This window comes from Aquincola tertiaricarbonis (assembly GCF_000969605.1).
In the GTDB taxonomy this organism is placed as follows: domain Bacteria; phylum Pseudomonadota; class Gammaproteobacteria; order Burkholderiales; family Burkholderiaceae_C; genus Aquincola; species Aquincola tertiaricarbonis.
Genome location: NZ_JZUE01000008.1, coordinates 56,413 through 110,705, shown reverse-complemented (window position 1 = coordinate 110,705; position 54,293 = coordinate 56,413). Strand labels below are relative to the sequence as shown.

The following is a 54,293-nucleotide window of genomic DNA, read 5'->3' as shown; positions in this document are numbered from 1 at the left end:
CGCCGGCGTGTTCGTGCAGATCGGCCTGGTGCCCAACACCGCGTGGCTCAAGGGCAGCGGCGTGGAGCTGTCGCCGCGCGGCGAGATCATCGTCAACTCGCATGGCCAGACCTCGGTGCCGGGCGTGTATGCCGCGGGCGACGTGACCACGGTGCCGTACAAGCAGATCGTGATCGCCGTCGGCCAGGGCGCCACTGCCGCGCTGGGTGCGTTCGACCACCTGATCCGCACCTCGGCCCCGGCCGAAGCCTGACCGCTCTGCGCGGCCCGTTTGCAGCCCCTGGCGCCCATCGCCAGGGGCTTTTCTTTTGGCAACGCGGCTTTCACGCAAACGAGAATAGTTCTCATCTAATATCGGCGCGTCACCACCACGAGGTGCACGATGAACGCCGAACAACCCACCGACACCCCCGATCTGGCGCGCGAGCACTGCGCGCTGATGAACGCCTACGGCAGCGTGCAGCGCCGCTGCAGCCGGCTGCTGGACGAGCAGGCGGCGACCCTGCGACGCCAGGAGCGTGAGCTGGTGCGGCTGCGGGCGGCCGTCATCCTGCGCGACACCGCCTTGATGTGGGCCCACCAGGACCAGGCCGCGCTGGAAGCGGCACTGCCCGGCCTGCCCACACGCCGTGCGCTGGCGCGCCGAGTGGACGCGCTGGTGGCGCGGGTGCAGTCGCTGCTGCGCGAGCGCCGCCACTGGGCGCAGGCCTTGCCGCCGGTGGTGTACCGGCAGAAGCCGCAACCCTAGCCATCCCGGCCCGCGCCTGAAGGCCCGGCGCAATGGCGTTAGGCTGGTCGCCTGTTGTTGCTGGCGGAGACCGTGATGTCGGGTGCGTTGCTTTCGTTGCTCCAAACCGAGCTGCCCTTGATCCAGGCCCCCATGGCCGGCTCCCAGGGCAGCCGCCTGGCGCTGGCCGTGGGAGCCGCCGGTGCGCTGGGCTCGCTGCCTGCGGCCATGCTGTCGGCCGACGCGCTGGAAGCGGAGCTGCGGCGCCTGCAGGCCGCGGGCGCGCCCTACAACGTGAACTTCTTCTGCCACACGCCGCCCGAGCCCGACCCGGTGCGCGACGCCGCCTGGCGCACCCGGTTGTCGCACCGGTTCGACGCCGAATTCGGCACCGACCTGCGCAGCGCGCCCAGTGCCGCCGGCCGGGTGCCGTTCAGCGCCGAGGCGGCCGAGCTGCTGGCCGCCTACAAGCCGCCGGTCGTCAGCTTCCATTTCGGGTTGCCGGCGCCGGCGCTGCTGGACCGTGTCAAGGCATGGGGCGCGGTGGTGATGTCGTCGGCCACCACGGTGGCCGAGGCGCGCTGGCTGCAGGCGCGCGGCGCCGACGTGGTGATCGCCCAGGGCCTGGAGGCCGGCGGCCACCGCGGTCATTTCCTGGACACCGACCTGACGCTGCAGATGGGCCTGATGGCGCTGCTGCCGCAGGTGGTGGATGCGGTGCAGGTGCCGGTGGTGGCCGCTGGCGGCATCGGCGACGCCCGCGGCGTGCGGGCCGCCATGGCGCTGGGCGCCGCCGGCGTGCAAGTGGGCACCGCCTACCTGCTGTGCCCCGAGGCCGACACCAGCGCGGTGCACCGCCGTGCACTGGGCAGCGAGGCGGCGGTGCACACCGCGCTCACCAACGTGTTCAGCGGCCGGCCGGCCCGCGGCGTGGTCAACCGGGTGATGCGCGAGATGGGACCGCTGGCCGACGATGCGCCCCGCTTTCCGCTGGCCACCAGCGCGCTGGCACCGCTGCGCACCGAGGCCGAGGCGCGGGACAGCGGGGACTTCTCGCCGCTGTGGTCCGGCCAGGCGGTGGGCCTGAGTCGGCCGATGCCGGCCGCCGAGCTGACGCGCGCGCTGGCCGAAGGACTGCGCTAGTCCGCCGCCGCCAGGAGCGCCGGTCCGAAGCTTTCAGGCAGCAGCCCGGCGAGGGTGAAGCGCCCGCGCAGCACCGGCCCGCCCTCGGCCACGGCGCCTGACAGCACCACCGCATCCGCCGCCGCGAACTCGCGCAGCTTCTGCCGGCAGCCGCCGCAGGGTGTCACCGGCCGGGCGCTGTCCGCCACCACCGCCACCGCCCGCACCTGCCGGCCGCCCGCCATCACCAGGTGGGCCAGGGCCACGGCCTCGGCGCACAGGCCTTCCGGATAGGCGGCGTTCTCGATGTTGGCGCCGGTATGCAGGCGGCCCTGCTCGTCCAGCAGCGCGGCCCCCACCGCGAAGCCGGAATACGGTGAGTGCGAGTGCTGCCGCGCCCGGGCGGCGGCCTGCAGCAGCAGCGGCTCGTCGGCCATGCTCAGCCCCACAGCAGGCGGCCCGCCTGCAGCCGCACGTCGGAGCGCGGCTGGGCCACGCAGGGCAGCACCGCGCCTTCGGCACGTTCTTCCCGGCTGACGCCGGGCCAGTCCACCAGGTAGTGCACCTGGCCTTCCAACAGCTGCGACAGGCAGGCCCGGCAACTGCCGTTGCGGCAGGCGCTGCGCATCGGCACGCCGGCCTGCAGGGCAGCGGCCAGCAAGGTCTGCGTCGGCTGGGCGGCGAAGCGGTGGCCGCCCGGCTCGACCTGGATGGTGTGGGCGTCGGACATCGGGCCAGTCTATCGACCGCCGAAACAAAACCAATCACGTCCGGCCTCAGCCCGGCGCGCCAGCGGCCGAAAAGCCGTCATGTCCAGCCCCGACACCGCCCCCAACCTGACGGAGCCCGCCCTGCCCGCGGCGCCGCGCCGTGGCGGTGGCCGTCAGGCACCGTTGTACCGGGTGGTGGAGGTGACGCGCGACGCCGCCGGCCGGCTCACGCTGCAGGGGCGCATCTGGCACAGCGACCTGGACCGGCTGCGCCGTTTCGGCCGCGCGCTGGCGGCCAACTCGCAGTCGCACCGGGTGGTGATCGCCGACGGCCAGGGCAGCCTGGTGGAGGAGATCCACCTGGCCGCGCCCGACCAGCGCCAGCCGCTGTGGGGCCAGTGGCAGCAGCTGCCGCTGCCGCCCGTGCCGCCCGCCACCGGCACCAGCATGCTGCGGCCGGCGCCGAAACAGCCGCCGGCAGCGCCGCGTGTGCAGCCGCAACCACAGCAGCTGCAGCAGGTGAAGGCGGAGGTGCCGGCCGAGGTGGCCGAACTGGCCGAGGTAGCCCAACGGCCGCCGGTGCGCCAGCCGCCGCGCCACCTGCCGCGGCTGTCGCAGCCGCTGCCGGCGGCCCTGCCGCCCGCGCCGCCGCCGCGCGACTGACGGCGCGCTTCCTGCACGCCTACCAGCGGTAGCTCACCGAGGCCACCGCGCTGCGGCGCGCGCCGTACCAGCAGTCGCCCCGGCCCAGGCAGGTGGCCACGTAGGTCTTGTCGGTCAGGTTGGCGATGTTGAGCGCGGCGCGCCAGTGCGCGTTCTCCCAGGCCAGCATCAGGTCGAGCAGGGTGACCGAGGGCACCTCCGGCGCCGCGCCGTCGCTGAAGGCGCTTTTGTAGCGCACGCCCGCACCGGCCGACAGGCCCGGCGCGAATCGCCACTTGCCCCACAGCGAGGCCTGGTGGTGCGGCACTTCCTCGATCTCCTCGCTCACGTCGGTGTAGGTGTAGCTGGCCACCAGGTCCACGTTGCGCTGCAGCGCCGCCTTCACCTCCAGCTCCAGGCCGCGGGCCTTGGTTTCCCCGGCCTGGCTGTAGGTGTTGGTGGAGGGGTCGGAGATGAGCTGGTTCTCCTCCCGCAGGTGGTACACGGCCGCATTCACCAGCAGCTTGCCGTCGGCCGACTCGTGCTTGACGCCGGCCTCCCATTGCTTGCCGCGCAGCGGGTCGAAGCGCTGGTTGCCGATGTTGGCCACCGGTTTGAACGATTCGCTGTAGCTCAGGTAGGGCGACCAGCCGCCGGCCACGCTGTACATCGCGCCCAGCCGCTTGGTGGTGGCGCTGCTGTTCTCGCTGGCCTGGCCCTCGGTCTGGTTGCGGGCGCGGTCGTGCCGCAGGCCGGCGGTGATGAGCCACCGCTCGCCGAAGCGGATCTGGTCCTGCAGGTACACGCCCACCTGGCGCTGGGTGGAAGGATCGATGGCGAAGTTTTCGGGCGGCGTGAACGCCGGGTACACCGGGTCGTAGGCATCGATCACCGGCACGTCGGCCGGGCCGGCGAAGCCGCTGGTGCCCGTCTTGCGGTAGCGCGCGTAGTCCAGGCCCACCAGCAGGTCGTGCTGCGCGGCGCCGGTGGTGACGCGGCCCTGCAGGTTCTGGTCGATCGTGAGCAGCCGCGTCTTGGTGAAGGAGGCGCTGGCGTAGCGGCCCAGCAGCCGCTGGCCGTCCTCGTCCTCTTTCCAACCGCCGGGCAGCGAGAACGAGTCGCCGTACAGGCTGCGGTAGTCCACCTCGGTATGGGTGTAACGCAGGCCCTGGCGCAGGGTCCAGCCACTGTCCAGCTCATGCTCGAACAGCCAGCCGGCGAAGCGGCGCCGGGTGTCGTAGCGGTCCCAATCGGGGTCGCCGATGAAGCGGCTGGTGGGCAGCTTGCCGTTGGGGTTGGCGGTGAGCACGCCCGACCAGGGGAAGAACTGCGAGGTGGAGCCGCTGTCGTCGTTCTGCACCAGGCCCTGCAGCGTGAGCGAGGTGACGTTGCTGGGCCGCCAGGTGAGCGAAGGCGCCAGCAGGCCGCGGTCGTCGCTGACGTGGTCCACCTGGGTGTCGGCATCGCGGGCCACGCCCACCAGCCGGTACAGCCACTGGCCGTCGGCGGTCAGCGGGCCGGTGACGTCGGCCTGCAGCTGGCGGCGGCCGAAGCTGCCCACCTGAAGCCCCACCTCGCCCTGCGCCACGTCCTGCGGTCGCTTGCTCACCAGGTTGACCACGCCGCCGGTGGAGCCCTGGCCGAACAGCATGGCGGCCGGGCCGCGCAGCACGTCGATCCGCTCCAGCGTGTAGGGCTCGGTGCGGGCGTTGCTGGTGTAGTAGTCGAAGTTCTTGCGCAGGCCGTCGAGGTATTCGTCGGCATTGCCGCCGCGGATGCGGAAGCCGTCGCTGCGGGAGTCGATGCCGTAGGCGTCCGAGCGCACGCCGGCGGCGTAGTTGAGCGCGTCCTGCACGTTCACCGCGCCCTGGTCGACGATCTCGTCGCGGGTGATCACCGTCACCGACTGCGCCGTTTCCGACAGGGGCGTGTCCGTCTTGGTGGCGGTGGCGCTGCGGCGTGCGTTGTAGCCCTTGACGGGGCCGGTCGCGGTCTGGCGGTCGGCGCTGCCGGTGATCAGCACCTGCGTGACCGGCGCCTCCGGCGCGGTGGCCTGTGCCTGCGCCGGCGGCAAGGCGCTGCACAGCAGCGTGGTGGTGGCGGCGCAGGCCAGCGTGGTGCGGCGCGCGCGGCGGTGGGGGCTTGTCATCGGGGGTCCTGCTTGGGGGTGGATCGACCGTCACACGATCGATGGACACCCGCGGGCAGGGCCGCGGAGGCCTGCTGCGCGGCCGCCGAAACCCGCTTGCCGCCAGTGCACCTCGTGTGCGGCGAAGGTTGGTCTCGGCTGGCGTCAGGCTGGCTCGGCCGCCATCCTAACGCAAATGATTCTCATCCCCGATGGAGCAACTGCCTCAAGTTGGCCATCAAGCGCGAGCCCAGGCCAGGCGGCGGCACCGCGGCGCGCCGCGGTGGCGCTGCCCGCACGATGGCCGGCATCGGCGTGGGCCGCGGCATCGTCGGCAGCGCGCGGGCCGCCGGCGTGGCGGAGGTGGCGGCGGCTGCCGCCGGCGGCCGTGCGGGCAGGGGTGGCACCAGCGCCGCGTGGTCGCGGGCGACGTAGCCGACGGCGGTCCATTCCCGCAGCATCAGGCACCAGGGCCGCTGGCGGTCGGCCGCGGTGGCGGGCACCGGCATCACCATCGGGCCGGAATCCGTCTGGCCGGCCAGCGGCGCCACCCGCACGGAGGTGATGCAGCGGCCAACGAAGGCGCCGCCGCGGTACGGCTCGGCCAGCGCCCACAGCTCCAGCGACAGCGAGCCGCTGAAGTTGTCCGCCGGCCGCGGGTTGTGCACCCGCTCCACCACCAGCGCCAGGCCGTCGCCCACGCCGGTGCGCAGGCTGGCGCCCTCCAACCGCGGCTGCACGAAGCGCTCGGGCTGGCCGAAGGCGGCTTCGTCATGCAGCAGCGGCCGGCCGTCGGCGGCGGTGCTCACCAGCCGCAGCGTCATCTCGTGCTGGCCGCTGCCGGCCGGCGGCACGGCCATCACATGGCCTTCGGCATAGTGCTGCGGCTCGCCATGGCTGTGCAGCGGCACGCTCAGCGCCAGCTCCGCCACCAGCACGGACGGCGCCACCCCGCCCAGCGGGCGGGCCCACAGCTGCAGCCGCCAGCCGTCATGGTCGGCCGCGGCCGGGCTCCAGTGGATCTCGGCGTTCAGGCTGGCGGTGTCACCCTCGATGCGGTAGCCGAAGGTGCCGACGAGTCGGGCCGCGGCGGGCGTGGCGGTGTCTGGTCGGTCGTCGGGCATCGGCGTCATGGCGGGCTCCAGGGGTGCTTGAAGGACTCTGCGGCCAGGCGCCGGGCTGGCTACCCGGTGCGGCGGCGGCGCGCCAGGGCGGCGGCGCCGAGCGCCAGGCTGGCCAGTGCCAGCGCGCCGGGCTCGGGCACGGTGTTGCCGGGCGTGTCGGCCAGCACGAAGCGCAGGTCGTCGATGGAGAAGGCGCGGTTCTCCCCGGTGACGAAAAGCGTGGCCTGGGTGAAGCCGGCCAGATCCTCCACCCCGGCAAAGCTGGGGCTGGCGCCGCTGGGGAACAGCAGCGATTCGTCGGCGACGATGAGCTGGAATTCGGTGGTGCCCGAGAACTGCAGCAGCCCCAGCCGGATGACGGGCTGCGAGAACAGCAGCGTGATGCTGCGCGACACCACGCCGGGCTCGGCGTGATCGAAGTTGCTCGCGCCCTGGCTGCCGAATGCATCCAGCACGGGCGATGACGCGTTGGTGAACAGCATGCCGCTGCCCACGCTGATGCCCGGCGCCAGATTGCCGAGCACGAAACGGTCGGGCAGGGCATTGAAGTCGATCAGCTGCGCGCCGGCAAAGGCGCCCTCGCCGACCGCGATCGGCGCGGCCCCGGCGGGCGCAGCCAGTGCGCACCCCAGGACCACCGACGCCGACCACCTCGAAATGACTGACTCATTCAATGGCATCACCTTGGTGCAAATTGACCTGGGGGCCGATGCTACGCAAGAAAAAGGCCGCATCGATGACGCCTGCGCGTCAACCGCCGAGCGGCAACCTCAGCACCACCGCCAGCCCGGGCTGCGCCCGCTGCAGCTGCAAGCTGCCGCCATGCGCCTGCGCCACCAGCCGGCACAGGTACAGGCCCAGGCCCACGCCCCCGGTGCGGCGCTGGCGGGCGCTGTCGGTGCGGTAGAAGGGCTGGGCCAGCAGGGCGAGCTGTTCGTCGGTCACGCCGGGGCCGTGGTCGCGCACGGTGAGCACGGCTTCCGCCTCCTCGCGCCGCAAGGCCAGCGCGATGGGCGTGCGCGGCGCATGCCGGCGTGCGTTGCCGATCAGGTTGCGCAGCAGCAGCCGCAGCCGCGGGCGGTCGATGGGCTGCAGCGGCAGGTCGGCGGCGACGTCGAGCGTGATGTCGGCATCGCCGCCAAAGTCGGCCGCCGCCTCGCGCACCAGCGCGGCCAGGTCGGTGGGCTCGGTCTGCAGTGCGGCATGGCCGGCGGCCAAACGCTCGCTGTCCAGCAGGTCGCTGATGAGGTCGCGCATCTCGCCCAGGTCGCGCAGCAGCGCGTCGCGGGCCTCGCCGTCTTCCACCAGCTCCGCGTTCACGCGGGCGCGGGTCAGCGGGCTGCGCAGCTCATGGCTGATGGCCAGCAGCAGGCCGCGCTGCGCCTCCAGCATGCGCTGCAGGTCCGCGGCCATGGTGTTCACCTGCTGCGCCAGCTGGCCCAGTTCGTCGTTCCGCTCCACCACGATGGGCTGCTGGAACTGCCCCTGGCCATAGCGCTGCACGCCGGCGCGGATGCCTTCGATCGGCTTGAGCAGGCTGCTCACGCTGCGCCAGGCGATGCCCACCAGCAGCAGCAGCAGCGCCAGCGTGGCCCAGCCGATGCCACGGGCGCGCCGCTCGTGCGGCGGCTGCACCAGCCGGAAGGTCACGCGGTGGCCGTCGGCCAGCGTGCGGCTCTGCCATTCGCCACCTTCGTCCTCGCGGCCGCGGCGGCGCGCCCGCTCGGCGCGGCCGGGGTGCGAATCCCACTGCACCTGCAGCCCGTCGATCTGGATGCGCAGCGGCAGCCGCTGCACCATCTGCCGCGCTTTCTCGATGGAGGGCGGCGTGCCGAGGTCGGCCGCGGCCAGGTCCAGGTAGTGCGCCACCAGCGGCCGCGCCACCTCGCGCCAGCCGCCGCGGAAGGCCTGCTGCATGCCCGAGACGAACACGATCACCGTGGCCACGGCCAGCAGCACGAACAGGCCCACCAGCCGCCAGCGCAACGAGTGGCCGAGGCGGCGCCGAGCCGCATGGAAGCGCTGGCGCCAGGGCGCAGGAGCGTCGGCCGCGCTCACTGCACGCGCCCGGCCGCGAAGGCATAGCCCACGCCACGCAGCGTGCGGATGCAGTCCAGCGGCTCCAGCTTCTTGCGCAACCGGCTCACCAGGATGTCCACCGCGCGGGTGAGCAGGTCTTCGGCGGAATGGCCGCGCAGCTTCTCCAGGATCTCGTCACGGCTGAACACCTTCTGCGGCTCGCGCGCCAGCAGCACCAGCAGCTCGAATTCGGTGCCGGTGAGGTCGAGGGCCTCGCCGCCGCGCAGGGCCTGGCGGCGGTCGAGGTCGATCGTCAACCCGTCGAACACCATCACGCGCGGCTCGCCGGCGGGCACCGGTGGTGCGGCGCCACGACTGCCGCTGCGCCGCCAGACGGTCTGCAGGCGGGCCAGCAGCTCGCGCGGCTCGAAGGGCTTGGGCACATAGTCGTCGGCGCCCAGCTCCAGGCCCACCACCCGGTCCATCACGTCGCCGCGCGCGGTGAGCATGACGATGGGCAGGTCGCTGTGCTTGCGGATCGTGCGGCAGAGCTCGAAGCCGTCCATCTCCGGCAGCATCACGTCGAGGATGGCGGCGTCGAAGCCGCCTTCCTTCAACAGCGCCAGGCCCGCACTGGGCGTGGTGGCCGACACCAGCTCGCAATCGAAGCGGCGGAAGAAGGCCGCCAGGGGCGCGGCCAGTTGTTCGTCGTCGTCGATCAGCAGCAGGCGTCGCATGCGGCCATTGTGTCGGTCAGCCGCCTCGCGGGCCGCGCTCGCCATGGTGCATGCCGCGGCCGCCGCGCCGGTTCATGAAGTCGCGCACCTTCTGCTGCTGGTCGGGGCGCAGGCTGTCAAAGAAGTCGGCCATCGCATTGATGACCTGCGGGCCGCCGGCCTGCATCGCCTGCGTCTTCTGCTGCAGCAGCACCTGCGCGCGGTTGCGGTCGAAGCTGCTGCCGGCGATCAGCGACTGAAGCTCGGTGCGCGGGCCGGTGCCGCCCATCACCGCGGCGCGCTGCGCCTGAAGCGTGCTGGCCAGGGTGTCGAGCTTGGCCTTCTGCGCTGCATCCAGCTCCAGGCGGCTGGCGACGCGCTCCAGCATCTTGGCCTGCCGTGCGGCACGCTCCTCGGGGCTTTGCTGGCTCCAGTCGCCGCGGCCATGGCCGCCGCCGTAGCCGCCGGCCGCACAGGCCGACAGGCCACCGAACAACACCGAGGCGCCGAGAACACCGGCCAGGCTGCGTTTGATCCAGACTTTCATCGTGTGCTTTCAACAAGGATTGCGATGGAAGCCATGGTGCCGGCGGGCTGGGGTTCGGTCCTCTCGCCGCGGTATCGGCGTGTTTCGTTTGATGTCGTGCGCGAAGTTGTGTAGGGCGACTGCTAACGCGGGCGCTTCATCCTGAACAGTGCCTCGGGCGTGATCTCGAAATAGTCCGCCGGGCCGCCGCCACGCAGGATGGGGCGTGCGGCCGCGGTGTCGTAGATGCCTTCGACCAGCAGCGACCTGTCGATGTGCACCGCCACCACCTCGCCCAGCACCAGCCAGGTTTCCACCGGCGTGGCCTGCGCTGTCTGCAGCTGCACGATCTGCGTCACGCGGCATTCGAAGTTCACCGGGCTCTCGGCCACGTGCGGCACGCCGATCACCGTGCCCGGCCGCGGCGTGAGGCCGGCCAGCTCGAACTCATCCACTTCGGGCGGCACGCCGGCGCTGCTGGTGTTCATGCGCTCGGCCAGCGCGCGGGTGGCCAGGTTCCAGCTGAACTCGCGGGTGCGCTCGGCATTGCGCACCGAATCCTTCCAGCCGATGCTGGAGAAGCCGACGATGGGCGGCGTGTAGTTGAAGGCGTTGAAGAAGCTGTACGGCGCCAGGTTCAGGCGGCCCTGCTCGTCGTGCGTGGACACCCAGCCGATCGGCCGCGGGCCGACGATGCTGTTGAACGGATCGTGCGGCAGGCCGTGGCCGTTGCGCGGCTCATAGCTGTGGATGTGCTCGGGCATCGTGGCCATCGTTCAGCCCACCTTCTTCAGGCTGGTGGCAAAGCGCTGCGCATTGGCCACGTAGTGCTGCGCGCTGCGCTGCAGGCCGGCGATCTGCTCGGGCGACAGTTCCTTCACTGCCTTGGCCGGGCTGCCCAGGATCATCGAGCCGTCAGGAAACTCCTTGCCTTCGGTCACCAGCGAACCGGCGCCCACCAGGCAGTGCTTGCCGATGCGCGCGCCGTTGAGCACGACCGCGCCGATGCCCACCAGCGAGCCGTCGCCGACGGTGCAGCCGTGCAGCATCACCATGTGGCCCACGGTCACGTTCTCGCCGATGGTCAGCGGCTTGCCGGGGTCGGAGTGCAGCACGCTGCCTTCCTGGATGTTGCTGTTGCGGCCGATGTGCACGGTGTCGGCGCTGTCGCCGCGCACCACCGCGCCAAACCACACGCTGGCGCCTTCGGCCAGCTCCACGTTGCCGATCACCTGCGCGCTGTCGGCCACCCAGGCGGTCTCGGCGATGCGGGGCTTGAGGTCGTCCAGTTCATACACGGCCATGTGTTCGTCTCCATCGGCGTACTGCTTCGATGCAGCCGATGCTAGCGGCCTGCGGGCAGCAGCACGCCGGCCTCGCGCAAAGCCGCGATGTCGCCGTCGAGATAACCCAGCGAATGCAGCAGCGCATCAGTGTGCTGGCCCAGCGCGGGCGGCGGCTCGCGCACGCCCAGGCGCTGGCCGTCGAGCGCCAGCGGCAGCAGTGCAGTGCGCGTTTCGATCTCGCGTCCGGCGCCGCTGGCATCGGCCGGCACCGTCACCGGGGCCAGGCCGCCGGTGGCCAGCAGGTGCGGGTCGTCCAGCAGGTCCTGCGGCCGGGTGATGGGCGCGTAGGGCAGGCCATGGCGCTCGAAGGTGGCGGCGATGTCGGCGCCGTGCAGGCCGGCCATCCGTTCACGCAGCAGCGGCAGCATCCATTCGCGCGCGGCCACGCGCAGGTTGTTGCTGGCCAGGCGCGGGTCGGTCTTCAGCGCGGGCAGGCCGAAGGCATCGCAGAACAGCGCCCACTGGGTGTCGCTCACCACCGCCAAAAAAATCTGTTCGCCGCCGGCCACGGTGAACACGTCGTACACCGCCCAGGCAGAGATGCGGCTGGGCATGGGCGCGGGCGCCTTGCCGGTGACGGCGAACTGCATCATGTGCTGCGCCACCAGGAACACGTTGTTCTCGAACAGCGCGCTCTGCACCTCCTGGCCCCGGCCGGTGCGCTCGCGTGCGGCCAGCGCGGCCATCGCGCCGATGGCGCCGAACATGCCGCCCATGATGTCATTGACGCTGGTGCCCGCGCGCAGCGGCCGGCCTTCGGGGCCGGTCATGTAGGCCAGGCCGCCCATCATCTGCACCACCTCGTCCAGCGCGGTGCGGTGCTCGTACGGCCCAGGCAGGAAACCCTTGTGGCTGACGTAGACCAGCCGCGGGTTGAGTTGCGACAGCGCCGCATAGCCGAAGCCCAGCTTGTCCATCGTGCCGGGCTTGAAGTTCTCGCTGAACACGTCGGCGGTGCCCACCAGGCGCAGCACCAACTCCTTGCCGCGCGGGTCTTTCGCATCCAGCGCCAGGCTCTTCTTGTTGCGGTTGAACACCGAGAAGAAGCCGGCGCCCGAACCCACCAGCCGGCGCGTGGCGTCGCCCTGCAGCGGCTCCACCTTGATGACCTCGGCACCCAGGTCGCCCAGCACCAGGCCGCAGGTGGGCCCCATCACCATGTGGGTGAACTCGACGACGCGGGTGCCTTCGTACGGCAGCGGCTGTGCGCCTGTGCCGGTGCTCATTGCGGGGCCTTGCCGTCGGCGTAGGTGAAGCCCTTGGGCAGGCCGGCGTCGGGCACATGGCCGTACAGCGGTTCGTCGGGCAGCGCCTCGCGCAGCACCGCACGGGCCTGCAGCAGGCGGTCGATGTCGATGCCGGTGGCGTGGCCCATCGCCTCGAGCATCCACACCAGGTCTTCGGTGACGATGTTGCCGCTGGCGCCGGGCGCATAGGGGCAGCCGCCGATGCCGCCCTGGCTGGCGTCGAAGGTGGTGACGCCCGCCTCCAGCGCCGCCACCACGTTGGCCAGGCCCTGGCCGCGGGTGTTGTGGAAGTGGGCACCGCCGGCCTGCCGACCCAGCTCGGCGTGCAGGCGGTTGAACAGGCGGCGCACCTGCACCGGCTGCGCATAACCGCTGGTGTCGGACAGGCCCACCTCGTCCACGCCCAGCGCGGCCATGGTGGCCGCCACGCGCAAGGTCTCGTCGTCGCTCACCGCGCCGGCGATGGTGCAGCCGAAGGCCACCGACAGGCCGGCCTCCAGCTCGATGTGCGGATAGCGCTCGTTGCGCAGCGCCACCACGTTGCGCACCTCGTCGGCCATCTGCGCATGCGTCTTGCGCACGTTGGCCAGCGAATGCGCCTCGGTCACCGAGACCGGCATCGTCAGCTTGTGCACGCCCGCCTCGAAGGCCGCCTGCGCACCGCGGAAGTTGGGCGCCAGCGCCGCCACGCGCAGGCCGGGCAGCGTGAGCGCCTGCGCCACCACCTCGCCCACGTCGGCCATCTGCGGCAGCAGCTTGGCGGGCACGAAGGAGCCCACCTCGATCTCGCGCACGCCGGCCGCAGCCAGCGCGGCAATCCAGCGGTGCTTGGCCGCGGTGGGCATCACCGCATGGATGCTTTGCAGGCCATCACGCGGACCCACTTCGCTGATCAACAGGGACGACATGGGAGAGGACATGGCGGAAGTTCTGTAGAATAGAACGATTGTTCGTACAACAGAATTCTAACGCCGATGCCCCGCAAAGCTGCCCAAGCCTCTCTCGCCGACATGGATGCCGCCCCGGGCGGGGCCGCCGCAGTCGACCGCGCGCTGTCCCTGCTGGGCTGCTTCCAGGCCGGCGAAGCGGCGCTCACGCTGGCCGAGCTGGCCGGGCGCAGCCAGCTGTACAAGAGCACGGCGCTGCGCCTGCTGGCCTCGCTGGAGCATGCGCAGCTGGTGGCGCGCACGGCCGATGGCCGCTATGCGCTGGGTGCCGGCATCGCGCGGCTGCATGCGGTGTACATCGCCTCGTTCTCGCTGCAGCCGCTGGTGATGCCGGTGCTGCAGCAGCTGGTGGCCAAGACGAAGGAGAGCGCCGCCTTCCACGTGCGGCAGGGTGACCAGCGGCTGTGCCTGTACCGGGTGGATTCACCCCAGGTGCTGCGCGACCCCACGCGCGCCGGCGACCTGCTGCCGCTGGAGCGCGGCGCCGGTGGCCGGGTGCTGATGGCCTTCGGCGGCGCCGACGAGCGGGCCTACGACAAGATCCGCCGAGAGGGCTTCTGCGCCGCCTCGGGCGACCGCACGCCCGACCTCGCGGGCATCTCGGCGCCGGTGTTCGGCGCCGCGGGCGAGCTGGTGGGCGCGGTCACCCTGACCATGCCCACGCCGCGCTACCGGCCCGACGTGCAGCAGCCGCCCGTGCTGGCGGCCGCGCGGCAGCTCACGCTGGCGCTGGGAGGCAGCGCCGCGTGAGCCTCAGTCCTCAATACAGCACGCGGCAGCGGATGGTGCCGGGCACGCTGCACAGCTGGCCCAGGGCCGCATCGCTGGTGGCGCTGTCGACGTCGATCACCACGTAGCCCACGTCGTCGTTGGTGCGCAGGAACTGCGCGGCGATGTTGACGCCCGCCTGCGAGAAGCGCTCGTTCACGCTGGCCAGCACGCCCGGGATGTTGCGGTGGATGTGCAGCAGCCGGCTGCGGCCGGTGTGCTCGGGCAGCGTCACTTCGGGGAAGTTGACCGCCGAGACGGTGGAGCCGTTGTTGCTGTAGCGGATGAGCTTGGCCGCCACCTCGCGGCCGATGTTCGCCTGCGCCTCGGCGGTGCTGCCGCCGATGTGCGGCGTGAGGATCACGTTCTCGAAGCGCGTGAGCGGGGACTCGAACACGGCATCGTTGCCCTTGGGCTCCACCGGGAACACGTCGATGGCCGCGCCGCCGATGTGCTTGTGCTCCAGCGCGTCGGCCAGCGCGTCGATGTCCACCACCGTGCCGCGCGAGGCATTGATCAGGTGCGCGCCCGGCTTCATCTTCGCCAGCTGCGCCGCGCCGATCAGGTTCACGGTGGAAGGCAGCTCGGGCACGTGCAGCGTGACCACGTCGGCATGGGCCAGCAGCTCGTCCAGCGAGGCCACCTGCGTGGCATTGCCCAGCGTCAGCTTGGCCTCGATGTCGTGGAAGATCACGCGCATGCCCACGTGTTCGGCCAGCACGCCGATCTGCGTGCCGATGTGGCCGTAGCCCACGATGCCCAGCGTCTTGCCGCGCACCTCGTAGGAGCCGGCGGCGCTCTTGTCCCAGCCGCCGCGGTGCTGCTGCGCGTTTTTCTGGGGAATGCCGCGCATCAGCATGATGACCTCGGCCAGCACCAGCTCGGCCACGCTGCGGGTGTTGCTGAACGGCGCGTTGAACACCGGGATGCCCAGGTGCATCGCGGCATCCAGGTCGACCTGGTTGGTGCCGATGCAGAAGCAGCCCACCGCCGCCAGCTTGGGCGCCTGCTTCAGCACCTCGGCCGTGAGCTGCGTGCGCGAGCGGATGCCCAGGAAGTGCGCGTCGCGGATGGCTTCGACCAGCGCGTCGCCGGTCAAGGCCTTGGGCGAGGTGACGATCTGGGTGTAGCCGTCGGCCTGCAGCGCATCCACCGCGGTGGCGTGGATGCCCTCGAGCAGCACGAACTTGAGCTTGTCCTTGGCGACGGAAAGGCGCTGTGTCATCTTGTTGTGGCGTGTTGGAAGCGGATGCCAGGATTGTGGCAACCGGCGTTCCCCGCCACGCCGGTGGGGCCATGAACGCCCCGCGCGCCTCAGCTGCGGCGGATCTGCAGCGGCCCGAACGACTGGCAGTTGGGCATCATCGAGATGGCGTTGATGGTCACGTGCGCCGGCCGCATGGCCAGCCAGTGCACCGTGTCGGCGATGTCCTCGGCCGTCAGCGGCTGGGTGCCGGCATACACGCTGGCGGCCTTCTGGTCGTCGCCATGGAAGCGCACGTTCGAGAACTCGGTGCCGCCCACCAGGCCCGGTTCCACGCAGGTGGCCCGCACGCCTGTGCCGATCAGGTCCGCGTTCAGGTTGTGGGTGAACTGGTGCACGAAGGCCTTGGTGGCGCCGTACACGTTGCCGCCGGGGTAAGGCACCTCGCCGGCGATGGAGCCGATGTTGATGATGGAGCCGCGGCCACGCGACACCATGCCCGGCACGATGGCGCGGGTGACGTTCACCAGCCCGGCGCAGTTGGTGGCGATCATGCGTTCCCAGTCGTCCAGGTCGGCCTGGTGGGCGGGTGCCAGGCCCAGGGCCAGGCCAGCGTTGTTCACCAGCACGTCCACCTGCGCGAAGTCGGCCGGCAGCGCGGCCAGCGCGGCGGCGGCGGCCGGGCGGTCGGTGACGTCCAGCGCCAGCGGCAGCACGCGGCCGGGGTGCCTGTCGGCCAGCGCCTGCAGCCGGTCGGCGCGGCGCGCGGCGGCGATCACGCGGGCGCCATCGGCCAGGAAACGTTCGGCGATGGCAAGTCCGAAGCCGGCGCTGGCGCCGGTGACGAGAACGGTGGTGGTGGTCATGCAGCAGGTCCTGAACAGGGGCAAAACGCCACTGTAAGACCCGCGCGCGCTTCAGCCGCCCGCGCCGGGCAGCCGCGCGCTCATGCGGCCCAGCAACCGCGCCAGCGTGGCCTGCTCCTCTGCGCTGAGGTCGGCCGCCAGCAGCGCGGCCAGGCGCTTGCGCTGCCGGCCCATGTGCCGGTGGGCGGCCTTGCCCTCCTCGGTGAGGGTGAGGCGCCAGCGGCGGCCGTCCTGCGCGTCGGGCTCGCGCGCCAGCAGGCCGGCCTGCACCAGCCGCGCGGCCATGCGGGTGACCTGGGCCTTGTCGCGCCCGGTGGCCTGCACCAGCTGCTGCTGCGACACGCCATCGCCTTCGGCCACGATGGACAGCAGCCACATGTCCAGCGGGCTGGCCGGAATCGCCTGCTCGTCCAGTGCCTGCTGCATCCAGCCGCGGTAGCCGTTGAACACGGTGATCACGGGCTGCAGCAGGTCGTCCTCGGTGCGTACTGCGGGCATCTTGTCTCCATCTTGTTGCGTCGCCACGGACGCCTCCATCATATCGGCGAATTGGTTGATTGAATCAACCAACTGGCCGTATAGTGCCGGCATGACCATCTCTTCCGCAGCCGCGCTGCCGGCGGCCCGCGCGCCGCTCTCGCTCATCCTGGTGCTCGGCGGCCTGGCGGCTTTCGCGCCGCTGTCCATCGACATGTACCTGCCCGCCTTCCCGGCCATCGCCGCGGAGCTGGGCGTCTCCGCCGGCCAGGTGCAGTACACGCTGGCCGCCTACTTCCTGGGCATGGCGCTGGGCCAGGCCTTCCACGGGCCGCTGGCCGACCGCTTCGGCCGCAAGCCGCCGCTGTATGCCGGGCTGGCGCTGTACCTGCTGGCCTCCATCGGCTGTGCACTGGCCGAAGGCGTGGCCATGCTCACCGCGCTGCGCTTGCTGCAGGCGCTGGGCGGCTGCGTGTGCATCGTGGTGCCCATGGCCATGGTGCGCGACCGGTTCGATCCGCAGACCTCCGCCCGCGTGCTGTCGCGGCTGATGCTGGTGATGGGCCTTGCGCCGATGCTGGCGCCACTGGCTGGCTCGGCGGTGCTGGGCCTGGGCGGCTGGCGCCTGGTGTTCTGGATCCTGGCGGCCTGCGGCGTGGCCGGGCTGCTGGCCTCGTGGCTGGCGCTGCCCGAATCGCTGCCGGCCGCGCAGCGCCGCGACACCTCGCCGCTGAAGGCGCTGCGCACCTACGCCGGGCTGCTGCGGGACCGCCGCTTCCTGGGCCATGCGCTGGCCACCGGCCTGGCCAATGCCGGCATGTTCGCGTACATCGCGGCCTCGCCCTTCGTGCTGATCGAGCTGCACGGGCTCTCGCCGCAGGCCTACGGGTTGGTGTTCGGCGCCAATGCGCTGGGCCTGGTGGCCGCGGCGCAGCTCAACCACCGGCTGCTCAAGCAGCATGACGCGGGCACGCTGCTGCAAGCCGCGCTTGCCGTGGCTGCGGTTGCCGGTGCTGGCCTGCTGGCGGTGGCGCTGCTCACGCCGGCATGGCCGGCCCTGGCGCTGCCGGGCACGTTGCTGGGGCTGTTCGTGTTCGTGGCATCGCTGGGCTTCGTCGGCGCCAATGCAGCCGCCGGGGCACTGGCCCACCAGGGCCACCAGGCCGGTAGCGCATCGGCGCTGATGGGCACGCTGCAGTTCACGCTGGCCAGCGCCAGCGGCGCGGCGGTCGGCCTGATGAACGACGGCAGCGCCCGCCCGATGGGCCTGGCCATGGCGGTGGCCGGCGGCCTGGCGCTGCTGGCCTACCGGCGGCTGGCCCGGCCCGTGTCCAGCTGAAGCCTTACGCGGCGGCCAGCCGCCCGGCCGGCGCCGCCTGCGGCAGGCCGCAGAAGGCGAAGTCCAGCTCCGGCACGCGGCCGCTCACGATGTCGGCGATGGCACGGCCGGAGCCGCAGGAATGCGTCCAGCCCAGCGTGCCATGCCCGGTGTTGAGGAACAGGTTGCCGATCCTCGAGCGGCCGATGTAGGGCACGTTGGACGGCGTGGCCGGCCGCAGCCCGGTCCAGTAGCGGGCGCCCTGGCCGTCCGTCATCTGCGGGAACAGCTCGCGGGTGCGGCGCACGATGGCTTCGCAGCGCACCAGGTTCAGCGAGGTGTCGTAGCCGTTGAGCTCGGCCGTGCCGGCGATGCGCAGCCGGTCGCCCAGGCGGGAGAACACCAGCTTGTACTCGTCGTCGGTCAGCGAGACGTTGTACGAGTTCGCCGGGTCGATCACCGGCAACGTGACCGAGTAGCCCTTGGCCGGATAGATGCGCAGCGTGATGCCGAGCTGCCGCGCGAAGGCCGCGCTGAACGAGCCCATGCACAGCACGAAGCTGTCGGCTGCCTCGCGGCGCACCCCGCCGTCGGCATCGGCCACCTGCACCGCGGCCAGCCGGTCGCCCTCGCGCTCGATGCCGACGATGCGGGTGTCGGTGAGGAAGCGCACCCCGGCCGCCTGCGCATGCCGCGCCAGCACCTGCGTGAAGGCGTGGGCGTCGCCCGATTCGTCGCTGGGCGTCATGCTGCCGCCGACGATGCGGTCGCGGCACTGGGCCAGCGCGGGCTCGATCTGCACGCATTCGTCGGCCGTCTTCATGTCCAGCTCGCAGCCATGCTCGCGCATCACGCGGGCCGGCTCCTGTGCGGCATCGAACTCCTGCTGGCTGGTGTAGAAGTGCAGGATGCCCTTTGTGAGGTGGTCGTACGGGATGTCCAGCTGCGCGCGCAGCTGCTGCAGCGTGCTGCGGCTGTACAGGCCCAGGTTGACGATCTGCCGGATGTTGTGGCGGGTGCGTGCCGGCGTGCATTCGCGCAGGAACTGCAGGGCCCACAGCCACTGCTGCGCATCGGGCCGCAGGCGGAAGAGCAGCGGCGCATCCTCGCGCGCCAGCCACTTCAGCACCTTCAGCGGCGCGCCGGGATTGGCCCAGGGCTCGGCATGCGAGACCGAGATCTGCCCGCCATTGGCGAAGCTGGTTTCCAGGCCGGCGCCGGGCTGGCGGTCGATCAGGGTGACGTCGTGGCCGGCCTGCTGCAGGAACCACGCCGAGGTCACGCCGGTCACGCCGGCGCCGAGAACGATGACTTTCATGGAAGTACTCTCAGGAAACGAACAGTCATGGAAGGGACGAACGCATCCGCGCTCGTGCCGCTCCCGCTGTCCTCGGTACCTGAGAGATTCAGCGCCGGCCCCTCACGGGCATGGCGCCTTGCTCCTTCGGTGGAAGCCCGTGGCGGGCTTCACTCTCCAGCGTCGGCCAATCGACAGATCCAGTACGGTGCCTGAGCGTGCATGGGAGGTTGCGCCTTCGGCGGCATGCCGGTGGTGGCATGCGCTCTCCTGAATCTGCGGCCGAGTTTAGCCGCAGAGGATGTGACGGGGTGTTGTCCGACAGCCCATGGGTTGCGCCAGCGGCGACACTCGGCGCCCGGGCTGCCGCGTCGCGGTGCCGGATCGAACAAGGAGAAACCCATGAGTCGCACATTGCTCGTGCTTGCCGTGCTGGTGCTCACCGCCGGCTTTGCGCTGCTGAACTGGTCGGCGTTTGCCACGCCCACGCCGCTCTACCTGGGCTTCACCACCGTGGAAGCGCCGCTGGGCCTGATCATGCTGGGCCTGGTGGCCGTGCTGAGCGTGGTGTTCGTGGTCTGGGCCATCTCGCTGCAGGCCACGCTGCTGATGGAGCAGCGCCGGCTGAACAAGGACCTGCAGGCCCAGCGTGCCCTGGCCGACACCGCCGAGGCCTCGCGCTTCACCGAGCTGCGCAGCTTCATCGCCGCCGAGACCCTGCGCCTCGCCCAATCCCACGAGCAGACGCGCAGCGCCCTGGTGCAGCGCATGGAGCAGCTGGAAGACCGCCAGCGCCTGGCCTTCGAGCAGAACGCCAATGCGATCGCGGCCACGCTGGGCGAGCTGGAAGACCGCCTCGAGCGCGGCCTGCCCGGCGGCAGCGTGGCGCTGGCCGAACGTTCGCGTTTCTAGGCCGCGCCCGGGCGACGGCCGAACATGGCCCAGCCCTCCATGGTCAGCACCGGCTCGCCGTGCTGGTTGCTGGCCTGCCAGCGTGAACGCACCAGGCCCACCTGCGGCTTGCTGGCCATGGGCCGGGCCTCCAGCACCTCCAGGCGCACGCTGAGCACATCGTCCACGTACACCGGCTTCAGCCAGCGCAGGTTCTCGATGCCCGGCGAGCCCAGGCTGCTGCTGTCCAGCACGTATTCGTCGCACATCATGCGCATGACCATCGCGCAGGTGTGCCACCCGCTGGCGCACAGGCGGCCGAACAACGAGCGGGCAGCGCCTTCGTCGCTCAGGTGGAAAGGCTGCGGATCGAATTCGCCGGCAAAGCGGATGATCTCCTCGCGCGTGACGCGCTTGGCGCCGAACTCGCGCACGCTGCCCACCGGAAAGTCCTCCCAGTAAAAGCGCTTGTCTGCCGGCACGGCGCCGGCTTGGGCCTCGCTCATCTCACCTCCTCGTTCGTGATGGCTGGAGGGTGAGAATGCCGGCATTCCCGCCATCGCGCACAGCGCCATCGCCATGACCGCCTTGATCGCCGGACTGTTGTTGTTCCTCGGCCCCCATGCCACGCGCATCTTTGCCGAAGGCTTTCGCCAGCGGCAGATCGCCGCGCACGGGCTGCGGCGCTGGAAGGGGTTGTATTCGCTGGTGTCGCTGGCCGGGCTGGTGCTCATCGTGTGGGGCTACGGCCAGGCGCGGCTGGACCCGGTGCTGCTGTGGCAGCCGCCGCGTGGCATGCGGCATGCGGCACTGCTGCTCACGCTGATCGCCTTCGTGCTGCTGGCCGCTTCCGACAGCCCGCGCAACCACATCAAGGCCGCGCTGCACCATCCGATGGTGCTGGGCGTGAAGGTATGGGCCTTCGCCCACCTGCTGGCCAACGGCATGCTGGCCGACGTGGTGCTGTTCGGCAGCTTCCTGGTGTGGGCCATCGTGCTGTATGCCGTCTCGCGCCGGCGTGACCGGCGCGAGGGCACGGTGTACCCGCCCGGCACGCTGCGCGGCACCGTCATCACGCTGGTGGCCGGCGTGGGCGTGTGGCTGCTGTTCGTGTTCTGGCTGCACAGCTGGCTCATCGGCGTATCCCCGCTGGGATGATGCGGCGCCTGGCCTGGAAGGCGCTGGCCGCCCTGCTGGTGGTGGCCCTGGCGGCCTATGCCTTGATGCTGGGGGCGCTGTGGTGGAAGCAGGAGACGCTGATCTTCCATCCGGTGCCGCTGGCCGCCGACCACCGCTTCGACCTGCCGGCCGACGTGCACGAGGTGTTCATCGACGTGCCCGGCGCGCGGCTGAATGCGCTGCACCTGCGGCGCCCCGGTGCACGCGGCGTGGTGTTCTTCCTGCATGGCAACGCAGGCAACCTGGAGCGCTGGTTCGTCAACCTCGACTTCTACCGCGCGCTGGGCATGGACCTGTTCATGCTGGACTACCGTGGCTATGGCAAGAGCACCGGCCGCATCGAGAGCGAGCAGCAGCTGCTGGCCGACGTGCAGGCCGCCTGGGCCCGGGTGGCGCCGCAGTACGCGGGCCGGCATGTGGTGTTCCTCGGCCGCTCGCTGGGCACCGGACTGGCGGCCCGGCTGGCAGCCGAGCTGCCGCCGGCGCAGCGACCGCAGGCGCTGCTGCTGGTCTCGCCCTACCGCAGCATGGTGCAGATGGCGGCCGAGCAGTACCCCTTCGTGCCCGCGCCACTGCTGCGCTACCCGCTGCGCACCGATGCCGCATTGCAGGCGCTGGCAGGCACGGCGCTGCCCATCGACCTGGTGCATGGGGATCGCGACACGTTGATCCCGCTGGCCCACAGCGAGGCGCTGGCGCGCACGCTGCCCGGCGTGCGGCTGCACCGCGTGGCCGGTGCCGGCCATGGCGACCTGCAGCGCTTCGAAGCCTACGAAGCCGCGCTGCGCGACGCTATGGCGCCACCACGCGGCCGTTGAGCCGCTGCTGCTGCTGCTGCCATTCGCGGTGCATCTGCGCGCGGGTATAGGGCTGGCTGCGGCCAGCCAGCTGCACCGACAGCTGCGTCACCCAATCATGCGTGCGCGAGGGCGGCGCGCCCGCCACAGCCACCGCCAGCCACACGCCCACGATGAGCACCAGCTTCTTCGGCGCGCTGGCCTGGGGCAGCTCGGCCGCGCGCAGCGCCAGCAGGCTGGAAGCGGCGCCCAGGCCGAAGCCGACCCAGCATTCCGACGGCGAATGGGCATGCACCTTGACCCGTGACACCGCCACCAGCGCAGCCAGCGCCAGCCCGGCCAGTACCGCCGGCGCATGCCAGCGCGGATGCGATGCGCCCACCGTCTCGCGCGCCAGCAGCGGCAGGATGGCGGCGGAGAACATCGCGTGGCCGGAGATGCCGGTGAAATCCAGCGGCGCGTAGCCCACGCCGTAGCCGATGAAGGCCACCTTGCTGGCGGTGGTGAGCAGCGCGGCCACGGCGGTGGTGCCCAGCCACACCAGCGCCACGCGGGCGGCACCGGCGCGCAGGGCCAGCCAGGCGGTGACGGCCAGCAGTGCCGGCAGCAGGAGTTGGGCTTCGCCGAAGCGGGTGACGGTGTGCCAGAACAAGTACATCGGCCAGGGCAGCAATGACAAGGCCGGCATGCAGCCGGCCCTGGTGATTGGGGGAAACCCGAGCTTACTTGCCGCCGAGCTGCTTCTTCAGGTCCAGCCCCACGCCCTTGTTCACGAATTGCATCGTGGCGACCTTGCTCAGGTCGACCTCGCCAGGCTTGTACAGGCCGGCCTTGACCATCTTGTCGTAGAAGTCCTTCACCCGCTCCGGCTTCATGGCGCCGATGCCCAGCGTGGTGGCGTCGCCGGAATCGACGATGCCCAGGCTCTTCATCAGCGCGACCGACTTGTCCAGCATCTCGTCGGTCATCTCGGGGTTGTCGCGCTTGATCAGCGCATCCGCGCGGCGGCGGTCGCCGTACAGGTAGCTCACCCAGCCCATGGCCGACGCATTGACGAAGCTGCGGATGAGATCCGGGTCGTTCTTGACCATCTCGGTGCGGGCCTCGATGGTGGTGGAGTAGGTGCTGTAGCCGTGGTCGGCCAGCAGGAAGGTCAGCGGCTTGAAGCCGCCCTGCTTCTCGATGGAGATCGGCTCCTCCACCGCGTAGCCCTGCTGGATGCTCTTCTTGTCCGACAGGAAGGGCGCCAGGTTGTAGTTGTAGGGCTTGAGGTTCTCGTCCTTGAAGCCGTAGTCGGCCTTGAGCCAGCTCCACCACGAGAACTGCGCATCCTTGGCGATGAAGGCGGTGGGCGCGTTCTTCAGGTCGGCAAACTGCTTGTAGCCCTGGTCCGGGTGGGCGAACAAGGCCTGCGGGTCCTTCTGGAACATGGACGCCACCACGATCACCGGCACGCCGTTCTTCACGTTGTCGAAGCTGTGCAGCAGGTTGCCGGTCATCAGGAAGTCGATCTTGCCGGCCGGCAGCAGCGGCCGGTTGTTCACCTGCGGGCCGCCCTGGCGGATCTCCACGTCCAGGCCCATGCGCTTGTAGGTGCCGTCGGCCAGCGCCTGGTAGAAGCCGCCGTGCGCAGCCTGGGCCTTCCAGTTGGTGGCGAACACCACCTTGGTCTGCGCCTGCGCGCCCAGTGCGCTGACGGTGAGGACGGCAAGGGCAAGGGCGCGGTAGGGCATGGTCGGACGGCGGCTGAAGGGGTGGGCGGACTATAGCGAGCGGTGTGCCAACCGGTAACAGCAGGGCTAGTCGGCCACCCTTTCGCTGTCATGCCAACGCCCCAGCAGCCAGTGCGACAGCAGCAGCATCAGCCCGTACAGCGCGATGCCGGTGAGCGACACAAGCACCAGCGCGGCGAACATCTTTGGCATCTCGGTGCGGAAGCTGGCTTCCAGGATGCGCGAGGCCAGGCCCGTCTCGCGGCCGGCGGCGCCGGCCGTGAACTCGGCCACCACCGCGCCGATGAGCGACAGCCCCGCCGCCACCCGCAGCCCGGCCATGAAGTACGGCATCGCCGAAGGCACCAGCAGGTGCACCAGCGTCTGCCAGCGGGTGGCGCGATACAGGCGGAACAGGTCGCGCAGCCGCGCATCGGCGCTGCGCAGGCCCACCACCGTGTTGGCCAGGATGGGAAAGAAGGCCACGATCCAGGCGCACAGCAGCAGCGCTGCGGTGGTGCTGTCGATGAAGATCAGGATCAGCGGCGCGATGGCCACGATGGGGGTCACCTGGAGCACCACCGCGAAGGGGAACAGGCTCAGCTCCACCCAGCGCGAGACCGCGAACAGCCCGCCCAGCAGCACCCCACCCACGATGGCCAGCGCCAGCGCGCCGAAGGTGATCTTCACCGTGAACCACCAGCTGCCCATGAGCGAGCCGAAGTTGGCCCAGAGCGTCTTGCCCACCAGCACCGGGCCGGGCAGCAGGTACTGCGGCAGCTGGTAAAGGCGCACCACGGCCTCCCAGCCCACCAGCGCGGCCACGGCCACGACGACGGGCACCACCCAGCGCAGCCACGGCGCCTCGGCACGGGGGCCGCTCACAGCGCGGCCTCGCTGGCCTGCTCCATCGCCTGCGACACCTCCGCGCACCAACCGATGAACGCCGGGCTGCTGCGGAAGGCCGGCAGCCGCGGATAGGGCGCGTCCACCACCACCTCGGCCACCACGCGGCCGGGCCGAGCGCCCATCACCACGATGCGCTGGCTGAGGAACACGGCCTCAAACACGCTGTGGGTGACGAACACCGCGGTGAAGGCATCGCGCTGCCACAGCGCCAGCAGGTCCTGGTTGAGCTTGAAGCGGGTGATCTCGTCCAGCGCCGCGAAGGGCTCGTCCAGCAGGAGCAGCGAAGGGCGCGTGACCAGCGCCCGGGCGATGGATGCACGCATCTTCATGCCGCCGGACAGCTCCCGCGGCAGGGCCTGCGCAAAGCCGTCCAGCCCCACCGCGGCCAGCGCGGACCGCACTGCGGCATCGGCCTGCGCACGCGGCGCCCGGCGCAGGCGGAGCGGCAGGCGCACGTTGTCGGCCACGGTGGCCCAGGGCATCAGCGTGGGCTCCTGGAATACGTAGCCCACGTCGTCGGCCGGGCGTTGCACGCTGCCGCTGCTGGGCGCATCCAGCCCCGCCAGCAGTCGCAGCACGGTGCTCTTGCCGCAGCCGGAAGGCCCCAGCAGGCTCACGAACTCGCCACGCGCGGCCTGCAGGTCCACCTGCTGCAGCGCCTGCACGCCGTTGGCGAAACGGCGGCTGACCTGGTGCAGCGCCAAGAAGGGGGCCTGTTTCATGGCCGCGGATGATGCCGCAGCCGGCATCCCTAGCTCCGCGTCCCTAGCTTGTCAGGCTCACCGTGGCACGCCAACGCGGAAATGCCTAAGGTACGCAACAGACCGCCACCTCACTGGAGCCTGCCATGCCCGATCCGACGACCGACCGCCCAGCCGATGACACAGGCCAGCCGTTCCGCCCGGCCGCCCGCTGCTGCTACGACCGGGTGCTGCCGCGCAACCTGATGCGCCCGCAGCCGCTGGCCGCGCCCCGCCCCGGCGGCCGCGCCCGTGCGGTGGCGGTGCGCGGCACCACCTGGCTCAACGGCTCCACGCTGAAGGTGCGCTTCATCGGCGGCACCGCCAGCCAGCGCGCCACCGCCCGCGAGGAGGCGGGCTGGTGGGAGGCGGTGGCCAACCTGAAGTTCGAGTTCGGCAACATGCCCAATGCCGACATCCGCATCAGCTTCGATGCCAACGACGGCGCCTGGTCCATGGTGGGCACCGATGCCCGCAGCGTGCCGCTGAACCAGGCCACGATGAACCTGGGCTTCCTCGACGGCGGCACCGCGGCGCATGAGTTCGGCCATGCCATCGGCCTGGGCCATGAGCACAGCAACCCCGAGGGCGGCATCCGGTGGAACGAGCCGGTGGTCATCGCCGCGCTGGCCGGCCCGCCCAACTTCTGGGACGAGGCCACGGTACGGCACAACGTGTTCCGCAAGTACTCGGTCGACCAGATCAACGGCACCGAGTTCGATCCCGAGTCGATCATGCTGTACGCCTTCCCGGCCGAGTGGACGCTCAACGGCGTGGCCACGCGGGCCAACGAGGTGCTCTCGCGCCTGGACAAGGAGTTCGTGGCCGGCGCCAAGATGTACCCGCGCAGCAGCCCCGGCGTGGCCCAGCCGCTGCCGCTGGCGGTGGGCGCCGCGCGCATCGAGCAGTCCATCGGCCGCCCTGGCGAGGAAGACGTGTTCCTGCTGAAGGTGGACGCCGAGGGCGTGTACGAGATCGACACCCGCGGCCCGACCGACGTGTACATGAAGCTGTTCGGCCCGGGCAGCCCCACCGCGCTGATCGCCGAGGACGACGACAGCGGCTACGGACTGAATCCGCGCATCAGCAAGGCGCTGCTTCCCGGCGACTACTACGTGCAGGTGCGCCACTACGACCGCAGCAGCGGCACCGGCCGCTACACCATCGGCGCGCGCCGACGCACCTGAGCGGCGGCGCTACAGCATCTCCTCCGGCGCCAGCGGGCCCAGCAGCTTCAGGCCCCAGCGCTTCCACACGGAGGTGTCCGGCTCATGGGTGAAGCGCAGCGGCTGGCCCTTGTCGTCGGTGTGGTTCCACACCAGGCCGCCGCTGCCTTCCAGCGTCACGCGCCAGGCGGCGCGCTGGGTGATGCCGGTGAGCAGCGCTTCCACCTGCCCCGCGAAGGCGGTGCTGCGCGTGACCAGACCCATCTCGGTGTTGAGGTTGGCCGAGCGCGGATCGAAGTTCATCGACCCCACCACCACCGTGCCGCCGTCCACCAGCATGGCCTTGGCATGCAGGTTGGTGCGCGAGTGCACGCCGCCGAAGCGGGGTGGCTGCGGGCCGCCGGGCTCCGCGCGCAGCTCGTACAGCTCCACGCCCTGGGCCAGCAGCGCCTCGCGGTAGCGGCTGTAGCCCAGGTGCACCGCCGGGGCATCGGTGCCCGCCAGCGATGCGGTGAGGATGCGCACCCGCACGCCGCGCTGGCGCAGCTCGGTGATGAGCTTCATGCCGGCCTCCCCGGGCACGAAGTACGGCGTCACCAGGAACACCTGCTGCCGGGCCGAGCGCATCAGGCCGGCGAAGTCGTCGAACATGATCTCGTCGGGCGACGGCGAGCCCTGCGTCTGGCTCTTGGAGGGCCGGTCGGCCCACAGCCGCGCGGGCATCCATTGCAGCTTGAGCGGCCCCTTGCGCATCGCCTCCACCTGGCTGCGCAGACGCTCCAGCGTTTCCGGCTGCAAGCCCGAAGGTGCGTCCAGCGGCGCGGCGCCCACTGGCGGCAGCGCGGGTGCGCTGGCGCTGTCGTCTGCCGGTGGCGCCGGTGGCGCCGCCTCGGTGGGCCTGGCCGGCGGCTGCCGCGGGGCGTCGCCCGCGGCATCGGGCGCGATGATGGCATCGGCCGGATAGGCCAGTTCGCTGGCCCAGTAGCGGTCGAAGGTGGCCGAGAGCTGCTGCACCACCGGGCCGGCCACCAGCAGGTCCAGGTCCACGAAGTTCGCCTTGGCGCCCTGCAGGAAGTAGGCGTCGCCCAGGTTGCGGCCGCCGGTGACGGCCAGCGCGTTGTCGGCCACCAGCTGCTTGTTGTGCATGCGGCTGTTGATGCGCGCCATGTCGTGCAGCGAGGCCATCACCCGCGTGGGCAGCGAGAAGCGCCCGGCCGGCAGCGGGTTGTACAGCCGCACCTCGATGCGCGCATGCCGCGTCAGCCGCAGCAGCGCATCGTCGGTGCCGCTGGTGTTGAAGTCGTCGATCAGCAGCCGCACCCGCACGCCCCGGTCGGCCGCGGCCTGCACGCGCTGCAGCAGCAGGCGCGAGCTGGCCTCGTTCAGCACCGCGTAGTACTGCAGGTCCAGCGTGTGCTGGGCCGAGTCCACCAGCATGAGCAGGGCGGCGAGCGCTTCCTCGCCACCCACCAGCAGCCGGATGCCGGACAGCGCGGGACGTTCGTCGCCGCGCTCGGCCGCCACCTGGCGCGCCAGGGCGCTGGGCGTGCTGCTGGGCAGCGCCCGGCTCTCGGTGCGCGGCGGCATCGGCGGCAGCGCGGCGCAGGCCTGCAGGAAACACACGCCGCTCAAGGTGGCGGCGGACAGCAAACGTCGGTAGAGGAGGGCCATGCGGCGATGGTCGCCGGGCCTGCTGTTACGCCTTGTCGGACAACGCCTCAAGCGGGTGCACGCACCCGGCCTGCCACCCGCACCTGCGGGGGTGCGGGCGGCGCGGCATCAGGCAAAGCGGCCGGCGCGGAAGTCCTCCACCGCCTGGAAGATCTCGTCATTGCTGTTCATCACGAACGGGCCGTACTGCGCGATGGGCTCGTTCAGCGGCCGGCCGGCGATCAGCAGCGCCCGGGTGGGCTCGGCGCCGGCCTGCAGCACGATGCCGTCGCTGCCCGGCGTATTGGCCAGGATGGCCATGCGCTGCAGCGGCACGCTGCATTCGCCCACCTGCAGGCCGCCCCGGTACACGTACAGGAAGGCGTTGTGCTCGGCCGGCAGCGGCTGCTCGAAGCGGGCGCCCGGCGCCAGGTGCAGGTCGAGGTACAGCGGCAGGCTGCCCTCGCGCTGCACCGCGCCCTGCACGCCATGGCTCTCGCCGGCGATGACACGGGCGCGCACGCCATCGGCGTTGAATTCCGGGATCTCGGCGCTGGGGATGTCGCGGTACCAGGGCTCGCGCATCTTGTCCTTCGCCGGCAGGTTCAGCCACAGCTGGAAGCCTTCCATGCGGCCGTCCTGCTGCTCGGGCAGCTCGCTGTGCACCACGCCGCGGCCGGCGGTCATCCATTGCACGCCGCCATCGCCCAGCAGGCCTTCGTTGCCGGCGCTGTCGCGGTGGCGCATGCGGCCCGCGATCATGTAGGTGACGGTCTCGAAGCCGCGGTGCGGATGGTCCGGAAAGCCGGCGATGTAGTCGTCGGGATTGTCGGTGCCGAAGGCATCGAGCATCAGGTACGGGTCGAGCCGGCGCTGCAGCGGCTGCGTGAGCACGCGGGTGAGCTTGACGCCCGCGCCGTCGCTGGTGGCCATGCCGGCGACCAGCCTTTCCACCGTGCGCGGACGCGCCACGGCGGCGGTGTCTTGCAGAACGAGGGTTTCGGTGGTCACTTCATGGCTCCTTCGGTTGGCGGGTGTGGTGGATGTCAGGCGGTCAGTTCGGCGATCTGCTCGCGGGCGCTGGCCAGGGCGGCGGCTTCGGCCTCGGGGCCCATCGCGATGCCTTCGGCGTAGACGAACTGCACGTCCGTCATGCCCAGGAAGCCCAGCACGTTGCGCAGGTACGGCACCTGGGTGTCGTGCGGCTGGTCGCGGTACAGGCCGCCGCGCGTCAGCACCGCGATGACCTTCTTGTTCTTCAGCAGGCCCTCGGGGCCGTTGGCGGTGTACTGGAAGGTGACCTTGGCACGGGCGATGGCGTCGATCCAGTTCTTCAGCTGCGACGAGACGCCGAAGTTGTACATCGGCACGCCCAGCACCACCACGTCGGCGGCCTGCACTTCGGCGATCAGCGCATCGTCCAGCGCCACACGGGCGGCCTGCTCGGGGGTGCGCTGGTCCACCGGGGTGAACAGGGCGCCCAGCGTGGCTTCGTCCAGCGCGGGATGCGGCTGGGTGGTCAGGTCGCGCACCTTCAGCTGCGCGCCGGGCTGGGCCGCCACCAGGGCCTGGGCCAGCTCATGGGCCAGCTGGGTGGAGTGGCCGTTCTGGCGGGCGCTGGAATTGACTTGCAGGATGTTCATGATCGGGGCTCCTTGGGAGAAAGGGGAAGTCGGTGTGTCCGTGCAGTCAATGTATTGGCGCAAGCGCAGCACCACTAGACAGTCTTCTGGATAAGATCGTTCCATGAGCGCAACAATGATCCCCGCCGACATCCTGTCGCCCAGCCTGCATGCCGACGACCTGCTGCTGTTTGCGCGGGTGATGGAAGGCGGCAGCTTCAGCCGCGCGGCCGATCGCCTGCGGCTGCCCAAGTCCACCGTCTCCCGGCGCATCGCCGCGCTGGAACGCCGGCTGGGCGAGCGGCTGCTGCAGCGCACGACGCGCAAGCTGGTGATCACCGAGTTCGGCCAGGGCGTGCTGGACCATGCCCGCGCCATCGCCGAGGAGGTAGACGGCACGCTGGCGCTGGCGCTGCACCGCCAGGCCATGCCCAGCGGCACGCTGCGGGTGTCGATGCCGGCGGACTTCGCCAACGTCGTCATCGCGGACATGCTGGGCCAGTTCATCCAGCGCCACCGGGAGATCACGCTGCAGCTGGACCTGTCGCCCCGGCGGGTGGACCTGATCGGCGAGAGCTTCGACCTGGCCATCCGCATGGGGCTGGCGCCCGACGACAGCCAGCTGGCCGCGCGGCAGCTGGCCGACTTCAGCACCGGCCTGTACGCCGCGCCGGCCTACCTGCATGCGCATGGCGAGCCGCAGACGCCCGAGGTGCTGCAGTCGCTGGATGCGCTGATGCTGCTGACCCGCTCCGGCGAGCCGCTGCCCTGGGAGCTGCGCCGCACCGCGCCCGACGGCACCGAGCAGCATTGGACGGGCGTGCCGCCGCGCCGTACCGTGGCCAACCTGCCCGACCTGCTGATGCGACTGGCCTGCGAAGGCGCCGGCATCGTCGCGGTGGGCGATTTCATGGCCGAGGACGCGCTGCGCCGCGGCGCGCTGGTGCGGGTGCTGCCCGACTGGCAGCTGCCGCGCACCAGCGCCTGGGCGGTGTTCCCGGGCCGGCGCCTGATGCCTGCGAAGACCCGGGTCTTCATCGACGCCCTGGCCGCCCGGCTGCGCACGTGTGACGATGCCGGCAAGTTCGACCCACCCAAGGCGGCATGACACGGGCACGCACGTTGCCGCAGTGCCGCTCCAGTTCACACGCCACGCCCGGGGAGACGCTTTTGCCAGCCGAGAACGAACAGCAAGCCGCCATCCCGGCGGCCGGCGATCTCGCCCGCCGCTTTGCCGAGGTCCGGCGCCATTCGCTGGCCCTGGCCGAACCCCTCTCGCCCGAAGACCAGTGCGTGCAGTCCATGCCCGATGCCAGCCCGGTGAAGTGGCATCTGGCGCACACCACCTGGTTCTTCGAGACGCTGGTGCTGCAGGCCGGCCAGCCCGGCTACCGGCCCTTCGACGAGCGCTTCGGCTTTCTCTTCAACTCGTACTACGAATCGCTGGGCCCGCGCCATCCGCGGCCACAGCGCGGGCTGCTCACGCGGCCGGCGCAGGCCGAGGTGCTGCGATACCGCGCCGCGGTGGACGAAGCGGTGCTGGCCTTCCTGCCGCAGGCCGACGCGGCGCTGCGGCAGGCCGTGGAGCTGGGCCTGCACCATGAGCAGCAGCACCAGGAGCTGCTGCTGACCGACGTCAAGCACCTGCTGTCGCAGAACCCGCTGCAGCCCGCCTACCTGCCCGCACCCACCGCCGCCACCGCGCCCGCGGCGGCCGCGCCGCTGCGGTGGCTGCCGTTCGAAGGTGGCATCGCCAGCGTGGGCCACGATGCCCGCGAAGGCTTTTCCTTCGACAACGAGACGCCGCGCCACGAGGTGCTGCTGCACCCTTTCGAGCTGGCCAGCCGGCCGGTCAGCTGCGGCGAGTTCCTTGCCTTCGTGCGCGATGGCGGCTACCGCGATCCGCAGTGGTGGCTCTCCGAAGGCTGGGCCACGGTGCAGGCCGGGGGCTGGCAGGCACCCTGGGGCTGGAGTGCACTGGACGAGGCCGTTCCAAAGCTGTTCACGCTGTTCGGCACCCAGCCGCTGCAGCTGGACGAGCCGGTGTGCCACCTCAGCCTGTACGAGGCCGCGGCCTATGCCGCCTGGGCCGGCGCCCGCCTGCCGACCGAGTTCGAATGGGAAACCGCCATGCGCCGCAGCGGCGTGATGCTGCAGCGCGCGGAAGCCACGCTGCATCCGCACCCCCGTGCCGCGGCCGCGGCCGACGGCACCGACCGCCCGCACGGCCTGCACGAGGTGTGGGAATGGACGCGCTCGGCCTACGACCCCTACCCCGGCTTCCAGCCGCTGCCCGGTGCCGCCGCTGAATACAACGGCAAGTTCATGGTGGGCCAGGTGGTGCTGCGCGGCGCCAGCTGCGCCACGCCGCCCGGCCATGCCCGGCTGAGCTACCGCAACTTCTTTCCGCCGGCCGCGCGCTGGCAATTCAGCGGGTTGCGCCTGGCCCGCGACATCCGCTGAAGGAGACCGCAACGATGGCCTATTCCGAACTTCTGCCGCGCAGCGGCACCGCGCCCCGCCCCGATGCCGCCGCGCCCGCCACCGAGTTCGGCCGCGCGATGCGGCTGGCGCTGGCCGAGACGCCGCACCGCATATCGCCCAAGTTCTTCTACGACGCCGCGGGCTCCGCGCTGTTCGACCGCATCTGCGAGCTGCCCGAGTACTACCCCACCCGCACCGAGCTGGCGCTGCTGGACCGGCATGCACAGGAGATGGCCTCGCTGATCGGCCCCGAGGCGGACCTGATCGAGTTCGGCGCCGGCTCCGCCACCAAGGTGCGGCTGCTGCTGTCGGCGCTGCAGCAGCCGCGGCGCTTCGTGCCCATCGACATCTCGGCGGACCACCTGCAGGGTGCGGCCGCCGCGCTGCGCCGCGACCACCCGGGGCTGGACGTGCACCCGCTGGCCGCCGACTTCACCCGGCCCATCCAGCTGCCCGCCCTGCCCGACGGCAGCCGCGCCCGCCGCGTGGGCTTCTTTCCCGGCTCGTCGATCGGCAACTTCTCGCCCGACGAGGCGGTGACCTTCCTGCGGCAGGCGGCCGAGCTGCTGCGCGGCGGCGGCCTGCTGATCGGTGCCGACCTGGTGAAGGACCCGGCCCTGCTGCATGCCGCCTACAACGACGCGGCCGGCGTCACCGCCGCCTTCAACCTGAACCTGCTGGTGCGCGCCAACCGCGAGCTGGGCACCAACTTCGACACCACGCAGTTCGCGCACTACGCCTTCTTCGAGCCGCGGCTGCAGCGCATCGAGATGCACCTGCTGAGCCGCCGCACGCAGACGGTGCAGCTGGGCGGGGAAGCCTTCACCGTGCAGGAAGGCCAGACGCTGCACACCGAAAACTCGCAGAAGTTCACCGTGGAAGGCTTCCGCCGCCTGGCCCGGCAGGCCGGCTTCGCGCCCGGGCCGGTGTGGACCGATCCGAAGAACCACTTCAGCGTGCACTGGCTCGCAGCGCCGCAATAAGGGCTACAAGGCCAGCGTCAGCCGCTCGCCGCAGGCGCGGGAGCAGCAGGCCATCATGCGGGTGTTGGCCTCGCGCTCGGCGCGGGTGAGCACCACGTCGCGGTGGTCCACCGCGCCTTCCAGCACCCGCACCTCGCAGGAGCCGCACAGGCCTTCCTCGCAGTCGCTCTGCACGTCCACGTTGGCCGCGCGCAGGGCCTGCAGCAGGGTCTGGTCGGGCCGCACCGGGATCACCAGGCCGGAGTCCTTCAGCGCCACCTCGAAGCCGTGTTCCTTGGCGGGATCGAGCACACCCAGCGTGGAGCTGAAGTGCTCCACCCGCAGCGTGTCGTCCGGCCAGGCGGAAGAGGCGGCTTCCAGCGCATCCAGCAGCCGCTGCGGCCCGCAGGCATACACCTGCACGTCAGGTTCCGGCGTGGCCAGCAGGGCCTGCACGTCCAGTCGGCGGCCCTCGTCGCCGATGTACAGCTGCAGCCGCGGGCCGTGCAGCGCCTGCAGCTCGGCCACGTAAGCCATGCCAGCGCGGCTGCGGCCGCAGTAGTGCAGCTGGTAGTCGATGCCCAGGGCCTGCGCGCGCCGCGCCATCGCGCTGATCGGCGTGATGCCGATGCCGCCGGCCACGAACACCACCCGCCGCGCGCTTTCATCCAGCCGGAAGTGGCTGCGCGGGCCGCGCACCTGCAGCCTGTCGCCCGGCTTGACCTGGCCGTGCACCCATGCCGAGCCGCCGCGGCTGGCCGGCTCGCGCAAGACCGCGATCTGCCAGCGCCCGGCATCGGCCGGGTCGCCGCACAGCGAATACTGGCGCGACAGGCCAGTTTCGCCGCAGCTCACGTCGATGTGCGCGCCGGCCGACCAGCGCGGCAGCGGCTTGCCGTCGGCCGCCGCCAGCGTCAGCTGCACGACGCCCTGCGCCACCGGCGTGACCGCCTGCACCACCAGCGGCCGCGTGATGGCATGGGCCGAGGGCTCGCCGATGCGCACCGGCGCCTGCGCGGCCAGCACCTGCGGATCGCGCCGCTCGGGGTTGAGCGCCGGGTCCCATTCCACCCACAGGTGCTCCGGGCCGCGGAAGGAGGTGTTGGGTACGTAGCTGAACTGCTGCTCGGCCAGACGCATGTGCGGCAGCCGGCGGGTGAATTCCTCCAGGAACACCTGCATCTCCATCCGCGCCAGGTTCTTGCCCATGCACTGGTGGGCGCCGTAGCCGAAGGTGAGGTGGTCGCTGGCGTTGTCGCGCCGGATGTCGAACAGGTCGGCATCGCCGAAGTGCCGTGGATCGTGGTTCGCCGACGAGGTGACGATCAGCAGTTTGGCGCCGGCCGGCAGCGTCACGCCTTCCACCACCGCCTCCTGCGTGACCAGCCGGCGCCAGGCCGCCACCGAGCCGTTGTGGCGCAGGCACTCTTCCACCGCATTCGGGATGAGCGACGGGTCTTCGCACAGCTCGCGCCAGGCGTCGGGGTGCTGCAGCAGCAGCTTCATCGCATTGGCGGTGGCGTTGGCCGTGGTCTCGTGGGCGGCGACGATGCCGGCCATCATCATCGAGTGCAGGTAGGAGTCGGTCACCACCTCGGGGTGCAGTTTCTGCTGGCGCAGGCCGTACTGCATCCAGCCGGGCGCATCGGGGTCCTGGCGCATCTTGTCGAGCACCTTCCCCGCGAACTGCCAGAAGTTGCCCACCGCATGGGCGACGGACACCTGCTCCTGCGGCTTCGGCCGGCCCCAGGTATTGACCGTGTGCGCGATGGAGTACTGGCGCAGCGTGTCCATGTCTTCCTCGGGCACGCCCAGGAAGTGCAGCGCCACGGTCAGCGGCACCTCCCACAGCATCTCGTCGACCAGGTCGGCGCGGCCGTGGTCGATGAAGCGGCTGACGTACTCCCGCGTCAGCTGCCGCACCATCGGCTCATGATGTTTCAGCGCCTCGGGCGTGAACGGCTCCATCAGCACGCGGCGGCGCGGCATGTGGGCCGGCTCGTCCTCGTTGACCAGCGTGCGGTTCATCGCATAGCCGTAGCTGGCCAGCACCGCATTGGCCTCGGGGCCGGTGGGCGTGATCTTCTCCAGCGCGATGGAGGGGCTGAAGGTCAGGTTGTCGCGAAAGATCGCCTTGATGGCGTCGTACCGCGTCACCACCCAGTAGCCCAGCTGCGGGCTGTAGAAGATCGGCTCCTGCTCACGCGCCCAGCGCAGGTACTCGGGCGGGTCCTGCTGGTAGCCGTCGCCGAAGGGGTCGAAGGCGGCCGCGCCGGCGCTCACCGGGCAGCCGTTGGGGGCCAGGTCGTGGGCCACAGGGCAGGCACCGGGGGTGGACATCGGGCGGCTCCTTCCAGCGGTCAGTCGAGGGTGATCTTCAGGTCGCGGATCAGCTTGTGCCAGCGCGTGGTCTCGCTGGCCAGCAGGTCGGCGTACTGCGTGGCGCTGCTGCCCACCGGCTCCACGCCGAACTCCACCATGCGCTTGTTCACCGCCGGATCGTTGATGGCCGCCACCAGATGTCGGTTGAGCGCGGCGATGGTGTCGGGCGGCGTGCCGGCCGCCACCACCACGCCCACCAGGGCCGCGGCTTCCACGTTCTTCATGCCCAGCTCGGCGAACGTGGGCACCTCGGGCAGCTGGGGCAGCCGCGTGGCATTGGCCACGGCCAGTGCCTTCACCTTGCCGCTCTTGATGAAGGCCGAGCCGGCCGCCAGGTCCACCATCATCGCGGGCACCTGGCCGCCGGCCACCTCGGCCAGCGCAGGCGCGGCGCCACGGTAGGGCACGTGCACCATGAACAGGCCGGCCTCGCTCTTCAACAGCTCCATCGCCAGGTGGTGAGGGCTGCCGGCGCCGGCCGAGGCGTAGTTGATGCCACCGGGCTTGGCCTTGGCCTGCGCGATGAAGTCCTTGGCATTGGCCGCGGTCGAGGCCGGGCCGGTGACCAGGATCATCGGGAAGCGGCCCATCAGCGTGACCGGCGCCAGGTCCTTCACGTTGTAGGTCAGGCTCTTGTACAGCGCCTGGTTGAACACCAGCGTGCCGTTGTCGGCCGACAGCAGCGTGTAGCCGTCCGCCGTGCCGCGGGCGGTTTCCGCGGCGGCGATGGCAGTGTTGCCGCCCGGCTTGTTTTCCACGATCACCTGCTGGCCCGTCCTGGCCGACAGCGATTGCGCCACCGTGCGAGCCAGGAAGTCGGACCCGCCGCCGGCGGCATAGGGCACCAGCCAGCGCGGCGGCTTGGCGGGATAGGCAGCCGCCTGCGCCCAGGCGCCCGGCGCCGCCACCAGGGCAGCCAGACCGACGGTGATCACGGTGCGGCGCGTGCGGCCGCCCAACAGCAGATGGTTCAAGCGAATCTCCCCGGCGCAGCGGCCGTCGTCATGCATAGCGTAAGTTTTATACGCATTGCGTAATGACTGCAGCGGGCATACCCTTGCCGCATGACCGCCCTGCCCCCTGTTGCCGCCACCCTGTCCGCCGCCGAAGTCCCCCGCTCGCGTGAGCGCCGCCAGCGGGTGCAGGCGGCCGAGACCGGCCTGTCGGTGCTCAAGGGCCTGGGCCGGCTGGGGGGCCGCGCCAGCCTCAGCGTGCTGGCCGCGCATGTGGGCGAAAGTCCGGCCAAGGTGCACCGCTACCTGGCCAGCCTGGTCGAGGAAGGGTTCGTCACCCAGGCGGCCGGCTCCCAGCAGTACGTGCTGGGCGCGGAAGCCATTGCGCTGGGGTTGGCCGCCATGCGGCAGGCCGAGCCGATCCGCGCCGCCGAGCCGTCGCTCGCGCGGCTGCGCGAGGCGCTGTCCCTCACCTGCTTCGTGGCGGTGATGGGCAACAAGGGGCCGACCATCGTGCGCTTCGAGGAGCCATGGCTGCCCATCTCCGTCAATGCGCGGGTGGGTTCGGTACTGCCGCTGCTGTGGTCGGCCACCGGGCGGGTGTTCCTGGCCTGGCAACGCGACGAGGCGCGCCTGCGCACCATGGCCGAGCAGGAACTGGCCGAAGCGCCCGCCGAACTGCGCGGGCCGCTGGGCCAGGGCGATGCCATCGGCCGACTGGCGGACGCGGTGCTGGCCGCCGGCTGCGCCACGGTGAAGGACACCAACCTGCGTGGCATCAGCGCCGTCAGCGCCCCGGTGTTCGACCATGGCAGCCGGGTATGCGCAGCTTTGACGGTGCTGGGGCCTACCGGCGCCTTCGATGCGTCGGCGGACGGCGCGGCAGCGCGGGCGGTGCGGGAGGAGGCCCGGGCCGTCAGTGCATTGCTGGGCCACGCCGCGCCGGCCAGCCCAGGCGCGGGTTGACGGCTGCCGTCAGCGCATCAACGGAAAGCGCCGGTCGTCCACGTCGCAGGCCGGATCAGGACCGAAACTGGTGTCCTCCACCACGCCGGAGGGCGTGATGCCGACGTGGAACAGCTGGCAGAACGGCGTGTCGTAGCGGTAGCTCCACACCGTCTGGTTGTGATAACGCACGCCCCACACCCGCGCCGGGCGGCCCAGCGTCTGGCGCACCTGGTCGGCCGTCATGCCCGCCTGCACGCTGGCGAAAGTGGTTTCGGTGAGCACCTGGCTGCTCTGCAGCAGCCGGCCCTGCGCATCGAAGTCCAGCATGTAGGTGTGCTTGCCATACGGGCCACGGGCGAATTCCAGCCGCCGGCTGCCGTCGGCACGCGGGTATTCGCCGGTGGGCTGGCCCATCAGGCGCACTGCGGTGTCGATGGAGTCGCCGGGCTTCAGGCTCCCCGGGCTGTAGCCGGTGGCGCAGGCGGCCAGCAGGGCCGGCAGCACGGCGGGCAGCAGCCGTACCAGGCGCCGGAACGGCATGCGGTGCTGGCGACGGGCGGCGGCGGGAGCCGGGCGGGCGTTCATCGGGGTCTCCTGGCGGGCGTTGCTGTGCGAGGCGGTGGTCCTTCACCGTGGCAACGCACGTTCCCGCGGCGCGGATTACCAGCGCAGGACGCAGCGGTCCCCGCTGGCCTGGCGCTCGATCATCACCGCGCACAGGCCCGGCACCGTGGGCAGCAGCTGGCGGCGCAGGTAGGCGCACAGGTTTTCCAGCGTGGCGGGGCCCAGGTCGGGCACCTCGTCCAGGAAGTGATGGTCCAGCAGCGCGCGCACGCGGGCGATCTCGGCGCGCAGCAGCGCCAGGTCCATCACCATGCCGGTGGCAGCGTCGGGCACGCCGGCCACCGTCACCTCGGCCTGGTAGGTGTGGCCGTGGATGCGCCGGCTGCCCTCGGTTTCCAGCGTGCGGCGCAGGGTGTGCGCGGCTTCGAAGAAGAAGCGCTGCGAGAGCTCGCAGCGCACGTCGGCGCTCGTCATCAGCGGATGTCCAGGATCTTGTGGGTCTGCAGCGAAAGCCGCCAGCGCGGATCAGACTGGCAATGCGCGGTGGCCGCACGGGTGTTGGCCTGGCGGTCCGGGCCGTCCATCGGCTGCAGCAGCAGGTGCTGGAAGCCGGGTGCCTCGACGTCCGCGGGCATCAGCGTGGGCTGCGGAAACACCAGCTTGAGCTCATGTCCACTGCGCTGCACCCACGCCGCCCCGGCCTTGGGGCTGACGCAGATCCAGTCGATGCCTGCCGGCGCCGGCAGCGTGCCGTTGGTCTCCACGGCGATCTCGAACTGCTGCGCGTGCAGCGCGTCGATCAGCGCGGCATCCACCTGCAGCAGCGGCTCACCGCCGGTGAGCACCACATAACGGTGGCCGCGGCCGGCGGGCCATTGCGCGGCGATGAGCGCCGCCAGCTCGGCCGCCTGCGCAAACTTGCCGCCCAGGGTGCCGTCGGTGCCCACGAAGTCGGTATCGCAGAAGCGGCACACGGCGGACGCACGGTCCTGCTCGCGGCCTGTCCACAGGTTGCAGCCGGCAAAGCGGCAGAACACCGCTGGCCGGCCGGCGCGCAGGCCTTCGCCTTGGAGGGTGTAGAAGATTTCCTTGACGGAATACGTTGCCATTCGGGATCGTCTATGCGCCATGCGCTGCCTAACCGTTGCGTACCGCAGATTCCCGCGCCTTGCCGCCTCGGGAACGCAGTGCACGGCTCGGTGTCATTCCCACACGGCCGCCCTGCCGCTGGACAACAGCCCAGGGACAGCGCACTGAGGCCCGGCTCAACCGACCAAAGTCAGACGTCGATATTCGCCGCCCGCAACGCATTGCTCTCGATGAACTCCCGCCGCGGTTCCACCTCGTCGCCCATCAGCATCGTGAAGACGCGGTCGGCCTCGATGGCGTCGTCGATCTGCACGCGCAACAGTCGGCGCACGGTGGGGTCCATCGTGGTTTCCCAGAGCTGCTCGGGATTCATCTCGCCCAGGCCCTTGTAGCGTTGGCGGCCCACCGCGCCTTCGGCCTGCTGCATCAGCCAGCGCATCGCGGCGCGGAAGTCGGCGACCTTCAGTTCCTTCTGGCGCTCGCCCTCGCCACGCTTGACGGTGGCCTCGGTGCCCAGCAGGTTCTTGAAGACCTCGCCGGCCTTGGCCAGCGCTTCGTAGTCGGAGCCGTGCACGAAGTCGGCAGTGATCACGCTGCTCTTGATGTTGCCGTGGTGCCGGCGGCTGATGCGCAGGTGGTGCTTGTCGGTGCGCTCTTCATATTCCGCGGCCACCTCGGCATCACGCAACGCGCGCTGCAGCGCGGCGGCGCTCTTCTCGGCTTCGGCGGCATCGTCCAGGTTCAGTGCCAGGCCGTCGGCGATCGCTCGCAGCGCGTCGGTGTCCATCCAGTTGGACAGGCGGCCGATCACGTTGTCGGCCAGCACCGCGCGGCTGGCATAGTCGGCCAGCGCATCGCCTTCGATCGGCGCGCTGCCGTTCTGGGTCTCGATGCGCGCACCTTCCAGCGCCACCTTCAGCAGGTAGTTGTCCAGCTCGAGGCCGTCCTTCAGGTACTGCTCTTGCTTGCCGTGCTTGACCTTGTACAGCGGCGGCTGCGCGATGTAGATGTAGCCGCGCTCCACCAACTCGGGCATCTGGCGGTAGAAGAACGTCAGCAGCAGCGTGCGGATGTGGGCGCCGTCCACGTCGGCGTCGGTCATCACGATGATGCGGTGGTAGCGCAGCTTGTCGGCGTTGAAGTCTTCCGGCCCGATGCCGGTGCCCAGCGCGGTGATCAGCGTCAGGATCTGCTCGCTCGACAGCAGCTTCTCGTAGCGCGCCTTCTCCACGTTCAGGATCTTGCCGCGCAGCGGCAGGATCGCCTGGAACTTGCGGTCGCGGCCCTGCTTGGCCGAACCACCCGCCGAGTCGCCCTCGACGATGTAGATCTCGCACAGCGCCGGGTCCTTCTCCTGGCAGTCGGCCAGCTTGCCCGGCAGGCCCAGGCCGTCCAGCACGCCCTTGCGGCGCGTCATCTCGCGGGCCTTGCGGGCCGCATCACGGGCACGCGCGGCCTCGACGATCTTGCCGCAGATGATCTTGGCGTCGGTCGGGTTCTCCAACAGCCAATCGGTCAGCAGGCGGCCGACGATGTCCTCCACCGGCGCGCGCACCTCGCTGCTCACCAGCTTGTCCTTGGTCTGGCTGCTGAACTTGGGCTCGGGCACCTTCACGCTCACCACGCAGGCCAGGCCTTCGCGCATGTCGTCGCCGGCGATCTCGACCTTGGCCTTCTTGGCCAGCTCGTTGTCCTCGATGTACTTGTTCAGCACCCGCGTCATCGCGGCGCGCAGGCCGGTGAGGTGGGTACCGCCGTCGCGCTGCGGGATGTTGTTGGTGAAGCACAGCACGCTCTCGCTGTAGCTGTCGTTCCACTGCATCGCCACTTCCACGCCGATGGTGGTGTTCTGGTCGCTCTGCTTCTCGCCCATCGCGTGGAACACGTTGGGGTGCAGCACCTTCTTGCCCTGGTTGATGAACTCGACGAAGCCCTTCACGCCGCCTGCGAAGGCGAAGTTGTCTTCCTTCGCGTTGCGCTCATCCACCAGCTTGATCTTCACCCCGTTGTTGAGGAAGCTCAGCTCGCGCAGGCGCTTGGCCAGCACGTCGTAGTGGAAGTCGATGTTGTTGAAGATCTCTTCGTCGGGCAGGAAATGGACCTCGGTGCCGCGCTTGTCGGTGTCGCCGATCACCCGCATCGGGCTGATCGCAAAGCCGTTGCGCTCTTCCACCAGCCGGTCCTGCGGCACGCCCTTGCGGAACTCCATGTAGTGCACATGGCCCTCGCGGCGGATCGTCAGGCGCAGCAGCTTGCTCAGCGCGTTCACGCAGCTCACGCCCACGCCGTGCAGGCCACCCGAGACCTTGTAGCTGTTCTGGTTGAACTTGCCGCCGGCATGCAGCTCGGTCAGGGCGATCTCGGCCGCGCTGCGCTTGGGCTCGTGCTTGTCGTCCATCTTCACGCCGGTGGGAATGCCGCGGCCGTTGTCGATGACGCTGATCGAGTTGTCGGAGTGGATCGTGACGATGATGTCGTCGCAGTGCCCGGCCAGCGCCTCGTCGATGGAGTTGTCCACCACCTCGAACACCAGGTGGTGCAGTCCGGTGCCGTCGCTGGTGTCGCCGATGTACATGCCCGGCCGCTTGCGCACGGCTTCCAGCCCTTCCAGGATCTGGATGCTGCCTTCGCCGTAGGCGTCGGGCGTGGGGGTGGTGGGGGTGTTCGGGTCGGTCATGGGGCTCACTTCGCAGGCCGCGGCTTCATCGCCAAGGCCTCATAAGAAACGCTGAAGCGGGCCGCAGCCCGCTTGCTTCGGACGACTGCCGTCCGGTCAGATGCGCATCGGCATCACCACGTACTTGAAGCCGGCCTGCTCGGGCACGGTGATCAGCACGCTGGAGTTGGTGTCCTGCAGTTCCAGGCGGATCATCTCCTGGCCCATGTTGGCCAGCGCGTCCATCAGGTAGGTGACGTTGAAGCCGATCTCGATGGTGTCGCCGCCGTAGTCGATCTCCAGCTCCTCCTTGGCCTCTTCCTGCTCGGCATTGCTGGAGGCGATGCGCAGCGTGCCCGGCTCGATGTTGACGCGCACGCCCTTGAACTTCTCGCTGGTGAGGATGGCCGCGCGCTGCAGGCTGGCCAGCAGCGGCGCGCGGCCCAGCACGACGGCGTTCTTGTGGTTCTTGGGAATCACGCGGTTGTAGTCGGGGAACTTGCCTTCCACGAGCTTGGTGACGAACTCCATGCCCGAGAAGCTGAACTTGGCCTGGTTGCCGGCAAAACGCATCTCGATCGGGGCATTGTCGCTGCTGGCGGTGCTGCCCTCCTCGCCTTCCTCGGACTTGTCGGCGCCCTTGGCGGGCTTGTCGGCCTTCTCGTCCTTCAGCAGGCGCTGCAGTTCCAGCACCGTCTTGCGCGGCAGGATGACTTCCTGCTTCGGGATCTCCGTCTCCAGCGTGGCCTGCGCCAGCGCCAGGCGGTGCCCGTCGGTGGCCACCAGCGTCAGCGTCTTGCCTTCGGCCACGAAGAGGATGCCGTTGAGGTAGTAGCGGATGTCATGCACCGCCATCGCGAAGTGCACCTGGTTGATCAGGCTCTTGAGCGTCTTCTGCGGCACGCTGAAGGCGGGGCCGAACTCCGCCGCCTCGTTGACCAGCGGGAAGTCATCGGCCGGCAGGGTCTGCAGCGTGAAGCGGCTCTTGCCGCCCTGCAGCGTCAGCTTGTTCTGGTTGGCCGTGAGCGACACCACCTGGTCCGCCGGCAGCGAGCGAAGGATGTCGATCAGCTTGCGGGCGCCCACCGTGGTGGCGAAGTCGGTGGCATCGCCACCGAGTTCGGCCTGGGTGCGCACCTGGATCTCGAGGTCGCTGGTCGTGAACTCGATGCGCGAGCCGCTCTTGCGCAGCAGCACGTTGGCCAGGATGGGCAAGGTGTGGCGGCGTTCGACGATTCCGGCGACGGCCTGCAGGGCAGACAACAATTTTTCCTGCGGAGCTTTCAAGACAATCATGTCTTCCTCTTAACTTGGTAGTTCTAGTAGAGCCGCTGCCGGGCTGTGGAGAACGCGATTTTGGCCTGATCTTTCAACGGCTTACCTCAAGGGCAAGCCTGTGGGCCGAACACCCCGGATTGTCGAGCCGGACATACAACAACTTCTTGAAAACGCCGGGGCCTGTGGACAGGTGCCCAGTTGCGCAAAAGTTGTCCACAGCCTTGTCACTTGACACCAGGTTGTTCAGCCCTTGAGGGTCTGTTCGAGCACGTGCAGCTGCTGGTTCAGCTCGGTGTTTTTCTGGCGTTCGCCACCGATCTTGCGCACCGCATGCAGCACCGTGGTGTGGTCGCGTCCGCCGAACAGCTCGCCGATCTCGGGCAGGCTCTTCTGCGTCATCTCCTTGGCCAGGTACATCGCGATCTGCCGCGGCCGCGCGATCGAGGCCGGCCGCTTCTTGCTGTACATGTCGGCGATCTTGATCTTGTAGAAGTCGGCCACCGTCTTCTGGATGTTCTCGACGGACACCTGCCGGTTCTGGATCGACAGCAGGTCCTTGAGCGCCTCGCGCGCCAGGGCGATGTTGATGTCCTTGTGGCTGAAGCGCGAATACGCCAGCACCTTGCGCAGCGCGCCTTCCAGCTCGCGCACGTTGGCGCGCACGTTCTTCGCGATGAAGAAGGCCACGTCCTCGGGCATGGGCGAGGCCTCGGCGTCGGCCTTCTTGATGAGGATGGCCACCCGCATCTCCAGCTCCGGCGGCTCGATGGCCACCGTCAGGCCGGCGTCGAAGCGGCTGGTCAGGCGTTCGTCGATGTCCACCAGGCCCTTGGGGTAGGTGTCGCTCGTCATGATGATGTGCGAGCGCTTGGCCACCAGCGCCTCGAAGGCGTTGAAGAACTCCTCCTGCGTGCGCTCCTTGCCGGCGAAGAACTGCACGTCGTCGATCAGCAGCAGGTCCAGCGAGTGGTACTTGGCCTTCAGCTCGTCGAAGGTCTTGCGCTGGTAGTTCTTCACCACGTCGGAGATGAACTGCTCGGCATGCAGGTACAGCACGCGCGCATCGGGCCGGTCGCGCAGCAGCGCGTTGCCCACGGCATGAATCAGGTGCGTCTTGCCCAGGCCCACGCCGCCGTAGATGAACAGCGGGTTGTACATGTGGCCGGGCGCGCCGGCCACGTGCAGCGCGGCGGTGCGTGCCATCTGGTTGGCGCGGCCGGGCACCAGGGTGTCGAAGGTCAGCGCGGTGTTGAGGCGGTGCACCGACGAGGCCGGTGCCGGCGGCCGCGGCGGCAGGCCTTGTGGCAGCACGGCCGTGCCGTTGCCGGAAGAGCCGCTGCTCGTAGCAGTGCCGGTAGCCGCCAGCGCCGCGCCGGCATTGCCGGCAGCTGCATGCGCGGGCAAGGCACCGCGCGGCGCAGCCATCGGGTCGCGCTGGGCCAGCATCAGCTCCAGCCGCACCGGCTTGCCCGCCAGGTCGGTCAGCACGCCTTCGATGCGGGAGGCGTACTGCGAGCGGATCCAGTCGAGCTTGAAGCGGTTGGGTACACGCACGGCCGCGACCACGCCGGCATCGCCGTCGTCGGACACGTCGGCGGGCGGCAAGGGCCGGATCCAGGTGTTGAATTGCTGTTCAGGCAGCTCGGCGGCCAACCGCTCACACCCACGCTGCCAGAGGTCTGCGCTCATTGTGGAAAAGTCTTCTAAGAGCGGGCGCATTCTACCCGTCGTAGCGCCTGCGGCAGCTGGGTTATCCACAGTGGTGGACAATTCGACAAGCGGCGGCCCCCGGTGGGCTTTACAGCACGCGAATTGACCGAGCTACGGCTTTTTGCTGTAATTGCGGGTTTCCCGGACGCGAGGAGGTTGCGCCGCGCCTTCTTCAGGCGAGGTGCCAAATGGCCGAACGCGGTCCGGGCTCGCCGGGCGATCAGGCCAGACCCCCGGTTCGAACCAGGCGACAGCCGTCGCCGCAGACTCCGCCAGAGCGCCTGATCCCTGCGGGTCCATCACCGAAAGCACGTCATCATGAAGCGTACCTACCAGCCGTCCAAGACCCGCCGCGCCCGCACCCACGGTTTCCTCGTGCGCATGAAGACCCGCGGCGGCCGCAGCGTGATCAAGTCGCGCCGCGCCAAGGGCCGCAAGCGCCTGGCGGTCTGAGCCTCGCCGGCTGCGAGCTGACGCAGCATGCCCACGGCCCAGCGCGTGCAACGCCTCGTGCAATCTGTCGACTTCGAGCGGGTGCTGGGTGCACCCCAGAAGGCGCGCAGTCCGCACTTCGCGCTTCACTTCGTGGCGGCCTCGCCCTTCCGGCGCCCCGCGCGCCAGCCGGCGGCCGGCAAGGCTGCGCCGGCTGAGTTGTCAACAGAAGTAGCCGCCCCTGCGCCGCCGCCTGTGGATGACTCCTCTGCGGCAGTGCCGCAGCAGCGCTGGCTCGGCCTGGTGGTGCCCAAGCGGCACGCCCGGCGCGCCGTCACCCGCACCTTGCTCAAGCGCCAGATCCGTGCCGCCATCGACCGGCAGGCTTCGGCGCTGCCGCCTGGCTTGTGGGTGGTGCGGCTACGGGCGCCGTTCGATGTGCGCCAGTTCCGCAGTGCCGCCTCTGACGCGCTGCGGGATGCCGCGCGCGCCGAACTCGACCGAATGATCCGCGTGGCCGCTTCGGCCCCGCGCTGAGGCGGCCGTGCCCGACTGGCTCGCGCTGCTGCCGCGCCGTGCGCTCATGCTGCCGGTGCGCGCCTATCGGCTGCTGCTCAGTCCATGGATCGGCGGCCGCTGCCTGTATGAGCCCACGTGCTCCCTCTATGCTTTGCAGGCGCTCGACAAACACGGCGCGCTGGCCGGCGGGGCACTGGCCGCCGGCCGCATCCTGCGTTGCCATCCCTGGTGCGAGGCCGGATGTGATCCGGTGCCCGACCAGCCGCCGCGGCTGTTCGCCTTCCTGAGCGGCCGCGCCGCCTCCGATTCCCCCAAGAAGACTGCTCCATGACCGATATCCGCCGTACCCTGCTCTGGGTGGTGTTCACGATGTCCCTCGTCCTGCTTTGGGACGCTTGGAACAAGCACACCGGCCAGCCGTCGATCTTCGGCCCCCAGACGGCCAAGCCGGTGGCCGCCGGCTCCGCGCCGGCTGCTTCCGCCATCGGCGTGCCGGCGCCTTCGTCGTCCGCCGCGGCCGCGCCGGCCGGCAGCGTGCCGAACGATCCTGGCACCGCCGCTGCGCGCGGCGAGCAGATCACCGTCACCACCGACCGCGTGAAGGCCGTGCTGGACAGCCAGGGCGGCGAGCTGGTGTACCTGGAACTGCTGGGCCAGCGCGACCAGAACGACCACAGCCGCAACGTGGTGCTGTTCGACCGCAGCGCCCAGCGTGTGTACCTGGCGCAGACCGGCCTGATCAGCGCCGTGCCGGGCGCCCGCCTGCCCAACCATTTCACGGCGATGACCGCCGTGCCCGGTGCGCGCACGCTGGCCGACGGTGCCAATGACGTGCAGGTGCGTTTCGAGTCGCAGGCCATCGACGGCGTGAAGCTGGTGAAGACCTATACCTTCCAGCGCGGGCAGTACACCGTGGGCGTTCAGCACGACGTGGTCAACGGCTCGGCGCAGCCGATCAAGCCGGAGCTGTACCTGCAGCTGGTGCGCGACGGCAACCCGCCCCCGGGAGAGTCGGCGTTCTATTCCACCTTCACCGGCCCCGCGGCATATACCGAGAAGAGCAAGTTCCGCAAGATCGAGTTCAAGCACATCGAGAAGAACGACGCCGAGTACGAGCGCCAGGCGGACAACGGCTGGATCGCGATGGTGCAGCACTACTTCGCGTCGGCCTGGCTGGTGAACACCCAGCAGCCGCGTGAGTTCCGCGCCGAGAAGGTGGGCAACAACCTGTACTCGGTGGCGATGGTGCTGCCGCTGGGCGAGGTGGCCGCCGGCCAGACCAAGACGCAACAGGCCATGCTGTTCGCCGGTCCGCAGGAAGAGAACAAGCTGGCCGAGCTGGCGCCGGGCCTGGACTTGGTGAAGGACTACGGTTGGTTCCACATCCTGTCCAAGCCGCTGTTCTGGCTGCTGACGCAACTGCATGGCTTCCTGGGCAACTGGGGCTGGGCCATCGTGGCGCTGGTGGTGCTGCTGAAGATCGCCTTCTATTGGCTGAACGCCAGCGCATACCGTTCGATGGCCAAGATGAAGGCCATCAACCCGAAGATCCAGGAAATGCGCGAGCGGCTGAAGGACAAGCCGCAGCAGATGCAGCAGGAGATGATGCGCATCTACCGCGAGGAGAAGGTCAATCCGCTGGGCAGCTGCCTGCCGATCTTCCTGCAGATGCCGTTCTTCATCGCGCTGTACTGGGTGCTGCTGTCCAGCGTGGAAATGCGCGATGCGCCGTGGATCCTGTGGATCACCGACCTGTCGGCCAAGGACCCGTACTTCATCCTGCCGATCGTGATGACCGCCACCTCGCTGTTCCAGGTGTGGCTGAACCCGACGCCGCCGGACCCGATGCAGGCCAAGATGATGTGGATCATGCCGCTGGTATTCAGCGTGATGTTCTTCTTCTTCCCGGCCGGCCTGGTGCTGTACTGGATCACCAACAACCTGCTGACAATCGCGCAGCAGTGGTTCATCAACAAGCGGCTCGGCGTCTAGCCGCCGCGGGCCACGATGCTGGCGCGCCAGCGTGATGCCATCGTGGCCATCGCCACCGCGCCTGGGCGCGGGGCGGTGGGCATCGTCCGGGCCTCCGGCCCAGACCTGCGGCCGCTGATCGACGCCCTGTGCGGGCGCGCGCTGCAGCCTCGCCATGCCACCTACCTGCCGCTGCGCGGCAGCGACGGCCAGCCCATCGACCACGGGCTGGCCATCCACTTTCCTGCCCCGCACTCCTACACCGGCGAAGACGTGCTGGAGCTCCAGGCCCATGGCGGGCCGGTGGTGCTGCAGCTGCTGCTGGCTCGTTGCCTGGCCGTGGGCGAGGGCATCGGCCTGCGGCTGGCCGAGCCCGGCGAGTTCACCCAGCGCGCCTTCCTGAACGACAAGCTGGACCTGGCGCAGGCCGAGGCCGTCAGCGACCTGATCGATGCCAGCACCGAAGCGGCGGCCCGCTCGGCCAGCCGATCCTTGAGCGGTGCGTTCTCGACGGAGATCGGCACCCTGCGCGACCGCATCGTGCACCTGCGCATGCTGGTGGAAGCCACGCTGGACTTCCCCGAGGAAGAGATCGACTTCCTGGAGAAGGCCGACGCGCGTGGCCAGCTGGAGCGGCTGATCGCCTCGGTGGACGAGGTGCTGGACCGCGCGAAGCAGGGCGCGCTGCTGCGTGAAGGCATCCGCGTGGTGCTGGCTGGCCAGCCCAACGTGGGCAAGAGCTCGCTGCTGAACGCGCTGGCCGGTGCGGAGCTGGCCATCGTCACGCCGATTCCGGGCACCACGCGCGACAAGGTCACGCAGACCATCCAGATCGAAGGCGTGCCGCTGCACGTGATCGACACCGCCGGCCTGCGCGAGGCCACCGACGAGGTGGAGCGCATCGGCATCTCGCGCAGCTGGAGCGAGATCGAGCAGGCCGATGCAGTGATCTTCCTGCACGATCTGACGCGGCTGGGCCAAGCCGACTACGACCATGGCGACGCCGAGATCGCCCAGCGCCTGTCGCTGGCCGAGCCCCGCCAGCAGTCGCGGGTACTGCATGTGTTCAACAAGGCGGACGCGGCCGACGCCACGGTGGTGCCTGGCGAGGGCAGCCTGGCCTTGTCCGCGGCCACCGGCGCCGGGCTGGACGGCTTGCGCCGCGCGCTGCTGGAACGCGCGGGCTGGCATGCCTCGCCGGAAGGGGTGTTCATCGCCCGCACGCGGCATGTGCATGCGCTGCGGCGCACGCGGGAGCACCTGGAGATGGCCCGCGCGCAAGGCGCTTCCAGCGACCCCGCGCTGGACCTGCTGGCCGAGGAGCTGCGGTTGGCGCACAACGCGCTGGGCGAGATCACCGGGGCCTTCAGCGCGGACGATCTGCTGGGCGAAATCTTCAGCCGCTTCTGCATCGGGAAGTGAATTCGCACCTGCCACGCGGCCTTCACGGCCGCGATGGCGTCCAGATAATCGCGCCAACTCGAACAGGGGCGCGAGATGGATTTGAGTGCGTTGAAGGAAGCCGTGTCCACGCTGAATGCGGACGACGCCTTTCGCGCCAAGCTCAGCGATGACGACTGGCTGGCCCTGGGCGGCCTGCTCACCCGCCACGAGATCCGCGCTGGCCACCTGCTGCTCAAGCAGGATGAACGCGACGACACGCTCTATTTCCTGGAACGCGGCAGCCTGCAGGTGTTCGTCACCCGCAGCACGCCGGGCACCCACCGCGTGGCCATCCTGCGGTCGGGCTCGATCGTCGGCGAGGCGGGGCTCTTCGGACACACGCCGCGCATGGCCAATGTGGAAGCGATGAGCAACTGCGTGGTGTGGGCGCTGCGCGGCGCGCGGCTGGACGAACTGGCCGCCGCCCAGCCGGCGCTGGCACTGGCGCTGGTGCGCGCCGCGGCCACGGTGCTGGCGGTGCGCATGCGGGCCAACCTGGAACGCGCGGTGCCGGTGAGCTGAGCGCGGCGCCGCCGGCTCAGCCCTTCAGCAGCTTTTCCTCGGCCAGCGACAGCGGCTCGGGCAGGCCCGAGAGCACCAGCGTGTCGCCCGGGCCCAGCACCAGGCCGTCCTCCGCGGCCACCACCTGGCCCGAGCCGAGCCGGACGGAGACCACCTTCACGCCCACCGCGTGCAGTGCCAGCGCGCCGAGCGACTGGCCCAGGCTGGCCGCCGCGGCCGGCAGGCTTACCGTCAGCAGCCGGGCCTGCTGGCGCTCCTCCACGCCGTCGTCGTCGGCGCCATGGAAGTAGCCGCGTAGCAGGCCGTAGCGTGCATTGCGCGCGTCCTGCGTCAGGCGGATCACGCGGCGCATGGGCACGCCTACCAGCGCCAGCGCATGGGAGGCCAGCATCAGGGAACCCTCGATGGCCTCGGGCACCACCTCGGTGGCGCCGGCATTGCGCAGCAGCTCCAGGTCGGTGTCGTCGATGGTGCGCACCACCACCGGCACCTTGGGCGCGTGTTCACGCGCCAGCCGCAGGATCTTCAGGGCCGAGGCGGTGTCGTGGTAGCTCACCACCACCGCGCTGGCACGGGCCAGGCCGGCGGCCATCAGGCTGCGCAGCTTGGCGGCGTCGCCGAACACCACGCTCTGGCCGGCGGCGGCGGCCTGGCGCACGCGATCGGGGTCCAGGTCCAGCGCCATGTAGGGGATGCGTTCGGCCTCCAGCAGGCGGGCCAGGTTCTGGCCGCTGCGGCCGTAGCCGCAGATGATCACGTGTTCCTCGCTGCGGATGGACTTCTTGGCGATGGTGGTGAGGGCTGCCGCCTGCATCAGCCAGTCGGTGGACGACAGCCGCATGACGATGCGGTTGCTGTACATCACGATGAAGGGCGTGGCGATCATCGAGATCACCATGCCGGCCAGGATGGGGCTCTCCAGCCGCGGCGGCAGCAGCTCGTGCTGGCGGGCCAGCGCCAGCAGCACGAAGCCGAATTCACCCGCTTGCGCCAGGTAAAGCCCCGTGCGCAATGCCACTCCCGGCGTGGCCCCGAACACCCGGGCCAGGCCGGTGACCAGCGCGAACTTGAACAGCACCGGCAGCACCGCCAGCGCGAGCACCAGGCCCCATTGCGAGACCACCATCGACATGTCGAGCTTCATGCCGATGGTGATGAAGAACAGGCCCAGCAGCACGTCGTGGAAGGGCCGGATGTCGGTCTCCACCTGATGCTTGTATTCGGTCTCCGCGATCAGCATGCCGGCCACGAAGGCGCCCAGCGCCAGCGACAGGCCGGCATGCTCCGTGAGCCATGACAGCCCCAGCGTCACCAGCAGCAGGTTGAGCACGAACAGTTCAGCGCTCTTGCGCCGCGCCACCAGCGTGAGCCACCAGCGCATCACCTTCTGGCCGCCCACCAGCAGCACGGTGAGCAGCGCCGCGGCCTTGAGCGTGGCCCAGGCGAGCGCTGTGAGCAGCACCTCGGGCGGCGCGCTGAGCGCGGGAATGAGCACCAGCAGCGGCACGACGGCCAGGTCCTGGAACAGCAGCACGCCCATCACCCGGCGGCCGTGCTCGGTTTCCAGCTCCAGCCGCTCGGCCATCAGCTTGCCGAGGATGGCGGTGCTGCTCATCGCCAGCGCGCCGCCCAGCACCACCGAGTGCTGCCAGCTCAGCCCGTAGCTGCGGCCAGCCATCGAGAAGCCCAGCGCGAGCAGTGAGTTGCCGACGATGGCCGCAACCATCGTCATCGACACCTGCGACAGCCCGAGACCGAAGACCAGCGTGCGCATGCTGCGCAACTTGGGCAGGTTGAATTCCAGCCCGATGACGAACATGAGGAACACCACGCCGAACTCGGCCAGGTACGTGACGCCGCCCGCGTCCTTGGCCAGGGCCAGCGCATTGGGTCCGATGATCACGCCCACCACCAGGTAGCCGAGCATCGGTGGCAGGCGCATCGAACGGCATGCCACCACGCCGGCCACAGCGGCCACCAAGTACAGCAATACCAGTTCGAGCGTAGTAGCCATGCGGCGTGGACCCAGCGCAAGCGCCATGCCTGCCAACCTAGAATGCCCGATCCTAAGTGAGCGATCTGTCACGTGACCACCGAGCCTGTTGCGGTTCCCGCCTTCGATGCCGACCGTGCGCTGAGCCTGGCGGCCCAGACCTTCGAGATCGCAGCCGAAGCGCTGCTGTCGCTGCGTGCCGAGCTGTCCACCGCCTTCGTCAACACCGTGCGACTGGTGCTGGCCTGCCGCGGCCGCGTGGTGGTCATGGGCATGGGCAAGAGCGGCCACGTGGGCCGCAAGATCGCCGCCACGCTGGCCTCGACCGGCACGCCGGCGATGTTCGTGCATCCCGGCGAGGCCAGCCATGGCGACCTGGGCATGGTCACGCTGCAGGACGTGGTGCTGGCCATCTCCAACTCCGGCGAGAGCGACGAGCTGAACGTCATCCTGCCGGTGCTCAAGCGCCTGGGCGTGCCCATGATCGCCATCACCGGTGGTGCCAACTCCACCCTGGCCCGGCATGCCGACCACACCCTGCTGTGCAAGGTGGAGCGCGAGGCCTGCCCGCTGAACCTGGCGCCCACCACCAGCACCACCGCGCAGATGGCAATGGGCGATGCGCTGGCCGTCGCGCTGCTGGATGCCCGCGGCTTCCATGAGCAGGACTTCGCCCGATCCCATCCCGGTGGCGCGCTGGGCCGCAAGCTGCTGATGCATGTGCGCGACCTGATGCGCTCGGGCGACGAGCTGCCGTGCGTGGCGCCCGACGCCGACTTCCTGGCGATGCTGCACGAAATGAGCGCCAAGGGCCTGGGCTTTGCCGCGGTGGTGGATGCAGGCGGTGTGCTGCAGGGCATCTTCACCGACGGCGACCTGCGCCGGCTGATCGAGCGGGGTCACGACCTGCGTGCCTTCCGCGCGCACGAGGTGATGCACACCGCGCCGCGCCGCGTGCGCGACGACGTGCTGGCGGTGGAAGCCGCCAGCGTGATGGAGCAGCATCGCGTCACCAGCGTGCTGGTGGTGGATGCGCAGGACCGCCTGGTCGGCGCCATCAACAGCAACGACCTCATGCGGGCGAAGGTGATCTGATGGGGCTCGATCTCTCAAGCCTGGAACCGGCGCTGCGCTTTGCACCGGAGCTTCTGCTGAAGGCGCAGGGCAGCGGACTGGGCATGAAGGCCGCCGTGTTCGACGTGGACGGCGTGCTCACCGACGGGCGGCTCTACATCGCCGAATCGGGAGAGCAGTTCAAAGCCTTCCACAGCCTGGACGGCCATGGCCTGAAGCTGCTGGCGCAGGCCGGCATCGTGCCGATCATCTGCACCGGGCGTGATTCGCCGGCGGTGCGCCGCCGCGTGGCCGACCTGGGCCTGCAGCATGCGCACTATGGCGTGAAGGACAAGCTGGCCGTCGTGCAGTCGGCCATCGATGCGTTGGGCGTGGCCTGGGCCGACCTGGCTGTCATCGGCGACGACTGGCCTGACTTGCCCCTGCTGGTGCGCGCAGGCCTGGCCTGCGCGCCGGCCAATGCCCATGCCGAGGTGAAAGCCGTGGCCCATCATGTCAGCGGCTTGCAGGGCGGCGAAGGTGCGGCCCGCGAGCTGTGCGACCTGCTGCTGATCGCCAGCGGCGCCTATGCACGGTTGCTGCACGGCCAGCTCACCACCTTGGACAGCGCCTGATGGAGTTGCCGCTGCTGGCTCCGCCCGCCGCGCCGGCCCATGCGGCGCCGCGCATGCCCTGGCATTGGCGGCTGCGCGAGGCCTTGTCCTCCTACCTGCCGCTGCTGCTGATGGGGCTGCTGGCCTTGGCTACCTGGTGGCTCGTGAACAACACGCCCGGCGCCCCGGCCGACGCGGCCCGCGCGCCGGTGCGCAGCGACCCGGACTACACGATGCAGGGCTTCACCCTGCAGCGCTTCGCCGACGACGGCCGGCTGCTGCTGCAACTGGAAGGCGACCAGCTGCGCCACTTTCCCGACAGCGACACGGTGGAAGTGGACACGGTGCGCATCCAGTCCTATTCGGCCGACGGCTCGCGCACCCACGCCACGGCCCGCCGTGCGCTCAGCAATGCCGACGCCAGCGAGGTGCAGTTGCTGGGCGGCGCCCAGATCGAGCGCAGCGGCGGTCCGGGCAATGCACCGCCAATGCGCTTCGAAGGCGAGTTCCTGCATGCCTTCCTACGCACCGAGCAATTGCGCTCGCATCTGCCGGTGGTGCTGCGCCAGGGCGGCAGCGAGATCCGCGCGGGTGGCCTGGAATACAACCACCTCACCCAGCAGGCGGTGTTCAAGGGCCCGGTGAAGGCGCGCTTCCAGCCCGCCGCGAGGTCCGCCCGGTGACCGCCGCGGCCGGGCCGCTGGTGTTCATCACCGGTGCGTCCAGCGGCATCGGACAGGCGCTGGCGGCGCGCTTCCATGCCGCCGGCTGGCGGCTGGCCCTGGTGGCACGGCGCAGCGAGGACACCGCCGCCTGGGCCACGGCGCAGGGATACGCACCCGAACGCTGGGCCACCTACAACGCCGACGT

General features: G+C 70.2%; 57 protein-coding genes and 2 riboswitches (2 of these 59 only partly in view). Of the genes, 24 read left to right on the top strand and 33 right to left on the bottom strand.

What is annotated here, in order from left to right:
• From ahpF to VO99_RS11605, 3 genes are all read left to right on the top strand, one after another.
• Positions 1 to 253, top strand: the 3' portion of a protein-coding gene (gene ahpF, locus VO99_RS11615; RefSeq protein WP_046113019.1) for an alkyl hydroperoxide reductase subunit F. It extends 1,319 nt beyond the left edge of the window; the window shows 253 of its 1,572 coding nt (coding positions 1,320-1,572); its start codon lies beyond the left edge, outside the window; it ends in the stop codon at positions 251 to 253.
• 129 nt (positions 254 to 382) lie between these two features.
• Positions 383 to 748, top strand: coding sequence for a hypothetical protein (locus VO99_RS11610; RefSeq protein WP_052736275.1), 366 nt, complete (start codon positions 383 to 385; stop codon positions 746 to 748).
• 75 nt (positions 749 to 823) lie between these two features.
• Entirely contained in the window at positions 824 to 1,870 is a 1,047-nt protein-coding gene (locus VO99_RS11605) for an NAD(P)H-dependent flavin oxidoreductase (protein ID WP_046113168.1), read from the top strand.
• Here the strand turns inward: VO99_RS11605 and VO99_RS11600 are convergent.
• Entirely contained in the window at positions 1,867 to 2,286 is a 420-nt protein-coding gene (locus VO99_RS11600) for a cytidine deaminase (protein ID WP_046113018.1), read from the bottom strand. The genes VO99_RS11605 and VO99_RS11600 overlap by 4 nt on opposite strands.
• Before the next feature lie 2 nt (positions 2,287 to 2,288).
• Entirely contained in the window at positions 2,289 to 2,579 is a 291-nt protein-coding gene (locus VO99_RS11595; protein WP_046113017.1) for a 2Fe-2S iron-sulfur cluster-binding protein, read from the bottom strand.
• 79 nt (positions 2,580 to 2,658) lie between these two features.
• On the opposite strand from VO99_RS11595, the gene VO99_RS28780 reads away from it, so the two are divergent.
• On the top strand, positions 2,659 to 3,222 hold the full coding sequence (locus tag VO99_RS28780) for a hypothetical protein (protein WP_157039540.1): 564 nt from the start codon (positions 2,659 to 2,661) through the stop codon (positions 3,220 to 3,222).
• Between the two features lie 19 nt (positions 3,223 to 3,241).
• On the opposite strand, the gene VO99_RS11585 is transcribed toward VO99_RS28780, so the two are convergent.
• The 10 genes from VO99_RS11585 to VO99_RS11540 all read right to left on the bottom strand — a co-directional run bounded on the left by VO99_RS11585 (position 3,242) and on the right by VO99_RS11540 (position 13,215).
• Positions 3,242 to 5,350: a TonB-dependent siderophore receptor gene (locus VO99_RS11585; protein ID WP_052736273.1), complete on the bottom strand. Its 2,109-nt coding sequence runs from the start codon at positions 5,348 to 5,350 to the stop codon at positions 3,242 to 3,244.
• Positions 5,351 to 5,532: 182 nt separating this feature from the next.
• A complete protein-coding gene (locus VO99_RS11580; RefSeq protein ID WP_046113016.1) occupies positions 5,533 to 6,462 on the bottom strand; it encodes a hypothetical protein in 930 nt (309 codons plus the stop codon).
• 50 nt (positions 6,463 to 6,512) lie between these two features.
• The gene (locus VO99_RS11575; protein ID WP_046113015.1) at positions 6,513 to 7,091 is read right to left on the bottom strand and encodes a PEP-CTERM sorting domain-containing protein; all 579 of its coding nucleotides are present in this window, start codon (positions 7,089 to 7,091) and stop codon (positions 6,513 to 6,515) included.
• A 112-nt stretch (positions 7,092 to 7,203) separates the two neighbouring features.
• Complete coding sequence (locus tag VO99_RS11570; RefSeq protein WP_046113014.1) at positions 7,204 to 8,511, bottom strand: HAMP domain-containing sensor histidine kinase; 1,308 nt, start codon at positions 8,509 to 8,511, stop codon at positions 7,204 to 7,206.
• Positions 8,508 to 9,209, bottom strand: a complete 702-nt coding sequence (locus VO99_RS11565) for a response regulator transcription factor (protein WP_046113165.1) — start codon at positions 9,207 to 9,209, stop codon at positions 8,508 to 8,510. Before VO99_RS11565 ends, VO99_RS11570 begins: the two co-directional genes overlap by 4 nt.
• Positions 9,210 to 9,225: 16 nt before the next feature.
• On the bottom strand, positions 9,226 to 9,735 hold the full coding sequence (locus VO99_RS11560; RefSeq protein WP_046113013.1) for a Spy/CpxP family protein refolding chaperone: 510 nt from the start codon (positions 9,733 to 9,735) through the stop codon (positions 9,226 to 9,228).
• Positions 9,736 to 9,857: 122 nt separating this feature from the next.
• On the bottom strand, positions 9,858 to 10,487 hold the full coding sequence (locus VO99_RS11555; protein WP_198156928.1) for a flavin reductase family protein: 630 nt from the start codon (positions 10,485 to 10,487) through the stop codon (positions 9,858 to 9,860).
• A 3-nt stretch (positions 10,488 to 10,490) separates the two neighbouring features.
• Positions 10,491 to 11,018, bottom strand: coding sequence for a gamma carbonic anhydrase family protein (locus VO99_RS11550; protein WP_046113012.1), 528 nt, complete (start codon positions 11,016 to 11,018; stop codon positions 10,491 to 10,493).
• A gap of 41 nt (positions 11,019 to 11,059) precedes the next feature.
• The gene (locus tag VO99_RS11545; RefSeq protein WP_046113011.1) at positions 11,060 to 12,286 is read right to left on the bottom strand and encodes a CaiB/BaiF CoA transferase family protein; all 1,227 of its coding nucleotides are present in this window, start codon (positions 12,284 to 12,286) and stop codon (positions 11,060 to 11,062) included.
• The gene (locus VO99_RS11540) at positions 12,283 to 13,215 is read right to left on the bottom strand and encodes a hydroxymethylglutaryl-CoA lyase (RefSeq protein ID WP_375136388.1); all 933 of its coding nucleotides are present in this window, start codon (positions 13,213 to 13,215) and stop codon (positions 12,283 to 12,285) included. Before VO99_RS11540 ends, VO99_RS11545 begins: the two co-directional genes overlap by 4 nt.
• Positions 13,216 to 13,281: 66 nt before the next feature.
• Here VO99_RS11540 and VO99_RS11535 point away from each other — a divergent pair, with 66 nt between their 5' ends.
• The gene (locus tag VO99_RS11535) at positions 13,282 to 14,004 is read left to right on the top strand and encodes an IclR family transcriptional regulator (protein ID WP_046113009.1); all 723 of its coding nucleotides are present in this window, start codon (positions 13,282 to 13,284) and stop codon (positions 14,002 to 14,004) included.
• Positions 14,005 to 14,014: 10 nt separating this feature from the next.
• Here VO99_RS11535 and serA read toward each other — a convergent pair whose 3' ends face one another.
• The 3 genes from serA to VO99_RS11520 all read right to left on the bottom strand — a co-directional run bounded on the left by serA (position 14,015) and on the right by VO99_RS11520 (position 16,590).
• Positions 14,015 to 15,247, bottom strand: coding sequence for a phosphoglycerate dehydrogenase (gene serA / locus VO99_RS11530; protein WP_046113008.1), 1,233 nt, complete (start codon positions 15,245 to 15,247; stop codon positions 14,015 to 14,017).
• Positions 15,248 to 15,336: 89 nt separating this feature from the next.
• Positions 15,337 to 16,092 (bottom strand): SDR family NAD(P)-dependent oxidoreductase, encoded by a 756-nt coding sequence (locus VO99_RS11525; protein ID WP_046113007.1) that lies wholly within the window; start codon positions 16,090 to 16,092, stop codon positions 15,337 to 15,339.
• Positions 16,093 to 16,143: 51 nt separating this feature from the next.
• The gene (locus tag VO99_RS11520; RefSeq protein WP_052736272.1) at positions 16,144 to 16,590 is read right to left on the bottom strand and encodes a MarR family winged helix-turn-helix transcriptional regulator; all 447 of its coding nucleotides are present in this window, start codon (positions 16,588 to 16,590) and stop codon (positions 16,144 to 16,146) included.
• A gap of 91 nt (positions 16,591 to 16,681) precedes the next feature.
• Between VO99_RS11520 and VO99_RS11515 the strand changes: the two genes are divergently transcribed.
• A complete protein-coding gene (locus VO99_RS11515) occupies positions 16,682 to 17,908 on the top strand; it encodes a Bcr/CflA family multidrug efflux MFS transporter (protein ID WP_046113006.1) in 1,227 nt (408 codons plus the stop codon).
• A 4-nt stretch (positions 17,909 to 17,912) separates the two neighbouring features.
• Here VO99_RS11515 and VO99_RS11510 read toward each other — a convergent pair whose 3' ends face one another.
• Positions 17,913 to 19,205: a D-amino acid dehydrogenase gene (locus VO99_RS11510; protein ID WP_046113005.1), complete on the bottom strand. Its 1,293-nt coding sequence runs from the start codon at positions 19,203 to 19,205 to the stop codon at positions 17,913 to 17,915.
• A gap of 56 nt (positions 19,206 to 19,261) precedes the next feature.
• A riboswitch (glycine riboswitch) is annotated at positions 19,262 to 19,375 on the bottom strand.
• Positions 19,376 to 19,467, bottom strand: a riboswitch (glycine riboswitch). It lies immediately after the preceding riboswitch.
• Positions 19,468 to 19,586: 119 nt separating this feature from the next.
• Between VO99_RS11510 and VO99_RS11505 the strand changes: the two genes are divergently transcribed.
• The gene (locus VO99_RS11505; RefSeq protein WP_046113004.1) at positions 19,587 to 20,096 is read left to right on the top strand and encodes a hypothetical protein; all 510 of its coding nucleotides are present in this window, start codon (positions 19,587 to 19,589) and stop codon (positions 20,094 to 20,096) included.
• On the opposite strand, the gene VO99_RS11500 is transcribed toward VO99_RS11505, so the two are convergent.
• A complete protein-coding gene (locus VO99_RS11500) occupies positions 20,093 to 20,581 on the bottom strand; it encodes a MaoC family dehydratase (protein ID WP_046113003.1) in 489 nt (162 codons plus the stop codon). The genes VO99_RS11505 and VO99_RS11500 overlap by 4 nt on opposite strands.
• A gap of 73 nt (positions 20,582 to 20,654) precedes the next feature.
• Here VO99_RS11500 and VO99_RS11495 point away from each other — a divergent pair, with 73 nt between their 5' ends.
• Positions 20,655 to 21,233 (top strand): NnrU family protein, encoded by a 579-nt coding sequence (locus VO99_RS11495; RefSeq protein ID WP_046113002.1) that lies wholly within the window; start codon positions 20,655 to 20,657, stop codon positions 21,231 to 21,233.
• The gene (locus VO99_RS11490) at positions 21,233 to 22,072 is read left to right on the top strand and encodes an alpha/beta hydrolase (protein WP_198156927.1); all 840 of its coding nucleotides are present in this window, start codon (positions 21,233 to 21,235) and stop codon (positions 22,070 to 22,072) included. The genes VO99_RS11495 and VO99_RS11490 overlap by 1 nt, the downstream gene beginning before the upstream one ends.
• Here the strand turns inward: VO99_RS11490 and VO99_RS11485 are convergent.
• The 4 genes from VO99_RS11485 to VO99_RS11470 all read right to left on the bottom strand — a co-directional run bounded on the left by VO99_RS11485 (position 22,047) and on the right by VO99_RS11470 (position 25,394).
• Positions 22,047 to 22,730, bottom strand: coding sequence for a phosphatase PAP2 family protein (locus VO99_RS11485; RefSeq protein WP_157039538.1), 684 nt, complete (start codon positions 22,728 to 22,730; stop codon positions 22,047 to 22,049). The two genes, VO99_RS11490 and VO99_RS11485, sit on opposite strands and share 26 nt — an antisense overlap.
• A 43-nt stretch (positions 22,731 to 22,773) precedes the next feature.
• Complete coding sequence (locus VO99_RS11480; protein WP_046113000.1) at positions 22,774 to 23,784, bottom strand: ABC transporter substrate-binding protein; 1,011 nt, start codon at positions 23,782 to 23,784, stop codon at positions 22,774 to 22,776.
• Positions 23,785 to 23,850: 66 nt separating this feature from the next.
• On the bottom strand, positions 23,851 to 24,648 hold the full coding sequence (locus VO99_RS11475; RefSeq protein WP_046112999.1) for an ABC transporter permease: 798 nt from the start codon (positions 24,646 to 24,648) through the stop codon (positions 23,851 to 23,853).
• Positions 24,645 to 25,394, bottom strand: coding sequence for an ABC transporter ATP-binding protein (locus tag VO99_RS11470; protein ID WP_046112998.1), 750 nt, complete (start codon positions 25,392 to 25,394; stop codon positions 24,645 to 24,647). Before VO99_RS11470 ends, VO99_RS11475 begins: the two co-directional genes overlap by 4 nt.
• A 125-nt stretch (positions 25,395 to 25,519) precedes the next feature.
• Between VO99_RS11470 and VO99_RS11465 the strand changes: the two genes are divergently transcribed.
• Positions 25,520 to 26,599: a M12 family metallopeptidase gene (locus VO99_RS11465; RefSeq protein WP_083440527.1), complete on the top strand. Its 1,080-nt coding sequence runs from the start codon at positions 25,520 to 25,522 to the stop codon at positions 26,597 to 26,599.
• A gap of 9 nt (positions 26,600 to 26,608) precedes the next feature.
• Here VO99_RS11465 and VO99_RS11460 read toward each other — a convergent pair whose 3' ends face one another.
• The 3 genes from VO99_RS11460 to VO99_RS11450 form a co-directional block, all read right to left on the bottom strand.
• Entirely contained in the window at positions 26,609 to 28,249 is a 1,641-nt protein-coding gene (locus tag VO99_RS11460; RefSeq protein WP_083440526.1) for a phospholipase D family protein, read from the bottom strand.
• A gap of 108 nt (positions 28,250 to 28,357) precedes the next feature.
• Positions 28,358 to 29,161: a pirin family protein gene (locus VO99_RS11455; RefSeq protein WP_083440548.1), complete on the bottom strand. Its 804-nt coding sequence runs from the start codon at positions 29,159 to 29,161 to the stop codon at positions 28,358 to 28,360.
• Between the two features lie 113 nt (positions 29,162 to 29,274).
• Positions 29,275 to 29,871, bottom strand: a complete 597-nt coding sequence (locus VO99_RS11450) for an FMN-dependent NADH-azoreductase (RefSeq protein ID WP_046112995.1) — start codon at positions 29,869 to 29,871, stop codon at positions 29,275 to 29,277.
• Between the two features lie 103 nt (positions 29,872 to 29,974).
• Here VO99_RS11450 and VO99_RS11445 point away from each other — a divergent pair, with 103 nt between their 5' ends.
• Genes VO99_RS11445 through egtD form a run of 3 tightly spaced genes read left to right on the top strand, consistent with a single transcriptional unit; the run spans position 29,975 to position 33,317 of the window.
• Positions 29,975 to 30,958 carry a LysR family transcriptional regulator gene (locus tag VO99_RS11445; protein WP_232315340.1) on the top strand — a complete coding sequence of 328 codons (984 nt, stop codon included), beginning with the start codon at positions 29,975 to 29,977 and terminating at the stop codon, positions 30,956 to 30,958.
• Positions 30,955 to 32,313: an ergothioneine biosynthesis protein EgtB gene (gene egtB / locus VO99_RS11440; RefSeq protein WP_083440525.1), complete on the top strand. Its 1,359-nt coding sequence runs from the start codon at positions 30,955 to 30,957 to the stop codon at positions 32,311 to 32,313. The genes VO99_RS11445 and egtB overlap by 4 nt, the downstream gene beginning before the upstream one ends.
• The gene (gene egtD, locus VO99_RS11435) at positions 32,310 to 33,317 is read left to right on the top strand and encodes an L-histidine N(alpha)-methyltransferase (protein WP_375136392.1); all 1,008 of its coding nucleotides are present in this window, start codon (positions 32,310 to 32,312) and stop codon (positions 33,315 to 33,317) included. Before egtB ends, egtD begins: the two co-directional genes overlap by 4 nt.
• Before the next feature lie 3 nt (positions 33,318 to 33,320).
• Here egtD and VO99_RS11430 read toward each other — a convergent pair whose 3' ends face one another.
• Together VO99_RS11430 and VO99_RS11425 are read right to left on the bottom strand one after the other, a co-directional pair.
• Positions 33,321 to 35,636: a cytochrome P450/oxidoreductase gene (locus VO99_RS11430; RefSeq protein ID WP_046112992.1), complete on the bottom strand. Its 2,316-nt coding sequence runs from the start codon at positions 35,634 to 35,636 to the stop codon at positions 33,321 to 33,323.
• 20 nt (positions 35,637 to 35,656) lie between these two features.
• Positions 35,657 to 36,613: a Bug family tripartite tricarboxylate transporter substrate binding protein gene (locus VO99_RS11425; protein WP_375136391.1), complete on the bottom strand. Its 957-nt coding sequence runs from the start codon at positions 36,611 to 36,613 to the stop codon at positions 35,657 to 35,659.
• A 138-nt stretch (positions 36,614 to 36,751) separates the two neighbouring features.
• On the opposite strand from VO99_RS11425, the gene VO99_RS11420 reads away from it, so the two are divergent.
• Positions 36,752 to 37,597, top strand: a complete 846-nt coding sequence (locus VO99_RS11420; RefSeq protein WP_375136390.1) for an IclR family transcriptional regulator — start codon at positions 36,752 to 36,754, stop codon at positions 37,595 to 37,597.
• A 9-nt stretch (positions 37,598 to 37,606) separates the two neighbouring features.
• Here VO99_RS11420 and bamE read toward each other — a convergent pair whose 3' ends face one another.
• The 6 genes from bamE to dnaA all read right to left on the bottom strand — a co-directional run bounded on the left by bamE (position 37,607) and on the right by dnaA (position 44,855).
• Positions 37,607 to 38,164: an outer membrane protein assembly factor BamE domain-containing protein gene (gene bamE, locus VO99_RS11415; RefSeq protein WP_052736270.1), complete on the bottom strand. Its 558-nt coding sequence runs from the start codon at positions 38,162 to 38,164 to the stop codon at positions 37,607 to 37,609.
• Between the two features lie 75 nt (positions 38,165 to 38,239).
• A complete protein-coding gene (locus VO99_RS11410) occupies positions 38,240 to 38,617 on the bottom strand; it encodes a 6-carboxytetrahydropterin synthase (protein ID WP_083440523.1) in 378 nt (125 codons plus the stop codon).
• Positions 38,617 to 39,252 (bottom strand): 7-carboxy-7-deazaguanine synthase, encoded by a 636-nt coding sequence (gene queE, locus VO99_RS11405; RefSeq protein ID WP_046112990.1) that lies wholly within the window; start codon positions 39,250 to 39,252, stop codon positions 38,617 to 38,619. The genes VO99_RS11410 and queE overlap by 1 nt, the downstream gene beginning before the upstream one ends.
• A 170-nt stretch (positions 39,253 to 39,422) precedes the next feature.
• On the bottom strand, positions 39,423 to 41,909 hold the full coding sequence (gene gyrB / locus VO99_RS11400; RefSeq protein WP_046112989.1) for a DNA topoisomerase (ATP-hydrolyzing) subunit B: 2,487 nt from the start codon (positions 41,907 to 41,909) through the stop codon (positions 39,423 to 39,425).
• 96 nt (positions 41,910 to 42,005) lie between these two features.
• Positions 42,006 to 43,184, bottom strand: a complete 1,179-nt coding sequence (gene dnaN, locus VO99_RS11395; protein WP_046112988.1) for a DNA polymerase III subunit beta — start codon at positions 43,182 to 43,184, stop codon at positions 42,006 to 42,008.
• A gap of 225 nt (positions 43,185 to 43,409) precedes the next feature.
• A complete protein-coding gene (dnaA, locus tag VO99_RS11390; RefSeq protein WP_046112987.1) occupies positions 43,410 to 44,855 on the bottom strand; it encodes a chromosomal replication initiator protein DnaA in 1,446 nt (481 codons plus the stop codon).
• Between the two features lie 339 nt (positions 44,856 to 45,194).
• Between dnaA and rpmH the strand changes: the two genes are divergently transcribed.
• From rpmH to VO99_RS11360, 6 genes are all read left to right on the top strand, one after another.
• On the top strand, positions 45,195 to 45,329 hold the full coding sequence (gene rpmH, locus VO99_RS11385) for a 50S ribosomal protein L34 (protein WP_046112986.1): 135 nt from the start codon (positions 45,195 to 45,197) through the stop codon (positions 45,327 to 45,329).
• Between the two features lie 27 nt (positions 45,330 to 45,356).
• Positions 45,357 to 45,845, top strand: a complete 489-nt coding sequence (locus VO99_RS11380) for a ribonuclease P protein component (protein WP_046112985.1) — start codon at positions 45,357 to 45,359, stop codon at positions 45,843 to 45,845.
• 7 nt (positions 45,846 to 45,852) lie between these two features.
• A complete protein-coding gene (gene yidD / locus VO99_RS11375) occupies positions 45,853 to 46,158 on the top strand; it encodes a membrane protein insertion efficiency factor YidD (RefSeq protein WP_375136387.1) in 306 nt (101 codons plus the stop codon).
• A complete protein-coding gene (gene yidC, locus VO99_RS11370; protein ID WP_046112984.1) occupies positions 46,155 to 47,819 on the top strand; it encodes a membrane protein insertase YidC in 1,665 nt (554 codons plus the stop codon). Before yidD ends, yidC begins: the two co-directional genes overlap by 4 nt.
• Before the next feature lie 15 nt (positions 47,820 to 47,834).
• Positions 47,835 to 49,220: a tRNA uridine-5-carboxymethylaminomethyl(34) synthesis GTPase MnmE gene (gene mnmE, locus VO99_RS11365; RefSeq protein ID WP_046112983.1), complete on the top strand. Its 1,386-nt coding sequence runs from the start codon at positions 47,835 to 47,837 to the stop codon at positions 49,218 to 49,220.
• 75 nt (positions 49,221 to 49,295) lie between these two features.
• Positions 49,296 to 49,763, top strand: coding sequence for a cyclic nucleotide-binding domain-containing protein (locus VO99_RS11360; RefSeq protein WP_046112982.1), 468 nt, complete (start codon positions 49,296 to 49,298; stop codon positions 49,761 to 49,763).
• 16 nt (positions 49,764 to 49,779) lie between these two features.
• Here VO99_RS11360 and VO99_RS11355 read toward each other — a convergent pair whose 3' ends face one another.
• Positions 49,780 to 51,777: a cation:proton antiporter domain-containing protein gene (locus VO99_RS11355; RefSeq protein WP_046112981.1), complete on the bottom strand. Its 1,998-nt coding sequence runs from the start codon at positions 51,775 to 51,777 to the stop codon at positions 49,780 to 49,782.
• Between the two features lie 72 nt (positions 51,778 to 51,849).
• On the opposite strand from VO99_RS11355, the gene VO99_RS11350 reads away from it, so the two are divergent.
• The 4 genes in view from VO99_RS11350 to VO99_RS11335 are tightly spaced (each overlapping or abutting the next) and all read left to right on the top strand, a layout consistent with a single transcriptional unit that may run on beyond the window.
• A complete protein-coding gene (locus tag VO99_RS11350) occupies positions 51,850 to 52,851 on the top strand; it encodes a KpsF/GutQ family sugar-phosphate isomerase (RefSeq protein ID WP_046112980.1) in 1,002 nt (333 codons plus the stop codon).
• A complete protein-coding gene (locus VO99_RS11345) occupies positions 52,851 to 53,444 on the top strand; it encodes a KdsC family phosphatase (protein WP_046112979.1) in 594 nt (197 codons plus the stop codon). The genes VO99_RS11350 and VO99_RS11345 overlap by 1 nt, the downstream gene beginning before the upstream one ends.
• On the top strand, positions 53,444 to 54,106 hold the full coding sequence (gene lptC / locus VO99_RS11340; protein ID WP_232315338.1) for an LPS export ABC transporter periplasmic protein LptC: 663 nt from the start codon (positions 53,444 to 53,446) through the stop codon (positions 54,104 to 54,106). Before VO99_RS11345 ends, lptC begins: the two co-directional genes overlap by 1 nt.
• A protein-coding gene (locus VO99_RS11335; protein ID WP_046112978.1) for an SDR family oxidoreductase crosses the window boundary here: on the top strand, positions 54,103 to 54,293 show its 5' end (the start). The gene runs 595 nt beyond the window's last position; 191 of the gene's 786 nt are visible here — the first part of the coding sequence; it begins with the start codon at positions 54,103 to 54,105; its stop codon lies beyond the right edge, outside the window. The genes lptC and VO99_RS11335 overlap by 4 nt, the downstream gene beginning before the upstream one ends.

Coding starts and splice junctions, on each gene's coding strand:
- VO99_RS11610 (WP_052736275.1), top strand. CDS start 383: ATGAACGCCGAACAACCCACCGACACCCCCGATCTGGCGCGCGAGCAC.
- VO99_RS11605 (WP_046113168.1), top strand. CDS start 824: ATGTCGGGTGCGTTGCTTTCGTTGCTCCAAACCGAGCTGCCCTTGATC.
- VO99_RS11600 (WP_046113018.1), bottom strand. CDS start 2,286: ATGGCCGACGAGCCGCTGCTGCTGCAGGCCGCCGCCCGGGCGCGGCAG.
- VO99_RS11595 (WP_046113017.1), bottom strand. CDS start 2,579: ATGTCCGACGCCCACACCATCCAGGTCGAGCCGGGCGGCCACCGCTTC.
- VO99_RS28780 (WP_157039540.1), top strand. CDS start 2,659: ATGTCCAGCCCCGACACCGCCCCCAACCTGACGGAGCCCGCCCTGCCC.
- VO99_RS11585 (WP_052736273.1), bottom strand. CDS start 5,350: ATGACAAGCCCCCACCGCCGCGCGCGCCGCACCACGCTGGCCTGCGCC.
- VO99_RS11580 (WP_046113016.1), bottom strand. CDS start 6,462: ATGACGCCGATGCCCGACGACCGACCAGACACCGCCACGCCCGCCGCG.
- VO99_RS11565 (WP_046113165.1), bottom strand. CDS start 9,209: ATGCGACGCCTGCTGCTGATCGACGACGACGAACAACTGGCCGCGCCC.
- VO99_RS11560 (WP_046113013.1), bottom strand. CDS start 9,735: ATGAAAGTCTGGATCAAACGCAGCCTGGCCGGTGTTCTCGGCGCCTCG.
- VO99_RS11555 (WP_198156928.1), bottom strand. CDS start 10,487: ATGGCCACGATGCCCGAGCACATCCACAGCTATGAGCCGCGCAACGGC.
- VO99_RS11550 (WP_046113012.1), bottom strand. CDS start 11,018: ATGGCCGTGTATGAACTGGACGACCTCAAGCCCCGCATCGCCGAGACC.
- VO99_RS11545 (WP_046113011.1), bottom strand. CDS start 12,286: ATGAGCACCGGCACAGGCGCACAGCCGCTGCCGTACGAAGGCACCCGC.
- VO99_RS11540 (WP_375136388.1), bottom strand. CDS start 13,215: ATGTCGTCCCTGTTGATCAGCGAAGTGGGTCCGCGTGATGGCCTGCAA.
- VO99_RS11535 (WP_046113009.1), top strand. CDS start 13,282: ATGCCCCGCAAAGCTGCCCAAGCCTCTCTCGCCGACATGGATGCCGCC.
- serA (WP_046113008.1), bottom strand. CDS start 15,247: ATGACACAGCGCCTTTCCGTCGCCAAGGACAAGCTCAAGTTCGTGCTG.
- VO99_RS11525 (WP_046113007.1), bottom strand. CDS start 16,092: ATGACCACCACCACCGTTCTCGTCACCGGCGCCAGCGCCGGCTTCGGA.
- VO99_RS11520 (WP_052736272.1), bottom strand. CDS start 16,590: ATGCCCGCAGTACGCACCGAGGACGACCTGCTGCAGCCCGTGATCACC.
- VO99_RS11515 (WP_046113006.1), top strand. CDS start 16,682: ATGACCATCTCTTCCGCAGCCGCGCTGCCGGCGGCCCGCGCGCCGCTC.
- VO99_RS11510 (WP_046113005.1), bottom strand. CDS start 19,205: ATGAAAGTCATCGTTCTCGGCGCCGGCGTGACCGGCGTGACCTCGGCG.
- VO99_RS11505 (WP_046113004.1), top strand. CDS start 19,587: ATGAGTCGCACATTGCTCGTGCTTGCCGTGCTGGTGCTCACCGCCGGC.
- VO99_RS11500 (WP_046113003.1), bottom strand. CDS start 20,581: ATGAGCGAGGCCCAAGCCGGCGCCGTGCCGGCAGACAAGCGCTTTTAC.
- VO99_RS11495 (WP_046113002.1), top strand. CDS start 20,655: ATGACCGCCTTGATCGCCGGACTGTTGTTGTTCCTCGGCCCCCATGCC.
- VO99_RS11490 (WP_198156927.1), top strand. CDS start 21,233: ATGCGGCGCCTGGCCTGGAAGGCGCTGGCCGCCCTGCTGGTGGTGGCC.
- VO99_RS11480 (WP_046113000.1), bottom strand. CDS start 23,784: ATGCCCTACCGCGCCCTTGCCCTTGCCGTCCTCACCGTCAGCGCACTG.
- VO99_RS11470 (WP_046112998.1), bottom strand. CDS start 25,394: ATGAAACAGGCCCCCTTCTTGGCGCTGCACCAGGTCAGCCGCCGTTTC.
- VO99_RS11465 (WP_083440527.1), top strand. CDS start 25,520: ATGCCCGATCCGACGACCGACCGCCCAGCCGATGACACAGGCCAGCCG.
- VO99_RS11460 (WP_083440526.1), bottom strand. CDS start 28,249: ATGGCCCTCCTCTACCGACGTTTGCTGTCCGCCGCCACCTTGAGCGGC.
- VO99_RS11455 (WP_083440548.1), bottom strand. CDS start 29,161: ATGGCCACCAGCGACGGCGCGGGCGTCAAGCTCACCCGCGTGCTCACG.
- VO99_RS11450 (WP_046112995.1), bottom strand. CDS start 29,871: ATGAACATCCTGCAAGTCAATTCCAGCGCCCGCCAGAACGGCCACTCC.
- VO99_RS11445 (WP_232315340.1), top strand. CDS start 29,975: ATGAGCGCAACAATGATCCCCGCCGACATCCTGTCGCCCAGCCTGCAT.
- egtB (WP_083440525.1), top strand. CDS start 30,955: ATGACACGGGCACGCACGTTGCCGCAGTGCCGCTCCAGTTCACACGCC.
- VO99_RS11430 (WP_046112992.1), bottom strand. CDS start 35,636: ATGTCCACCCCCGGTGCCTGCCCTGTGGCCCACGACCTGGCCCCCAAC.
- bamE (WP_052736270.1), bottom strand. CDS start 38,164: ATGAACGCCCGCCCGGCTCCCGCCGCCGCCCGTCGCCAGCACCGCATG.
- VO99_RS11410 (WP_083440523.1), bottom strand. CDS start 38,617: ATGACGAGCGCCGACGTGCGCTGCGAGCTCTCGCAGCGCTTCTTCTTC.
- queE (WP_046112990.1), bottom strand. CDS start 39,252: ATGGCAACGTATTCCGTCAAGGAAATCTTCTACACCCTCCAAGGCGAA.
- gyrB (WP_046112989.1), bottom strand. CDS start 41,909: ATGACCGACCCGAACACCCCCACCACCCCCACGCCCGACGCCTACGGC.
- dnaN (WP_046112988.1), bottom strand. CDS start 43,184: ATGATTGTCTTGAAAGCTCCGCAGGAAAAATTGTTGTCTGCCCTGCAG.
- dnaA (WP_046112987.1), bottom strand. CDS start 44,855: ATGAGCGCAGACCTCTGGCAGCGTGGGTGTGAGCGGTTGGCCGCCGAG.
- rpmH (WP_046112986.1), top strand. CDS start 45,195: ATGAAGCGTACCTACCAGCCGTCCAAGACCCGCCGCGCCCGCACCCAC.
- VO99_RS11380 (WP_046112985.1), top strand. CDS start 45,357: ATGCCCACGGCCCAGCGCGTGCAACGCCTCGTGCAATCTGTCGACTTC.
- yidC (WP_046112984.1), top strand. CDS start 46,155: ATGACCGATATCCGCCGTACCCTGCTCTGGGTGGTGTTCACGATGTCC.
- mnmE (WP_046112983.1), top strand. CDS start 47,835: ATGCTGGCGCGCCAGCGTGATGCCATCGTGGCCATCGCCACCGCGCCT.
- VO99_RS11360 (WP_046112982.1), top strand. CDS start 49,296: ATGGATTTGAGTGCGTTGAAGGAAGCCGTGTCCACGCTGAATGCGGAC.
- VO99_RS11355 (WP_046112981.1), bottom strand. CDS start 51,777: ATGGCTACTACGCTCGAACTGGTATTGCTGTACTTGGTGGCCGCTGTG.
- VO99_RS11345 (WP_046112979.1), top strand. CDS start 52,851: ATGGGGCTCGATCTCTCAAGCCTGGAACCGGCGCTGCGCTTTGCACCG.
- lptC (WP_232315338.1), top strand. CDS start 53,444: ATGGAGTTGCCGCTGCTGGCTCCGCCCGCCGCGCCGGCCCATGCGGCG.